This is a genomic window from Nocardia sp. NPDC060259 (assembly GCF_042728775.1).
Taxonomy (GTDB): domain Bacteria; phylum Actinomycetota; class Actinomycetes; order Mycobacteriales; family Mycobacteriaceae; genus Nocardia.
This window is the reverse complement of sequence record NZ_JBHXAY010000062.1, coordinates 1-40,899: the sequence shown is the minus strand read 5'-3', so window position 1 is coordinate 40,899 and position 40,899 is coordinate 1. Positions and strand designations below refer to the sequence as shown.

The 40,899-nt window shown below is 68.8% G+C and carries 38 protein-coding genes; 30 read left to right on the top strand and 8 right to left on the bottom strand.

Translation table 11 applies throughout. From position 1 onward, the window contains the following. Positions 1-172: 172 nt before the first annotated feature. The 4 genes from ACFWF2_RS21780 (at position 173) to ACFWF2_RS21765 (ending at position 3,684) form a co-directional block, all read left to right on the top strand. Positions 173-994 carry a crotonase/enoyl-CoA hydratase family protein gene (locus tag ACFWF2_RS21780; RefSeq protein WP_379309259.1) on the top strand — a complete coding sequence of 274 codons (822 nt, stop codon included), beginning with the start codon at positions 173-175 and terminating at the stop codon, positions 992-994. A gap of 90 nt (positions 995-1,084) precedes the next feature. Continuing rightward, positions 1,085-1,582 carry a MarR family winged helix-turn-helix transcriptional regulator gene (locus tag ACFWF2_RS21775; RefSeq protein ID WP_379309258.1) on the top strand — a complete coding sequence of 166 codons (498 nt, stop codon included), beginning with the start codon at positions 1,085-1,087 and terminating at the stop codon, positions 1,580-1,582. Further along, entirely contained in the window at positions 1,579-3,267 is a 1,689-nt protein-coding gene (locus tag ACFWF2_RS21770; RefSeq protein WP_379309257.1) for an MDR family MFS transporter, read from the top strand. Before ACFWF2_RS21775 ends, ACFWF2_RS21770 begins: the two co-directional genes overlap by 4 nt. Positions 3,268-3,456: 189 nt before the next feature. Then, a complete protein-coding gene (locus ACFWF2_RS21765) occupies positions 3,457-3,684 on the top strand; it encodes a hypothetical protein (protein WP_379309256.1) in 228 nt (75 codons plus the stop codon). A 76-nt stretch (positions 3,685-3,760) separates the two neighbouring features. Here the strand turns inward: ACFWF2_RS21765 and ACFWF2_RS21760 are convergent, their stop codons facing one another. Continuing rightward, positions 3,761-4,249, bottom strand: a complete 489-nt coding sequence (locus tag ACFWF2_RS21760) for an inorganic diphosphatase (protein WP_379309255.1) — start codon at positions 4,247-4,249, stop codon at positions 3,761-3,763. A gap of 204 nt (positions 4,250-4,453) precedes the next feature. On the opposite strand from ACFWF2_RS21760, the gene dacB reads away from it, so the two are divergent. The 4 genes from dacB (at position 4,454) to hpt (ending at position 8,754) form a co-directional block, all read left to right on the top strand. Further along, entirely contained in the window at positions 4,454-5,953 is a 1,500-nt protein-coding gene (gene dacB, locus ACFWF2_RS21755; RefSeq protein ID WP_379309254.1) for a D-alanyl-D-alanine carboxypeptidase/D-alanyl-D-alanine-endopeptidase, read from the top strand. A 12-nt stretch (positions 5,954-5,965) separates the two neighbouring features. After that, positions 5,966-7,030: a zinc-dependent metalloprotease gene (locus ACFWF2_RS21750; protein ID WP_379309253.1), complete on the top strand. Its 1,065-nt coding sequence runs from the start codon at positions 5,966-5,968 to the stop codon at positions 7,028-7,030. Positions 7,031-7,171: 141 nt separating this feature from the next. Continuing rightward, on the top strand, positions 7,172-8,179 hold the full coding sequence (gene tilS / locus ACFWF2_RS21745) for a tRNA lysidine(34) synthetase TilS (RefSeq protein WP_379309252.1): 1,008 nt from the start codon (positions 7,172-7,174) through the stop codon (positions 8,177-8,179). A 23-nt stretch (positions 8,180-8,202) separates the two neighbouring features. Then, the gene (gene hpt / locus ACFWF2_RS21740) at positions 8,203-8,754 is read left to right on the top strand and encodes a hypoxanthine phosphoribosyltransferase (protein WP_110041409.1); all 552 of its coding nucleotides are present in this window, start codon (positions 8,203-8,205) and stop codon (positions 8,752-8,754) included. On the opposite strand, the gene ACFWF2_RS21735 is transcribed toward hpt, so the two are convergent. Then, entirely contained in the window at positions 8,745-10,640 is a 1,896-nt protein-coding gene (locus ACFWF2_RS21735) for a serine/threonine-protein kinase (RefSeq protein ID WP_379309251.1), read from the bottom strand. The two genes, hpt and ACFWF2_RS21735, sit on opposite strands and share 10 nt — an antisense overlap. 41 nt (positions 10,641-10,681) lie before the next feature. Continuing rightward, positions 10,682-13,099: a serine/threonine-protein kinase gene (locus tag ACFWF2_RS21730; RefSeq protein ID WP_379309250.1), complete on the bottom strand. Its 2,418-nt coding sequence runs from the start codon at positions 13,097-13,099 to the stop codon at positions 10,682-10,684. A 222-nt stretch (positions 13,100-13,321) separates the two neighbouring features. Here ACFWF2_RS21730 and ACFWF2_RS21725 point away from each other — a divergent pair, with 222 nt between their 5' ends. Then, entirely contained in the window at positions 13,322-14,671 is a 1,350-nt protein-coding gene (locus ACFWF2_RS21725; protein ID WP_379309249.1) for an amidase, read from the top strand. Here the strand turns inward: ACFWF2_RS21725 and ACFWF2_RS21720 are convergent. The 3 genes from ACFWF2_RS21720 to ACFWF2_RS21710 all read right to left on the bottom strand — a co-directional run bounded on the left by ACFWF2_RS21720 (position 14,668) and on the right by ACFWF2_RS21710 (position 18,335). Then, positions 14,668-15,564: a LysR family transcriptional regulator gene (locus ACFWF2_RS21720; RefSeq protein ID WP_189029631.1), complete on the bottom strand. Its 897-nt coding sequence runs from the start codon at positions 15,562-15,564 to the stop codon at positions 14,668-14,670. The two genes, ACFWF2_RS21725 and ACFWF2_RS21720, sit on opposite strands and share 4 nt — an antisense overlap. 393 nt (positions 15,565-15,957) lie before the next feature. Continuing rightward, positions 15,958-16,776, bottom strand: a complete 819-nt coding sequence (locus ACFWF2_RS21715) for an SDR family oxidoreductase (protein WP_379309248.1) — start codon at positions 16,774-16,776, stop codon at positions 15,958-15,960. Beyond that, positions 16,773-18,335 carry an aldehyde dehydrogenase family protein gene (locus tag ACFWF2_RS21710; protein ID WP_379309247.1) on the bottom strand — a complete coding sequence of 521 codons (1,563 nt, stop codon included), beginning with the start codon at positions 18,333-18,335 and terminating at the stop codon, positions 16,773-16,775. Before ACFWF2_RS21710 ends, ACFWF2_RS21715 begins: the two co-directional genes overlap by 4 nt. Positions 18,336-18,441: 106 nt before the next feature. On the opposite strand from ACFWF2_RS21710, the gene ACFWF2_RS21705 reads away from it, so the two are divergent. Further along, positions 18,442-19,665: a PucR family transcriptional regulator gene (locus ACFWF2_RS21705; protein ID WP_379309246.1), complete on the top strand. Its 1,224-nt coding sequence runs from the start codon at positions 18,442-18,444 to the stop codon at positions 19,663-19,665. On the opposite strand, the gene ACFWF2_RS21700 is transcribed toward ACFWF2_RS21705, so the two are convergent. Further along, positions 19,650-19,922, bottom strand: a complete 273-nt coding sequence (locus tag ACFWF2_RS21700; protein ID WP_378849199.1) for a DUF2277 domain-containing protein — start codon at positions 19,920-19,922, stop codon at positions 19,650-19,652. The genes ACFWF2_RS21705 and ACFWF2_RS21700 overlap by 16 nt on opposite strands. Before the next feature lie 97 nt (positions 19,923-20,019). Here ACFWF2_RS21700 and ACFWF2_RS21695 point away from each other — a divergent pair, with 97 nt between their 5' ends. Then, positions 20,020-20,874 carry a DUF1266 domain-containing protein gene (locus ACFWF2_RS21695; RefSeq protein ID WP_379309245.1) on the top strand — a complete coding sequence of 285 codons (855 nt, stop codon included), beginning with the start codon at positions 20,020-20,022 and terminating at the stop codon, positions 20,872-20,874. A 23-nt stretch (positions 20,875-20,897) separates the two neighbouring features. Here ACFWF2_RS21695 and ACFWF2_RS21690 read toward each other — a convergent pair whose 3' ends face one another. Next, complete coding sequence (locus tag ACFWF2_RS21690) at positions 20,898-21,833, bottom strand: hypothetical protein (protein WP_379309244.1); 936 nt, start codon at positions 21,831-21,833, stop codon at positions 20,898-20,900. A gap of 276 nt (positions 21,834-22,109) precedes the next feature. Here ACFWF2_RS21690 and ftsH point away from each other — a divergent pair, with 276 nt between their 5' ends. The 19 genes from ftsH to ACFWF2_RS21595 all read left to right on the top strand — a co-directional run. Beyond that, positions 22,110-24,467, top strand: a complete 2,358-nt coding sequence (gene ftsH / locus ACFWF2_RS21685) for an ATP-dependent zinc metalloprotease FtsH (RefSeq protein WP_379309243.1) — start codon at positions 22,110-22,112, stop codon at positions 24,465-24,467. A gap of 117 nt (positions 24,468-24,584) precedes the next feature. Beyond that, the gene (gene folE / locus ACFWF2_RS21680) at positions 24,585-25,214 is read left to right on the top strand and encodes a GTP cyclohydrolase I FolE (protein WP_379037598.1); all 630 of its coding nucleotides are present in this window, start codon (positions 24,585-24,587) and stop codon (positions 25,212-25,214) included. Beyond that, positions 25,211-26,080: a dihydropteroate synthase gene (gene folP / locus ACFWF2_RS21675; protein WP_379309242.1), complete on the top strand. Its 870-nt coding sequence runs from the start codon at positions 25,211-25,213 to the stop codon at positions 26,078-26,080. The genes folE and folP overlap by 4 nt, the downstream gene beginning before the upstream one ends. Beyond that, positions 26,077-26,499: a dihydroneopterin aldolase gene (gene folB / locus ACFWF2_RS21670; protein WP_379309241.1), complete on the top strand. Its 423-nt coding sequence runs from the start codon at positions 26,077-26,079 to the stop codon at positions 26,497-26,499. Before folP ends, folB begins: the two co-directional genes overlap by 4 nt. Then, positions 26,496-27,035, top strand: coding sequence for a 2-amino-4-hydroxy-6-hydroxymethyldihydropteridine diphosphokinase (gene folK / locus ACFWF2_RS21665; protein WP_379309240.1), 540 nt, complete (start codon positions 26,496-26,498; stop codon positions 27,033-27,035). Before folB ends, folK begins: the two co-directional genes overlap by 4 nt. Further along, positions 27,029-27,502: a DUF3180 domain-containing protein gene (locus ACFWF2_RS21660; protein ID WP_379309238.1), complete on the top strand. Its 474-nt coding sequence runs from the start codon at positions 27,029-27,031 to the stop codon at positions 27,500-27,502. Before folK ends, ACFWF2_RS21660 begins: the two co-directional genes overlap by 7 nt. Positions 27,503-27,570: 68 nt before the next feature. Further along, positions 27,571-28,584 (top strand): DUF6779 domain-containing protein, encoded by a 1,014-nt coding sequence (locus ACFWF2_RS21655; RefSeq protein ID WP_379309237.1) that lies wholly within the window; start codon positions 27,571-27,573, stop codon positions 28,582-28,584. Between the two features lie 315 nt (positions 28,585-28,899). Further along, complete coding sequence (locus tag ACFWF2_RS21650; protein WP_379309236.1) at positions 28,900-29,814, top strand: Rossmann-like and DUF2520 domain-containing protein; 915 nt, start codon at positions 28,900-28,902, stop codon at positions 29,812-29,814. Next, positions 29,814-30,770, top strand: a complete 957-nt coding sequence (gene panC / locus ACFWF2_RS21645) for a pantoate--beta-alanine ligase (RefSeq protein WP_379309235.1) — start codon at positions 29,814-29,816, stop codon at positions 30,768-30,770. Before ACFWF2_RS21650 ends, panC begins: the two co-directional genes overlap by 1 nt. A 14-nt stretch (positions 30,771-30,784) precedes the next feature. Next, entirely contained in the window at positions 30,785-31,204 is a 420-nt protein-coding gene (gene panD / locus ACFWF2_RS21640) for an aspartate 1-decarboxylase (RefSeq protein WP_110041391.1), read from the top strand. 19 nt (positions 31,205-31,223) lie between these two features. After that, complete coding sequence (locus ACFWF2_RS21635) at positions 31,224-32,006, top strand: type III pantothenate kinase (protein ID WP_379309234.1); 783 nt, start codon at positions 31,224-31,226, stop codon at positions 32,004-32,006. Between the two features lie 162 nt (positions 32,007-32,168). After that, positions 32,169-32,765, top strand: coding sequence for a cysteine dioxygenase (locus tag ACFWF2_RS21630; RefSeq protein WP_379309233.1), 597 nt, complete (start codon positions 32,169-32,171; stop codon positions 32,763-32,765). An 8-nt stretch (positions 32,766-32,773) separates the two neighbouring features. Continuing rightward, positions 32,774-33,196, top strand: coding sequence for a rhodanese-like domain-containing protein (locus tag ACFWF2_RS21625; protein WP_189031176.1), 423 nt, complete (start codon positions 32,774-32,776; stop codon positions 33,194-33,196). Between the two features lie 318 nt (positions 33,197-33,514). Continuing rightward, the gene (gene lysS, locus ACFWF2_RS21620) at positions 33,515-34,981 is read left to right on the top strand and encodes a lysine--tRNA ligase (RefSeq protein ID WP_379309260.1); all 1,467 of its coding nucleotides are present in this window, start codon (positions 33,515-33,517) and stop codon (positions 34,979-34,981) included. Positions 34,982-35,096: 115 nt separating this feature from the next. Continuing rightward, positions 35,097-35,459, top strand: a complete 363-nt coding sequence (locus ACFWF2_RS21615; protein WP_019044650.1) for an Lsr2 family protein — start codon at positions 35,097-35,099, stop codon at positions 35,457-35,459. Between the two features lie 298 nt (positions 35,460-35,757). Then, positions 35,758-36,372: an FHA domain-containing protein gene (locus ACFWF2_RS21610; protein ID WP_379086881.1), complete on the top strand. Its 615-nt coding sequence runs from the start codon at positions 35,758-35,760 to the stop codon at positions 36,370-36,372. Positions 36,373-36,494: 122 nt separating this feature from the next. Then, positions 36,495-37,091 (top strand): DUF1772 domain-containing protein, encoded by a 597-nt coding sequence (locus tag ACFWF2_RS21605; protein ID WP_379309232.1) that lies wholly within the window; start codon positions 36,495-36,497, stop codon positions 37,089-37,091. Between the two features lie 81 nt (positions 37,092-37,172). Continuing rightward, positions 37,173-38,108 carry an esterase/lipase family protein gene (locus ACFWF2_RS21600; protein WP_379309231.1) on the top strand — a complete coding sequence of 312 codons (936 nt, stop codon included), beginning with the start codon at positions 37,173-37,175 and terminating at the stop codon, positions 38,106-38,108. A 281-nt stretch (positions 38,109-38,389) separates the two neighbouring features. After that, a partial coding sequence (locus ACFWF2_RS21595; protein ID WP_379309230.1) for an ATP-dependent Clp protease ATP-binding subunit occupies positions 38,390-40,899 on the top strand: 2,510 nt, incomplete at its 3' end.

Genomic DNA, 40,899 nt, shown 5'->3' with positions numbered 1-40,899 from the left:
TTTCGGGCCCCCTCTTTGCCGGGTTGTCTGCTCCTGGTTGTTGTCCTTGCCGTCCCTCCCCCACCGCCCCCTGCCGGGGGGGCGGCCGGCCCACCGCCGCTGACGCGGCGGCCCCTCCTCGAGGTCGGGGGTGCGGGGCTGGTGTTGTTGGCCGTCGGGCAATAATCAGCGCATGACTGATTGGCAGGCCTTCACCGTCGAGATCGCCGACCACGTTGCCCAGGTCACGCTGACCGGGCCGGGTAAGGGCAATGCGATGGGACCCGATTTCTGGCGCGAGCTGCCGGAGATCTTCCGCGAGCTCGACGCCGACCCGCAGGTGCGCGCGGTGGTGCTCACCGGCGCGGGCAAGCACTTCTCGTTCGGGCTCGACCTGGCGGCGATGGGCGGCATGCTCGCCCCCGTGCTGGCCGACGACGCGAAAGCCGCGCCGCGCACCGAGTTCCTCAAGGTCGTCCGCGGCATGCAGGACTCGGTGACCGCGGTCGCCGAGTGCACCAAGCCGGTGGTCGCCGCGGTCTCCGGCTGGTGCATCGGTGGTGGCCTCGACCTGATCGCCGCCGCCGATATCCGCCTGGCCAGCGAGGACGCCCAGTTCAGCCTGCGTGAGGCGAAGGTGGCGATCGTCGCCGACATCGGTTCGCTGCAGCGCCTGCCCGGCATCATCGGCGAGGGCAACCTGCGCGAGCTGGCCTTCACCGCCAAGGACATCGACGCGGCCCGCGCCGAGCGGATGGGCCTGGTCAACGAGGTGTTCGCCGATCAGGAGGCCGTGGTCGCCGCCGCGCACGCGATGGCCCGCGAGATCGCCGACAACCCGCCGCTGGTGGTGCAGGGCATCAAGGACGTGCTCGAGCACCGGACCGCCCCGGCGGTGGCCGACGGTCTGCGCTACGTGTCGACGTGGAACGCGGCGTTCCTGCCGTCGAAGGACCTGACCGAGGCGATCACCGCGGTGTTCCAGAAGCGCGCTCCGGAGTTCAAGGGCGAGTAAAGGCAGTTCAAACGGTTGCCCCGGCGACCGTTCTGTCTACATACTTGCATCACACAACTAATTGATTGATGCAAGTAAAGGTGAATCCTAGTGACTGAGAACGAGCCCGCGATCGACTCGATCGCGCTCCAGCTCGTCCGGCTGCACCGCCTGCGCGACCGGTCGCTGGCCCAGATCAAGGACCGCTCCGGCATCGACCCGGCGGGCTTCGTCGTGCTGTTCCGGCTGGTCTGCGACGGGCCGATGCGCTCGGGCGCCCTCGCCGACGCGGTGCACTCGGACGCGTCGACGGTGAGCAGGCAGGTCGCGCAGCTGGTCGAGCGGGGACTGGTGGTGCGCGCCGCCGATCCCGACGACGGCCGCGCCACCGTCCTCCAGGTGACCGACTACGGCCGCGAGACCGCCGAGCGGATCAGGACCCGCCGCCGGGAGTCCGTCGCCATCGTCACCGAGAACTGGTCGGACGCCGACCGCGCGACCTTCGCCGCGCTGCTGGCGCGGTTCGTCGACGACTACGACGCGGCCCGCCCGACCCTGCTGTCCCGCTCGCCCGCACTGAGCACTACCGCGATGGAGAACGATTCGTGACGACAACCGCGGACCAGGTGGAATCACCCGCCGGTTTCACCCACCGCCAGATCCTGACCATCCTGTCCGGCCTCATGCTCGGCATGCTGCTGGCCTCGCTCGATCAGACGATCGTGTCGACCTCCATCCGCACCATCGCCGACGACCTGCACGGCTATTCGCTGCAGGCCTGGGCGACGACGGCCTACCTCATCACCGCCACGATCAGCACCCCGCTCTACGGCAAGCTCTCGGACATGTTCGGCCGCAAGCCGTTCTTCCTCACCGCGATCGGGCTGTTCATCATCGGCTCGCTGCTGTGCACGCTGGCCACCTCGATGTACCAGCTGGCGGCCTTCCGCGCGTTCCAGGGGCTGGGCGCGGGCGGGTTGATGTCGCTGGCGCTTGCCATCATGGGCGACATCATCGGCCCGCGGGAACGCGCCCGCTACCAGGGCTATTTCCTTGCCGTGTTCGGTATTTCGAGCGTGCTCGGGCCGGTGCTCGGCGGTCTGCTCGCCGGGCAGGACACCATTCTCGGCATCACCGGCTGGCGCTGGGTGTTCCTGGTGAACGTGCCGCTCGGCCTGCTCGCGCTGGTCGTGGTGACCAGGGTGCTGGACCTGCCGCGCAAGCCGCACGCCACCCATCGCATCGACTTCGCCGGCGCGCTCGTCCTCGCGGTCGGGTTGGTTCCGCTGCTGATCGTCGCCGAGCAGGGGCGTGAATGGGGGTGGAGCAGTACCGGATCGGTGCTCTGTTATGTCATCGGCGCGCTCGGCCTCGCCGGCTTCGTCGCGGTCGAGAAGTACATGGGCGACGCCGCGCTGATCCCGCTGCGCATCTTCTCGAACGGGACGTTCGCGCTCGGCGTGGTGATCTCGTTCGTCGTCGGCGCCGCGATGTTCGGCGGCATGCTGCTGCTGCCGCAGTACCTGCAGGTCGTGCGGGGCGCAGGCCCCACCGAGGCCGGTCTGCAGATGCTGCCGATGGTGCTCGGGCTGATGATCGGTTCGATCGTGTCGGGCCGGTTGATCTCGAAAACCGGCCGCTACCGGGTGTATCCGGTGATCGGCGCGGCCACGCTGACCCTCGGGCTTTTCCTGCTGCACCTGCTCGACGCCGACAGCCCGCTGTGGCTGGCGATGATCTTCATGGCGCTGACCGGGTTCGGCCTCGGCAACCTGATGCAGCCGCTGACGCTGGCGCTGCAGAACGCGCTGCCGCCCAAGGACATGGGCGTGTCCACCGCGTCGGCCACCTTCTTCCGGCAGATCGGCGGCACCCTCGGCGCCGCGGTCTTCCTGTCGATCCTGTTCTCGCTGCTCACCCCGAACATCACCGAGCAGCTGCAGCAGTCGGCCGCCGATCCCGCCTATCAGCAGGCCGTTGTCGCCGGTGCGCAGAGCGCGAACCCGGCCGACGCTGCCCTGGCCGAGGGGCTGCTGGCGCGCGACACGTCGGCCGCCGGTGCTGTCCTGCAGGACAGCTCGATCATCCAGCAGCTGGATCCGGTGCTGGCCAAGCCGTTCCAGGTCGGTTTCGCCGACTCGATGTCGACGGTGTTCCTGGTCGCCACCGCGGTGGCGCTGCTCGCGCTGCTCCTCGTGCTGTTCTGGAAGGAGGTTCCGCTGCGGATGCAGGGCGGAATCCAGGCGGCCGGTGACGCGAAGGCGGCGGAAGGGGCCTCCGTGCCCCCTGCCTGATCGGGTGCGCGGCAACGACAGTGGCGGCAGTGCGACGAGACGTCGCGATGCCGCCACTGTCGTCGAATTCCGGGGTGGGGAAGGTGAAGTGCCCATGGTGGGGCTGAAAGTCCCCCTAGGGGTGGCTGTTTCGGCGTCGGTGCGCCCATACGTTCAAGACGTCGAAACAAGCACAGAGGAGCACACGACATGCGCATCAAATCCACCATCGCCGCCGGACTGCTGGCTGTCGCGACCGTCGCCGGGGTGTCGACGGTCGCCGCGGGCAATGCCGCCGCGGGCCCGGTCGGCACCTACTACGGCACCTACGCCACGCTGACCGCCTGTCGTGCCGACGGCGAGTCGCCTTACACCGGCGGCTATTACTGGGAGTGCACCGAGGCCTGGGACGGCTGGGATCTTTTCATCTGGTACTGATCCACCGCAGCCCTGCCCAACGAAAACGGGAAGCCCGAAGCTGGTTCGGACTTCCCGTTTCTCGTGCACTGTCAGCTCAGTGGCCGGATTCCTTCAGGCGGGTGAAGGACTCGTCGATGATCTTCTCGGCCTCGGCGCGGTCCAGCCACTCCGAACCCTGGACGAACTTGCCCGGCTCGAGGTCCTTGTAGCGCTCGAAGAAGTGCTTGATCGCGGACAGCTCGAACTCCGAGACATCGGCCAGGTCCTGGATGTGATCCCAGCGGGGGTCGCCCGCGGGCACACACAGCACCTTGTCGTCGCCGCCTGCCTCGTCGGTCATCCGGTACACGCCGACCGGGCGGGCCTCGACGATGACGCCGGGGAACACCGACTCGGGCAGCAGCACCAGCGCGTCCAGCGGATCGCCGTCCTCGCCGAGGGTGTTCTCGATGAAGCCGTAGTCGGCCGGGTAGCCCATGGAGGTGTACAGGTACCGGTCGAGCTTGACCCGGCCGCTCTCGTGATCGACCTCGTACTTGTTCCGAGAACCCTTGGGGATCTCGATGGTGACGTCGAACTCCACGCCATCTCCTTGCTCGTTCGAGTGCGGTCTGCCGACTCGCCAGATCGTTCTGGGGAACCGTTGCGCAACGAGGATAGTGTGGTGTGCTGGAACACCGGTGCGGCAGGCGGCTCAGCGCGCAGTCGAAGCGCGTCGGGCGAGACAGTCGAGGATCGGTGAGGCGTTGATGTCAAGGTTCGAGATTCCGGCCGGCCGGGTGGCCTGATGGATCAGCGCGGAACGGGTCATCCGCCCTATGGCAACGAAGCACCGACGGTCGTGATCGATCGAAACGCCGAAAAGACGGGATCGCGGGGCGGGCGATCGACGCTGTGGATCTGGCTGTCCGCGGTGGTCGTCGCGGTGCTGGTGATCGCGGGCGGGTTCGCGGCGATCGCGAAACCGTGGTCACCGGAATTCCGGCACGGGGGACTGACGGTCGCCGAGCCGCCGCGGGGCAAGGCGGCCGCCGCGCAGGTGACGCCGGCCAGGTCGGACGCGCCCGCGCCGACGGCGGCCGGGATCGCCGCCGCGCTCGCGCCGGTGGTCGGCAGCCCCGACCTGGGCAGTTTCGCCGGTCAGGTGACCGATCCGACCAGCGGCGTTGTGCTGTGGAGCCAGGAGCCGGCCAAGGCGATGATTCCGTCCTCGACGGCCAAGGTCATGCTGGTCGCCGCCGCGCTGCTCACGCTGCCCGACGATCAGCGGGTGCCGACCAGGGTCGTCGCCGGCGCGCCGGGCGAACTGGTGCTCGTCGCGGGCGGTGATCCGACGCTGACCACCAGGGCCGACGGCGGGTACTACACCGACGGCGCCCGGATCGCGGATCTGGCCGCGCAGGTCAAGGCGTCCGGCAGGCAGGTGAACGCGATCGTCGTCGACACCTCCGCCTACACCGGGCCGACCATGGCCGCCGGCTGGGACCCGATCGACATCCCGGAAGGCTCGATCACCCCGATCGAGCCGATCATGCTCGACGGCGGCCGGTTCGATCCGTCGGCCGACTACTCGCCGCGCACCTCCACCCCCGCGCTGGAGGCAGGGCGGGCGCTGGCCGCCGAACTCGGCGTCGACCCGGCCGCGGTGCGGGTCGGGCAGGCCGCGCACAACGGCGCCGAGATCGCGAAGGTGGAATCGGCGCCGCTGCGAGTTCGCCTGCACGACATGATGATCCACTCCGACAATGTGCTCGCCGAGACGATCGGGCGGGAACTGGCCGTGGCGACCGGGCGCGAAGCCTCCTTCGCCGGGGCGGTCGCGGCGACGACCGCGGCACTGACCACCGCGGGATTCGACGTCGCCGGGCTGCATCTGGCCGACAACAGCGGGCTCTCGGTCGACGACCGGGTGCCGCCGCGGCTGCTCGACTCGATCATCGCGACCGCGGCCAAGCCGACCGGCGGTTCTACGGTGGCGGGAACCCAGGCCAGGCCCGAAAACGATCCGCGCGCAGCGGCTCTCGCGCCGCTGCTGGACGACCTGCCGGTCGCCGGCGGCACCGGGACGCTGGCGCCGCGCTTCGTCACCCAGAACCGGTCGGGCGCAGGCTGGGTGCGTGCCAAGACCGGAACTCTGAGTGTCGCGAGCGCGTTGGTCGGGTATGTGCTCGACCGTGACGGACGGGTACTGACCTTCGCGCTGATGTCCAACGACCGACTGCCGGAGGTCAGCAGGCCCGCGCTCGACGCGGTCGCGGGCACCCTGCGCAACTGCGGATGCTCCTGAGAGCGGGTGGCGATGACCGACGACAAGACCGGGCGCACGACCTCCGGATTCAGCGGTGCCGTCGACTGGCGGCTCGCCGCGCGCACGGGCGCGGTGCTGGCGCCGGCCGGGCCGCGCACCTCGCGGCAGACCGCCGAACAGGTCGTCGCCGAGCTCGCCACCGCCTCGGTGCGGGCCGAAGGGCCGGTGCGTGAGGTCAGCGGACTGCTCGACGACCGGCCGGTGCCCGAGGCCAGGATCGTCGACCGGCCAGGCTGGATAACCGCCGCCGCCGACTCGATGGCCGTGCTCACCGGCACCGACACCACCACCCCGGTCGGCAGATTCGTCGGGAAGCCCGCCGGGCTGCAAGCCGGGACCATGCTGGCGTTCCTGTCCACCGCGATCCTCGGCCAGTACGACCCGTTCACCGGCGAGGACGGCACGTTGCTGCTGGTCGCGCCCAATATCCTCAGCGTCGAGCGGGCGCTCGGCGTCGACCCGTCCGATTTCCGGCTGTGGGTCTGCCTGCACGAGGTGACCCACCGGGTGCAGTTCTCCTCGGCGCCGTGGCTGACCGACTACATGCGCACCAATGTCGACATCCTCAGCGAGGTCGGCGAGGAACCGATGAGCGAGATGCTGAGCAGGCTGATCGCCGAGGTGCGGGCGCGGCGCAACGGCGACACCGCCGACGACCCCAACAGCCGCGGGATCGTGGGCTTGCTGCGCGCCGCCCAGGCCCCACCACAGCGCGAGGCCCTCGACCGGCTGCTCATGCTCGGCACCCTGCTCGAAGGCCACGCCGACCACGTGATGGACGCGGTCGGACCCACCGTGGTGCCCACCGTCGCCGACATCCGCTCCGCCTTCGACCAGCGCAGGAAGAAGCCGACCAATCCGATCCAGCGGCTGCTGCGGGCGCTGCTCGGGGTGGATGCGAAGGTCGCGCAGTATGTGCGGGGGAAGAAGTTCGTCGATGCGGTGGTCGAGCGGGTCGGGGTGGCGGAGTTCAACACGGTGTGGACCAACGCGGAGACTCTGCCCCGGCTCGACGAGGTAGATGACCCAGAGCGCTGGATCAATAGAGTGCTGTAGCCCGCCCGAACAACTGACAACAACGTGCGGACATGGGTAACTCACCGGGTACGGGCAAACTTGCCCATCTGATCACTGTCAGCCGCCGACGCAACTCTGGTGGCAGGCGGGTCTGGCCTGAATTCGCGGAGAGGCGGAACAGTGCGGCTGCCTGAGACGTCGGCTGTTTTGGCCGTGCGGCGGGGTGTGCGGGAGTGGGTTGCGGCGCGGGGTGGGCGGATGCCGGTTGTCGTCGGGTTGTCCGGGGGAGCTGATTCGCTGGCGTTGGTTGCTGCGGCTGTCGTCGAGGCGGGGGACGTGACGGCTGTCGTGGTGGATCACCGGTTGCAGGATGGGTCAGGGGAGGTGGCAGCGCGGGCGGCCGAGCAGGCGCTCGCGCTGGGGTGTGTGGAAGCGCGGGTTCTGCCGGTCGAGGTCGGGCGTGACGGCGGGGTCGAGGCGGCGGCTCGGGCGGCCAGGTATGCGGCGCTGGAATCGGTGCGGGCGGGTAGGCCGGTGTTGCTCGGGCACACGCTCGACGATCAGGCCGAGACCGTGTTGCTCGGGCTGGCTCGGGGGTCCGGTGGGCGGTCTATTCACGGGATGTCGGCGTGGAATCCGCCGTGGGGGCGGCCGTTGCTCGGTGTCCGGCGGGCGGAGACCGTGCGGATGTGTGCCGATCTCGGTGTCGAACCCTGGGACGACCCGCACAACCTCGATCCCGCGTACACCAGGGTGCGGCTGCGGACCGAAGTGCTGCCGCTGCTCGAGGACGTGCTCGGGGGCGGGGTGGCGCAAGCGCTGGCGCGGACGGCGGATCAACTTCGCGCCGATGGCGAGGTGCTCGACGTGCTCACCGCCGACCTGCTGCGTGCGGCGAGCGCGGGCGCCGGTGGCCCCGGCGACAGTGATCGACCTGCACTGTCGGTCGAGATTCTGGCCACTGCCGCATCGGCCCTGCGGCGTAGGACGATCAGGGCTTGGCTCGCCGAACAGGGCGTGAGCGGCTTGCTGAACGCCCATTTACAAGCGATCGACGAGCTGGTGAGCAACTGGCGCGGGCAGGGCGGCGTCGCGGTGGCGGGCGGTGGGAGGGACCACAGGTTGGTCGTGGCGCGCGAGCATGGCACGCTGACGGTACGCGAGCAGCCGCGAAACGATGCCACATGACCACCGAAGGGACACCCACTTCCGTGTACGGAGACGACATCGCATCGGTGCTGATCACCGAAGACCAGATCAAGGCCAAGATCGAAGAGCTGGCCGAGCTCGTCGCCAAGCGGTACCCACCCGACGCTCCCGAGGGCGACCTTCTGCTGATCGGCGTCCTCAAGGGCGCGATCTTCTTCATGACCGACTTCGCCAGGGCGCTGCCGATCCCGACCCAGCTCGAGTTCATGGCGGTGTCGTCCTACGGTTCGTCCACCTCGTCCTCCGGTGTCGTGCGCATCATGAAGGACTTGGACAAGGACATCGCGGGCCGCAATGTGCTGATCGTCGAGGACATCATCGACTCCGGTCTGACGCTGTCCTGGCTGCTGCGCAACCTGGCCACCCGCAACCCGGCCTCGCTGGAAGTGGTCACCCTGCTGCGCAAGCCCGACGCGCTGCGCACCCCCGTCGAGGTCGCGCACGTCGGCTTCGACATCCCGAACGAATTCGTCGTCGGCTACGGCCTCGACTACGCCGAGCGCTACCGCGACCTGCCCTACATCGGCACCCTCGATCCGAAGGTCTACTCCTGACCCGGTGTCCGCGATCCGGTCACGCGCAGTAGTGCCCGGATATCGGATTCGATGATCCGGAACAGGATGTAGGAGACGACGAAACCGATCATCCCGCCCACGCAGATCGTGCGGAGCGGGGTGAGCGTCGTCAGCAGGTCCGCGACCGGCAGAAACGTCGCGCTGGCGACGACGAGCAGCGGGATGGACGCCGCGACAACCAGGTAGCTGCGGCACCGGGTGGCCAGCACGGTCAGCGACTTGCCGTCGCTGCGGAAATCCTGGCCGTGGTGCAGGAACATCGGGTAGACGCAGCGCACCAGGTACACCGTGATCAAGAAGTACGGGTACGTCATGGCGATGGCGGCGCAGATCGCCGACACCAGCAGCAGGTGCAGTGCTGTGCGCGCGGGCAGATCGTGGTCGGCCAACCCGATGGTGACCGCGTAGATCACCCCGGCCGCCATCCACAGCACGAACACCACCGCGACGGCCCGGTTGCCGAGTCGCAGACAGTCCTGGCGGGCCTGGTCGAGGGTCTTGGGATCGCAGCGCCGCCCGGTGCGTAACTGGTGTGGAATGGTCAGCAGTCTTCTGCCCAGATAGATCAGGGTCGCCCCACCTGCCGAGAAGAAGATCAGGTTGGTGATGTCGGCGACGGCGCGCTGGGTGGCGCGGGTGTCCGGGTCGAGCCGACTGTGGATCAGCGTCGTGTTCAGCTGACGCTGGTAGTAGGCCGCCAGTACGTTCGGGATCGCGATCGACAGCGCCAGCAGCGCGAACACGTACGGCTGCAACCGGATTCGCCAGCTGTGCGGTGGTGGGTCGGTGAGGTCACGGGCGTGCTCGTCCAGGCACAGGTCGAATTGCGCGGCCAGCATCGCGCCGTCGGACCAGCGGTCGGCGCGGTCGGCGGCCAGGCATGTCAGCAGTATCCGTTGCAGGGCGGCCGGGCAGTCGGCGGGCACCTGGCCGACATCCACGCCCGCGTTGCGGCGGGCCAGGGCCGCGTCCAGTGCGCGCTCGGGGTGCAGGTCGTCGTCGGGCACGGTGGTGTCGTCGAAGGGCTTCGCGCCGGTCAGCAGCTCCCACAGCAGGACGCCGAGCGAGTAGATGTCGGCGCGGGTGTCGAGGTCGGCGGCGCCGCGAGCGCGACCCGGATGGCAGGCTTCGAGCTGTTCCGGGGACATGTAGGCCAGCGAGCCGCCGAAGTACGACACCGGACTGGTGCCCGCCGAGCGGTTGAAGCTGATGTTGAAATCGGCGAGCTTGGGCACGCCCTCGGCGGTGAGCAGGACATTGGCCGGCTTCACATCGCGGTGCAGCACGCCGTGACCCGCCGCGTGCTGCAACGCGGCGGCCAGCCTGGCGCCCAGCCACGCGACGGTCTCCGGCCAGCTCAGGCCTGCGATCTCGGCGCGCATCGCCGAGTCGGTCGGGCGGATCTCGCCCTTCTCCTTCATGGCCGCGTCGACGGCGTCGAGCAGCAGGCCGCTCGAGCGCTCTTCGGGCGGCGTCGCGCGGACCCAGCGCAGCACGTCGAGCAGCGTCCCGCCGGGCAGGAACTGCATGTACAGCATCCGCAGCCGGGGCGAGTCGTCGGCGGGCGCGTCGAGCAGCTGCTGGTCGAACACGCGCACGATGTAGTCGTGGTCGAGCTGGGCCAGGGTCTGTGGCTCGCTGCCGCTGTCGGCGGAGATCTTGACCGCGACCAGGCGCTGCATCGCCCGCTGCCGCGCCAGGAAGACGCGGGCGAACGCGCCGGAGCCGAGCTCGGTGAGCAGCTCGAAATCACCGATTCGCGTGCCGACCTCGATCCGGTCGAGCCCACGGCGATCGGTCGGGTGCGCGGCGGCGGTGCGGTCGAGCGCGGGCCTGGTCACCTCGGTGGTGCGTGTCGAGCTCACATCCGGGGATACGGCCGCGGACGGCCGCGGGGTTCATCGGGTCAGCTGACGACCCGCTCCAGTGCGGCAAGGTCGGCTTCGAGGGCACGGAACAGCAGGTAGGAGCCGATGAAGGCGATGATGCCGCCGACACACAGGACCCGGACGGCGAGGATCACCTCGGGGATGTCGCCGGGCGGCAGGAAGGTCACGCCCGCCACCGCGAGCAGGGGCACCGACGCGGCGACCGCGAGGTACCAGGTGCAGCGGCGGCTCAGGGCGAGCAGCCAGGCGTTGTCGTCGGCACTGATCTCGCCGTGCCGCAGGAAGATCGGGTAGATGCAGCGGACCATGTAGAAGGTGACCAGGAAGAACGGGTAGGCGGCCGCGATCGCGCCGCAGACCAGCAGCGAGGCCAGGAAGTGGATGACGGCGCGGGCGGGGACGTCGCCTGCGGCCAGGTGCAGGGAGATCGGGAAGGTAACGCTCGACAGGGCCCAGAGCGAGCTCGTGACGATCACCGCACGGTCGCCGACCCGCAGGGTGTCGTGTCTCGTGCGGCGCAGCGTCGCCGGATCGTAGCGCCTGTCGTGCCGCATGCCGCGGGGGACCGAGAGCACGAACCTGGCCAGATAGATGAGCACGACCGTGCCGATCGGGAAGAACACCAGGTTCACCGCGGTGGTGATCACCACGAACGATTGCTGCGCGGCTTCGCTGAGTCTGCTCACGACCAGCGTCTCGTTGTGCATGATGTTGTACCAGGAAGCGAGCGCGTTCGGGATGCCGATGGCCACCACCATCGCCAGCAACGGGAACCGGCGCAGCTGCAGCCGCCAGCTCTTCGGCGGCGGGTCGGTCAGGTCTCGCGCGCGCTCGTCCAGGCACAGGTCGAACTGCTTGGCCAGCACCGCGCCGTCGGGCCAGCGGTGCGCGCGGTCGGGTTCGAGGCAGGTCAGCAGGACCCGGCGCAGCGCGGACGGGCAGTCCGCGGGCACCCGGTCGAGCGCGACCGGGTCGACGCCGCTGGTGCGCCGTTCCAGCATCGCCTCGAGGGTGGTCTCGTCGCCGCTGCCCGCGGCCTCGGCGGTGCTGTCGTCGAACGGCTTCGCGCCGGTCAGCAGCTCCCACAGGACGACGCCGAGCGAATAGATGTCGGCGCGGGTGTCGAGGTCGGCGGCGGTGCGGCCGAGCCCGGGATGGCAGGCCTCGAGCTGCTCGGGGGACATGTACGACAGCGAGCCGCCGAAATACGCGACCGGGCTGGTCCCGGCGACGGTGCGGCTGAAGCTGATGTTGAAGTCGGCCAGCTTGGGCACACCCTCCGCGGTCAGCAGGACATTCGCCGGTTTCACGTCGCGATGCAGTACGCCGTGCGTGGCCGCGTAGTCGAGCGCCTCGGCGAGCCGCCTGCCGAGCCACGCGACGGTCTCCGGCCAGCTCAGCGCGGCCAGCTCGGCGCGGACGCTCGAATCGGTCGGGCGGATCTCGCCCTTCTCCTCCATGGCCGCGTCGACCGCGTCGAGCAGCAGTTTGCCGCTGCGCTCGTCGGGCGGGGTCGCGCGCACCCAGCGCAGAAGTCCGAGCAGGGTGCCGCCGGGCAGGAATTGCATGTAGAGCAGGCGCAAGCGGCGGGCGCCCGACGGCGCGGTGTCGTCGGTGTCGAGCAACTGCTGATCGAACACCCGCACGATGTAGTCGTGGTCGAGCTGGGCCAGGGTCTGCGGTTCGGTGCCGCGGTCGGCGGAGATCTTCACCGCGACCAGCCGCTGCATCGAGGTCTGCCTGGCCAGGAAGACTCGCGCGAACGCCCCGGTGCCCAGGCCGGTCAGCAGCTCGAAATCGCCGATGCGCTGGCCGATCTCGATCCGGTCCAGTGGCTCGAACGCGCCCGGCGACGACGCTGCGGCGGTCGCCACCGAGGTCGCGGTCGCCGCCGAGGTCGCTGTCGCGGTGAGGTCGAGCTCGGGCGTGGTCACCTGGGTAGTACGAGTGGGATCGGGCGGTTGGTTCACCGTCGGATCGGGGTCGTCGGTGCGATGGGTGCTCTGCTCGAGCTCGTCGGCGTTGAGCAGCGCGCGCAGGCTGGGCGCCTGATCCGGGTATTCGCGCAGGCAGTCGCGTGGGTCGACGCGCTCGCCGCTGTGCCTGCGGATCACGAACTCCTCGAACACCAGCCCGGCGGGCAGCGTCGCCGGATCGAGTTCGGGGAACTCGGCGCAGTAGTGGGCGAGGCGCTTGCGGGTGACATCGGCGCCCGTGTGGTGCAGCCATCGATTGCGCAGATCGATGCGGATCAGTTCGTGCAGCGCCTGCCTGCGCAGGGTCCGCGCGTCGGGCAGGAATTCGGCCATATCGGGCGGCTGACCGGCCGCGGAACCCCATGCCTGGGTGAACGCGTCGACCATGTCGCCGCGCACGTTTGCCGACCGTCCGGCGCTCGCGTCGGGCAGTTCGTCGCTTCCGGTCTTATCGATCATCAACCGACCTAAGGTTCGCGCGGATCGGAGCGAAATTCCTTCCGCCACACCCGACACCATCGGCCCCCGAGCCGTACCCGAATGATAACTTGCGCCTCGAGAGCAGATCACCCGAATTTCGACGACCATGCGACGGGGGCGAATCCGCACATGCACGATGACCTCACAGCGGTAGCATGGGAGTCCGTCGACGACGACGGCGTGACGGACGCTGAGGTGGCGATGAACCCTTCCCACCCACCTGCCGACGAATACCCCATCGGCGGCCCGGCGGCGGCGCTGGCCGCCCGGGTACGCGCGGGCACCATCACGCCCCTCGACGTGGTGACCGAGGCACTGACCAGGATCTCCTCGGAGAATCGCAAGATCGACGCGTTCACCGTCGTGCGTGCCGAACAGGCCCGCGCCGAGGCGCTGGAGCTGGCCGCCCGCGACGATCTGGACGAGCTGCCGCTGGCAGGCGTGCCGGTGGCGGTGAAGCAGAACATCGCGGTCGCCGGTGTGCCGCTGCGGGCCGGGTCGGCGGCCAGTCCGGCCGAGCCGGAGCCCGCCGACCATCCGGTGGTCACCAGGCTGCGGGCCGCGGGCGCGATCGTCGTCGGGGTGACGGCGATGCCCGAACTCGGCCTGTGGGCGACGACCGACGAGGACGGGACCGTCACCCGCAATCCGCGCGATGTCGGCCGGACCGCCGGTGGCTCCTCGGGTGGCGCGGCCGCCGCGGTGGCCGCGGGGCTGGTGCCGATCGCGCACGGCAACGACGGGCTCGGCTCGATCCGGGTGCCCGCCGCGGCCTGCGGCGTCTTCGGGATCAAGCCGGGTCGCCAGGTGGTGCCCGCGGATATCGGCGTCGATTCCTGGGCTGGCATGGCCGAGAACGGCGTACTCGCGACGACGGTGTCGGACGCGGCGCTGGCGTTGTCGGTGCTGGCGGGACGCTCCGATCTGGCCGAGCTACGCGCTCCGCAGCGACTACGCATCGGACTCGCCGTGGCTCCGCCGTCGCGACTGGTCCGGATGGATCGGCACTGGACGGCGGCAGCGCGCACCGCGGGTGCGCGGGCGGCGGCGGCCGGGCACCTGGTCGAGCCGGTCGAACTGCCCTACGGCGACACGGCGCTGGCGATGGCGCTGCGCTGGCCCAGCGCGGGCCTGGCCGACGCCGCGGCGCTACCGCACCCCGAACTGCTGCAACGCCGCACCAAACGGCACCTCGCGCTGGGCAGGCTGATCCGGCGGCTGGGCTTGGTGCGGCCGAATCAGGTCGACCGGATCGAGGCCGGACTTGTCGACTTCTTCGAGAACTTCGACGTGGTGATCACGCCGACGCTCGCGGCGCCGCCGCCCAAGGCCAAACAGTGGAGCGGGCGCGGCTGGACCGCGAATGTCCTCGCCTCGGCGCGCTACGCGCCGTTCACCGGCATCTGGAATCTGGTCGGCTGGCCCGCCGCCTCGGTGCCGATGGGCACCCATCCCGAGGCGCACACCCCGCTCGCGGCGCAACTGGCCGGTCCGCCGGGCAGCGAGGCCACCTTGCTCGGCCTCGCCGCCCAACTGGAGCTGACGAACTAGACCGCGATCGGGGTCTGCACCGGCTGGGGCTCGGAGAAACCACCGTCGACGGCGCGACCGGCGAATTCCAGAATGGTCGGGCGGGTGTCGTCGGCCCGCCACGCCACCGCCAGCTCACACGGGGTGAGACCGGCGACCGGGCGCGCGGTCAGGCCGGGCCAGCGGTACATCGGCACGTTGTTCTCGGCCAGCAGGCATACGCCGAGGCCGAGGCTCACGGCCTCGAGCTTGTCTTCCGGGGTGGCGGCCTCGGCGCCGATCTTGGCGGCCCGGCCGCCGCGGGCGTCGTTGCCGAGCCAGAAGTCGCGGACCGCGCCCGCCTCGGTCGGCAGGGCGATGAACGGCTCGTCGAGCAGATCGGCGAACTCGATCGTCTCCTGCTCGGCGAGCGGGTGGGTCTCGGGCAGCAGCACCCAGCGCGGCTCGGTGCGCAGCACCTGCCAGCGGTAGCGGTTGGGGTCGGGCAGCGGCAGCCACACCAGGGCCAGGTCGGCCTGACGGCCCGCCAGGCCGCTGGACGGGTCGTTCCAGGAGGCGGCGTGCAGGGCGAGGCGGTGGCCGCTGGCGCTCTCCAGGTCGTTGAGCAGGCCGCGGCCGAGCGCGGACTGGATACCGACGCGCAGCACTTCGCCTGCTTCCTGCAGGGAGACGTTGGTCACCTCCCACAGCTCGAGGATCTTGCGTGCGCCTTCGAGCAGTTCCTTACCGGCGACGGTGAGGGCGACACTGCGCTGGTTGCGGTCGAACAGGACCACGTCGAGCTGGCGTTCGAGCTGGCGGATCTGGCGTGACAACGTCGGCTGAGCGATGTGCAACCGCTGGGCGGCGTTGGTGAAATGCAGTTCCTCAGCGACGGCGACGAAATACCGCAGATCGCGCAAATGCGGGTCCATAGCACCTTGCTATCAGAATAGGTCGGGAAAATCCAGCCAAAACGGGCAAGGAAGTTCGCGGAGGTGGATCAAAACAGTCACCAGGTTGGTAATGCACAGCATATGGCCTGACATGGTGCGCTGCACCATTGAGGCGTCATTGGTGCGCGGTCACCGGACGCTGAGCGGCGGGCGTGCGACTGCTGGGCGGTTGACCAGCGGAAATGCGTCCGGATTCACACGATTCGGCGCGATGTGGCGCGCGTCCCGACGACGCGGGCGAGCGATGAAACAGACCGCTGACCTCTGTTCGCGCCGGAAGGACTGCGACACAGTGACTTTCGTCACAAAGAGGTTTCGGTGTGTGGAATCCGGCCGCGGCGAGCCATGCGCGCGCGGCCGGATTCCGGGCATTCAGCTCTCGCGAGCGCGTTCCTCGTAGGCGCGCCGCGCCGACCTGTCGACATCATCGAGGAAGGCCGTGCGTGAACCAAGCGCCCGGCCGAGACCGTCACCGACGGCCTCGGGCAGCAGGTTCACGAACCGGGACAGATAGCCCGCGAACGCCGACACCCGCACCTTCGAGCGCGGCGATCCGATCAACCCCTCGATCGCCGCGGCGATCTGCTCCGGTTCGGCGGGCTTCAACAACCAGTTGCCCTTCACCCCGGCGCCCAGCTCGGTCTTCGTCAGTGTCGGCAACACCGCCGAGAACCGCACGCCCGACCCGCGATACTCCTCGCGCAGGGTGTCGGTGAAGCCGAGCACCGCGTGTTTGCTGGCGTTGTAGGTCGCCAGCCCGGGGATGTGCGTCTCGCCTGCCAGTGAGGCGATATTGATGACGTGCCCGCGCCCGCGCGGCAGCATCCGGGCCAGACCGAGCTTGGACCCGAGAATCACGCCGTAGATATTGATCTCGAGAATCCGGCGGGTCACCCGGTCGGGCTCGTCGACCAGCAGGCCGGTCGGCATGATGCCCGCGTTGTTGATCAGCACATCGATCGGGCCGACGGTGCGCTCGACCTCGTCGAGGAACGCCTCGAACGAGACCGGATCGGTGACGTCGAGCGCGCCCGACAGCGCGAAATCGCCTGCCGCTTTCACCGCGGGCTCGTCGATGTCGCCGATCGCCACCCGCGCGCCGAGCTCCCGCAGCCGCGTGGCCGTCGCGAGGCCGATGCCGCGGGCGCCGCCGGTGATCACGACGACGAGATCGCGGACCGCCGGGCTCATTTGCCGCCCTTGAGCCGCCACACCGCGGGCAGGTCGATCCGGCGGATGCCGCGCGCACCGGCGACCCGCATCGCGCTGACCATGACGACGAGCTTGTTCATGTCGTACGGGTACCAGAACAGCTCTTTGCTCATGGTCGGGATCTTCGGCTTGGTCATCGCCTGCGCGCGGCAGTACTTGCGCAGGCCCGACGCCCCGCCCCAGCGCGCGCCGACACCGGACAGGCCCCAGCCGCCCATCGGCATCGCCGGGTTGAACAGGTTGGAGAACACGTCGTTGATGTTGACCGCGCCCGCGTCCAACTGCCTGGCCACCCGCTCGCCGCGCGCCTTGTCCCCGGTCCACACCGACGCCGACAGGCCGTAGATCGAATCGTTGGCCAGCCGGATCGCCTCGGCCTCGTCGGCCACCTTCATCACCGGCAGCGTCGGCCCGAAGGTCTCCTCCGCGACACACGACATGGAATGGTCGACGTCGACGAGCACGGTCGGCTCGAAGAAGGTGCCGACGCCGGTGCGCTTGCCACCGGTCGTCGCCCGCGCGCCCGCCGCGATCGCCTCGTCGACGTGGCGCTGCACGATGCGCACCTGGTTCTCGTTGGCCAGCGCGCCCACGTCGTTCTTGGATTCGCGCCCGTCCTCGCCCAGGCGCAGGGCGGCGACGGCAGCGGTCAGCTTGGTGACGAACTCGTCGTAGACCGGCGCCTCGACGTAGACCCGCTCCACCGAGATGCAGACCTGCCCGGCGTTGAACATGCCGCCGAAGGCGATGCCGTGCGCGGCGCGGTCGATGTCGGCGTCGGCCAGCACGATCGCCGGGTCCTTGCCGCCGAGTTCGAGGCTGTAGGGCACCATCCGCTCGGCGCAGGCGGCGGCGATCTTGCGGCCGGTCGCGGTGGAGCCCGTGAACTGGATGTAGTCGGCGTTCTCGACGACGGCCGCACCGGTCGCGCCTGCGCCGGTGACCACCTTGAACACCGGCGGCGCGCCGATCTCGGCCCAGCCGCGGGCCAGCTCGACCGCCGACAGCGGCGTCACCTCCGACGGCTTGAGAATCACCGCAGCGCCCGCGGCCAGCGCGGGGAACACGTCGATCGCCGGCATCGCGAGCGGGAAGTTCCACGGCGTGATCACGCCGACCACGGGGTAGGGGCGGTAGGCGACGGTCAGCGACTTCACCCGCGCGAGCGGGCTGTGCGGGGAGGGGTGCTCGTCGGCGAGGAACTTGCCCGCCCGGCGCGCGTAGTAGCCGAGGAGGTCGACGGCGAAGGCCGGGTCGATGAGCGCGTCGACGCGCGGCTTGGCGGTCTCGGACTGCAGGACCGCGGCCAGATGCTCGGTGTTGTCGATCATCCAGTCCTGCATCTTCAGCAGCCACTTCTTGCGGCCCTCCGGCCCGATCGCCTCCCATTCGGGCTGGAAGAGGCGCAGTTCCCGGACCGCGGCCGCCACCTCGTCCGGCGCGACGATCGGCACCGAGCCGGTCTGTTCGCCGGTCGCTGGATTGCGCACCGCGATCACCTGGGCTTCGGCCGCGGCGGTCTGGTCGAGTTCGGTCACTGTCGTGCTCCCCACTGCGTTGTGTGATTCAGTTCACCAACTATCAGCCTGGCACAATGAGGGCACGGATTCTTGGCCGTTCCCGTCAACGAAATCGGATTATTTGGTGTCTGGAGAACAAATCGGCGAACAGGTGCGCGGCTGGTTCGCCGAGTTCGTGCTCGAACTGCTGCGCACGCAGACGCTGGAGCGTGTCGTCGCGCGCCTCGACGCGGCCGTGCTCGCCGATTCACCGGAGCTCGACGACCCCGATCTGCGCCGGGACCTGGCCGCCAGCACCCGCGCGCACGCCAGGGTGGTGCTCGGCGGACTCGCCACCGACACCGACGATCTCGCGCTCCCCGAGGAAGCGCATGTCCTGGCCAGAACCATCGCCCGCCGCGGCCTCGACGTGCGGGTACTGCTGCGCGCCTACCGGGCGGGTCTGGCCGAGGCGCTGGCGGTGATGACCGAGACCGTCGGCGAAGGTCAGTTGCCGCCGGAACTCGAGCGGGCGGTCCTGCTGCGGATGTTCGAGCGATCGACCACCTGGATGGGACTGTCGATCGAGGCGCTCACCGGCACCTTCATGGCCGAACGCGAACGGGTGCTGCGCGATGCGCTCAACACCCGTACCGAACTGGTGCGCGCGCTGCTGGCCGGCACGGTGGTCGATGTGGATCAGGCCTCGATCGGGCTCGGGTACCGGCTCTCGCAGCGTCATCTGGCGTTTCTGCTGTGGACCGGCGACGCGGGCGGCGAGGAACCGGGCGGCCTGCTCGACCGCGCCGCGGCCAGGATCGCCTCGACGCTCGGCGCGACCGGTCTGCTCACCGTCGCCGCCAGCGCGAGCGGGCTGTGGGCCTGGGCGGCCGTCGACGACGACGCCGAGATCGCCGAGCGGATCGCGCGCTGCGAGGTGGCGGCGCCGGTGCGGGTGGCGTTCGGGATGCCGGGCGCGCACGTCGACGGGTTCGTCGCCAGTCATCGGGAAGCGGTGGCCGCGCGGCGGGTCGCCGAGCAGGGCAGCCGGACGGTCACCAGCTATCGCGAGGTGGAGATCGCCTACCTGGCCGGGGTCGACACGGCCGCGATGCGCGGGCTGATCGCCCGCGAGCTGCGCGGACTCACCGGAACCGACCCCGTCGCGACGCGGTTACGCGCGACGCTGCACGCCTATCTGCGCGCGCAGCGGAGCCCGGAGGAAGCGGCGCGCCTGCTCGGCGTGCACAAGAACACGGTGCGGTACCGGATCCACCGCGTGGAGGAAATCCTCGGACATCCGGTGTCCGAGCGAGCGATGGCGCTGGAGATAGCGCTGGATTGCGTCGCCGCCTACGGCGTTTCCTGAACGACGCCGTCCCTGGCCGCGATGCGGCGCAGCGGCGGTTCGGTCGGCGGTGGCACCCGTCGATCGGGGAGCTCGGCGAGCAGTGTCGTCGTCGCCGCGGCGATGGCGGCGACGGCCTTGTCGACCGCGGGCTTGGTGGTGCTGCTCAGCCCGGAGATGCCGCCGACTTTGCGCACATATTGCAAGGCGGCAGCGTAGATCTCCTGCTCGGTGGCGGCAGGCTCCAGACCACGCAAGACGGTGATATTTCTACACATGTCAGAACAATAGACCTGTGGGGCAGATCACGGCAGGCCAAGAAAGCAGATTCGCTCCTCGGCCCCGGAAGGCACCCGCCGCACTAGACTCGGCCGCATGCCTGCCAGGGGAGTACCAGCGCTGACCACCTTTCCGTACCCGGAACTGGACGAGCGTGAGGAAGACCACTGGTCCGGTGCCGGTGTGAGCGACGATGAACTTCGCGCGCTCGCCCTCGGCGCCTTCTATTCCACCCGCTGGGACGCCTTCCACGACGCGATGCTGCTCGGCCCCGAGCGCGAGCACCCGCTCGGCGACCGCCGCGAACTCGCCATCGACACCCTCACCGGCGCCTGGGGCATCACCGACGGCACCGAGGCGCGCGCGTCGATGGAACAGCTCCTCGAAGGCATGCACGCCCCCCTGTACTCGCTGGTGCACCCGCTGGTGATGGCATCGATCAACGCCAGCGAACGCGACCGCTTCGGTGAACGCGCCGACCGGCACCGCGCGTTCCTGCGCCAGGTCGGTTCCTTCCGCGGCATGGACAACCCCGAGGCGCTGGTCCGCGACTACGACATCTGGGCCCAGGCCATCAAGATCGGTTTCACCGACCACCTGGCCCGGCCCCTGCCCAACGACATCCACGCCTGGGACCTGGCCCGCGTCATCGCGGTCGCCAGAATGGCGTTCACCGCGGGCTACATCGACGCCGACGTGGCGTGGGAGTACGCGATGCGGGCACTCGCCCCCGCGCAGCGCCGCTACCGCAACTGGCGCCAGTTCGGCGACGCCTACCTCGCGGGCTGGACCTACTGGCAGGCCACCGAGGACCTCGCCGAACTGAAGAACGGCGGCGTCGACCGCCGGATGGAACTGCTACGGCTATGGACCCGCCCGACCAGCCCGTGGCGCCGGATCGAACTCAACGAGCCCGAGCAGAAGACCGAAACCGAGGCCGAACCGAATTGAGCGTTCGGTCCGGCCGGTCGGAGCTACAGGCTGCGGAGAATCCCGCGGCCGTAGCGCTGGAACTGGGTGTCGTCGACCATGCCGAGCGAGTGCCGCTCGACCAGTAATTCCCATTCGGCGTAGAGCTGGGAGACGCCGGGATCGGCGGGCCCTGCGGCGCCGTCGGCGGCCTGCCTGCGCACGGCGAAGTTGACCGCGCAGGTCACCCGTTCGGTGTCGGCGCGGTCGGCGCCTGCGAAATGCAGTGTCCTGTTGCCGTCGCTGACGTCCATGCCGGAGCCGCCGTGCCGTGTGTCGATCTCACCGGGCGCCGAGCGAGCGCCGTCGACGGTGCGTGCGCCGAGGATCGCGGCGACGGCCAGCTCGTGTGCGTAGCGCTCGCCGTTGCCGAGGGAGATGAACAGCAGCCTGGTGGTGGTCGCCGCGAGCAGACCGGTGCCGGTGCCCGCGGGTGGTGTAGCCACGGCGATCGCGGTTTCCAGCACGTATTCGTCGGGGGTGACGTAGCGGTGCAGCGCGTTGACGGCCGTGCGGGACTCCTTGCGCGGCGCCATTCGGCGGACCGCGCGCTCGACATCGGCCCTGGCCGGGCCCGACTTTCCCCATTCCGGCGCGGGCGGGGTGAGATCAGGCGCGGCGATATCGATGCGCTGGGTTGCCATGATCTGGTCGTTGATCCGGTCGACGATGCCGAGCGCGGCAGGCACGTCGTGTTCGGCGATGAGGACAGGAAGTGGGGTGCGGTCGGCGGGAACGCCGGTGAGCACCGGAGTGGGATAGCGCAGGAAGATCTCGATGACGACCGCGTCGTCGGCGCGCCGGTTCAGCCGCACTTTGAGCAGGTCGGCGATGGGAACATCGAGAACCCGCTCGCCGTCGGTACCCGGCCGCAGAACGGTGAGCCGTCCACGGCCGTGGCGCAGAATCGCTGTGGGTGTTCGTAGCTCGACGATGTCCATACCCCCTGCGCTGTAGTTGTGTCGTCGCCCACGATAAGCCGGGCATGACATGATTGTGGCCACTTGCAACAACGCGTTCGGAGCTTTCGGGAACCGTTCCCCAGCTCTGAACGTTGACCAGTGCAACTGCACCAGCAGCCGAACTGCGCGATGTATCGAACTAGACCGTACGCGGTAACGTGGCATGTCCGCATCCGAAACCCGCCGATCTCGACGCTTCGCTAGGCACACCCGGAGAAATAACCGGAAAGGACTGGGCCGTCCGGCCGACGCTCTATGAACCGCAAGACAGTGTTTCGCACTTTGGCGATCATCTCGGGCATCATGCTCATGATCTGGCTGTTCAGCTTTCTCAGCGATGACACGCGCGGCTGGGAGAGTGTCGACACTTCCGTGGCGCTCAGCCAGCTGGAGGACAAAGCCAATGTCAAGAACGTCCAGATCGATGACAAGGAGCAGCAGCTCCGCATCGAACTGAACAACGGCAACGAGGCGACGAACAACAACACCAAGATCGTCGCCAAATACCCGGGCGGCGGTGAGACATCGGCGCAGATCTTCGACGCGGTGCAGAACTCCGGCGCGAAGTACGACACGGTGGTCAAGCAGGAGAGCTGGCTTTCCCAGCTGCTGCTGTTCATCGTGCCGATGGTGTTGCTGGTCGGCCTGTTCATCTTCGTGATGTCGCGCATGCAGGGCGGTGGTCGCGGCGGCATGATGGGCTTCGGCAAGTCCAAGGCCAAACAGCTGTCCAAGGACATGCCCAAGACCACCTTCGCCGATGTGGCAGGCGCCGACGAGGCCGTCGAAGAGCTGTACGAGATCAAGGATTTCCTGCAGAATCCGGCCCGCTACCAGGCGCTCGGCGCGAAGATCCCGAAGGGCGTTCTGCTCTACGGTCCCCCCGGTACCGGCAAGACGCTGCTCGCGCGCGCTGTCGCCGGTGAGGCGGGCGTCCCGTTCTTCACCATCTCCGGTTCGGACTTCGTCGAGATGTTCGTCGGTGTCGGCGCCTCGCGTGTGCGCGACCTGTTCGAGCAGGCCAAGCAGAACAGCCCCTGCATCATCTTCGTCGACGAGATCGACGCGGTCGGCCGCCAGCGCGGCGCAGGCCTCGGCGGCGGTCACGACGAGCGCGAGCAGACGCTGAACCAGCTGCTCGTCGAGATGGACGGCTTCGGTGACCGCACCGGCATCATCCTGATCGCGGCGACCAACCGCCCCGACATCCTCGATCCAGCGCTGCTTCGCCCCGGTCGCTTCGACCGGCAGATCCCGGTCGGCAATCCCGACCTGGCCGGTCGCCGCGCGATCCTGCGTGTGCATTCGCAGGGCAAGCCGATCTCGCCCGACGCCGACCTCGAGGGTCTGGCCAAGCGCACCGTCGGCATGTCCGGTGCCGATCTGGCCAACGTCATCAACGAGGCCGCGCTGCTCACCGCGCGTGAGCACGGTTCGCTCATCACCGGCGAATCGCTGGAGGAGTCGGTCGACCGCGTCATCGGTGGCCCGCGCCGCAAGAGCCGCATCATCAGCGAGCACGAGAAGAAGATCACCGCCTACCACGAGGGTGGCCACACCCTGGCGGCCTGGGCGATGCCCGATATCGAGCCGGTCTACAAGGTCACCATCCTTGCCCGCGGCCGCACCGGCGGCCACGCCATGACGGTGCCCGAGGACGACAAGGGCCTGATGACCCGCTCGGAGATGATCGCCAGGCTGGTGTTCGCGATGGGTGGCCGCGCGGCCGAGGAACTGGTGTTCCACGAGCCGACGACCGGCGCGTCCTCCGATATCGACCAGGCGACCAAGATCGCGCGCGGCATGGTCACCGAGTACGGCATGAGCGCCCGCCTCGGCGCGGTCCGCTACGGCCAGGAGCAGGGCGACCCGTTCCTCGGCCGCTCGATGGGCCAGGGCTCGGACTACTCGCACGAGGTGGCCCGCGAGATCGACGAGGAGGTGCGCAACCTGATCGAGGCAGCGCACACCGAGGCCTGGTCGATCCTGAGCGAGTACCGCGAGCAGCTCGACGCGCTGGCGACCGCGCTGCTCGAGCGCGAGACCCTGCACCGCAAGGACCTCGAAGAGGTGCTGGCCGGCGTCGAGAAGCGACCGCGGATCACCGCGTTCAACGATTTCGGTGACCGGCTCCCGTCCGACAAGCCCCCGGTGAAGACGCCGGGCGAGCTGGCCGCCGAGCGCGGCGAGCCGTGGCCGCCCGCCCAGCAGGAGCCGGTGCCTGCCGGCGCGCCGCTCGAGCCCGCCAACGGCTACCCGGCGCAGCCGCCGCAGTACGGTCAGCCCGCGCCGCCTGCCACGGGCTACCCGCTGCCCGCCGCGCCGACCCAGGCGTTCCCGCGTCAGTCGGGCACGCACGGTTCGCGGCCCGACTACGGCGCCCCGGCCGGTTGGTCGGCGCCGGGCTGGCCGCCGCGCGAGGAGCCCCAGCAGCCGCAACAGCCGCAGGCCCCGCAGGGCCAGGGCAATGCGTGGGGTCAGCCGGAGCAGCCGCGGTACGCGGGCGATGGGTTCCAGCCGTGGGGCGAGCCGACCGCGCCGCCGCAGCAGCAGCCTGCGCCCGGCGCCGATCCGGAGAACAACGACTGGGAAGGGCCGAACGGCCGCCGCTGACGGCGGGCCAACTACGCTCGACCGTCGGATGCCGGACGATCACCGGCGTCGACATGTGGAGGTGCGGAGAAGTTGTCGGCCAACAAGAAGGTCGCTGAACCAGTAGGGAACGGGTCGATCGCCGACGGCGAGCTCGGCTCGACGAGCCCGAAGGACCTGACGGCGCTGGCGACCGGTCGCCCGTTCGACCAGGACCGAGCCGAGCGCGCGATCAGGGAACTGCTGCTCGCGGTCGGCGAGGACCCCGACCGTCCCGGTCTGCAGGACACCCCCGCCCGGGTGGCCCGCGCGTACCGGGAGATGTTCGCCGGGCTCTACACCGAGCCCGACGAGGTGCTGGCGACGACCTTCGACGAGGGTCATCAGGAACTCGTGCTGGTCCGCGACATCCCGATGTACTCCACCTGCGAGCACCACCTGGTGTCGTTCCACGGCGTCGCACACGTCGGGTACATCCCCGGCACGCACGGCCGGGTGACCGGTCTGTCCAAGCTGGCCCGCGTCGTCGACCTCTACGCCAAGCGCCCCCAGGTGCAGGAGCGTCTGACCAGCCAGATCGCCGACGCGGTGATGCGCAGGCTGGAGCCGCGCGGCGCGATCGTGGTGATCGAGGCCGAGCATCTGTGCATGGCGATGCGCGGCATCCGCAAGCCCGGCGCGAGCACCACCACCTCGGCGGTGCGCGGCCTGTTGCAGACCAATGCCGCCTCGCGAGCCGAGGCGCTGGACCTGATCCTGCGCAAATGAGCGAGCCCCTCGTGACCACGCGCAATGGCCGCTCGTGTGTGGTCATGGGTGTGGTGAACGTGACCGGGGATTCGTTCTCCGACGGTGGTCGCTATCTCGATCCCGATCTCGCCATCGCGCACGGTATCGCGCTCTATTCGGCGGGCGCCGACATCGTCGATGTCGGCGGTGAGTCGACCAGGCCGGGCGCCGACCGGGTCGATCCTGCCACCGAGGCGGCCCGGGTCGCTCCGGTGATCCGCGGACTGGTCGCCGCCGGTGTGCCGACCAGTGTCGACACCATGCGCGCCGAGGTCGCCGAGGCGGCGCTGACCGCCGGGGTCTCGGTGATCAACGACGTCTCCGGTGGCCGCGCCGACCCGAACATGGTGAAGCTCGTCGCCGAGTCCGGCGTGCCGTGGATCCTCATGCACTGGCGGGCAGGCGCCGACTACCGGCACACCGGCCCGGCCGACCACTACGACGACGTCGTCGCCGAGGTGCGCGCCGAACTCGCCGCGCAGGTCGACCTGGCCGTCGCCGCCGGTGTCGACCCGGACCGGCTGATCCTCGATCCCGGCCTCGGCTTCGCCAAGAACGCCGAGCACAACTGGGAACTGCTCGGCGCGCTGCCGGAACTGGTCGCGGGCGGCCTGCCGATCCTGATCGGCGCGTCCCGTAAACGTTTCCTCGGCGCACTGCTGGCCGACGAGTCCGGCCCGCGTCCGCCGGACGGCAGGGAGACCGCCACCGCCGCGGTCTCGGCGATCGCCGCCAGCCAAGGCGCGTGGGGTGTCCGGGTGCACGACGTGCGTGCCTCCCTGGACGCGATCGCCGTTGTCGACGCGTGGCGCCGAGCCACCGCCGCCCGAGGAGTCACCCGATGAGCTCACCGTTGCTGCCCCCGCCCGCGGGCAGGCCCGCGACCTCCCGGATCGAACTGCGCGGGCTGCGCGTGTTCGGCAGACACGGCGTGTTCGACTTCGAGCGCCGCGACGGTCAGGAGTTCGTCGTCGACCTGACGGTATGGGTCGATTTCGCGGCGGCCGCCGCCTCCGACGACCTGGCCGACACCGTCGACTACGGTGCGCTCGCCGAGCGCGCGGTGCGCATCGTGGCCGGTCCGCCGCGCGATCTGATCGAGACGGTGGTCTCCGAGATCGCCGACGACGTGATGACCGACCCGCGGGTCGAAGCGGTCGAGGCGGTCGTGCACAAGCCGTCGGCGCCGATCCCGCACACCTTCGCCGACGTCCGCGTGGTGGCAACCCGCTTCCGCACGGCGGAACCGGGGCCGCGCCGATGACGCGCGCCGTCCTGTCGATCGGCTCGAACCTGGGCGACCGGCTCGCGCATCTGCGCGGTGTCGTCGACGCGCTGGGGGAGCGGGTGCTCGCGGTCTCGCCGGTCTACACGACCGCCCCGTGGGGCGGCGTCGACCAGGACGACTACCTCAATGCCGTTGTCGTGGCCGAGGATCCGGCCTTCGACGACTACGCCTGGCTGCGCTTCGGCCAGGAGCTCGAGCAGGCGGCGGGCCGGGTCCGCGAGGTGCGGTGGGGTGCGCGCACACTCGACGTCGACGTGGTGACGTGCACCGACGCCACCGGCGCCGCCATCGCCCGCGACGCCGATCCCGCCCTGATCCTGCCCCATCCCCAGGCATACAACCGGGCCTTCGTCCTGGTCCCGTGGCTCGACGTCGACCCGTCGGCGCGACTGCGGGTCGACGGCGCCGACGTACCGATCGCCGAGTTGCTCGCCGGCCTCGATCCGGCCGAGCGTGCCGGCGTGGTGCGCACCGACCTCGTGTTGCGGGACGAGAGCGCGCGCCCGTGCTGAAACCGACCCGGGTGCTCGATCTCGCGCTGAACGTGGTTGTCGCCGCGGCGATCGCCTGGGTCGCCACCCGCTTCGCGTATTCGACCTTCCCGTCGATCTCGGTGGCGGCGGGCGCCTCGCTGCTGCCGGTCGCCGCGATCGAGGCGGCGCTCGGCTACGTCATCAAGGCCAAGATCGCCGACGAGAAGATCGGCGACGGGACCGACGAACTGCATCCGATCAATGTGGCGCGCGCGGTCGCCCTGGCGAAGGCCTCGCTGCAGGTCGGTTCGCTGGCGGCGGGTGTGTGGCTGGGATTCCTGCTGTGGGTATTCCCACAGCGCGGCACCGTGACGGCGGCCGCGGCGGATTCGCCGGGCGCGGTGGTCGGTGTGCTGGCTGGTTCCGCCCTGGTTGCTGCGGCTTTGTGGCTGGAGTACTGCTGCCGGGCGCCGGAGGAACCGCCGGACGAACCCGCTACCACCTAGCAATTTGCGAATGGAATCACCGCGCAGTTTGGTGGGCCGACCAGCATATTCCGGCTACCCTGGCCCACATGGTTTCACCCTCCCGTAGCACTCCGCCCCGTCGACGGCGGGACGACGCGGGAAAGCTCTTCATCGGCGTGCTCATCCTGCTCGGTCTGACGGCAAGTGTTTTCCTGATCTTCAGCGAGAACGTCCAATATGTACGAGTAGGCCTGGTAGCGGCCCTGTGGGCGGCCGTGATCGGCGCCCTCGCGGCCACCCGGTATCGCAAGGACTCCGCGGTCGACAAGGCCAAGGTGCGCGATCTCCAGACGGTGTACGAGTTGCAGCTCGAACGTGAGATCAACGCGCGCCGCGAGTACGAGATGGGCATCGAGGCGCGGGTGCGCGCCGAAGTCGGCGCCGACACCTCCGAGATCGCCGCCCTGCGCGCCGAACTCGCCCTGCTGCGCCAGAACCTGCAGGTCCTGTTCGACGGCGCGCTCCCCGACGAGCAACTGGCCCTGCAAGCCGACGCGGTCCGCATCGACGCCCTGCCCGCCGCGGGCTTCGACGCCTTCGACGACGCCGACCACGATTTCGCCGATAGCCCGGTGGATGCCAACGCCGCCTGGTTCGGCCCGTGGCAGCAACCCCCCAGCGCGCTGAAACCGGTCTTCATGCAACCGGTTTCGGCCAATTTCGCCGACCCCTACGACGACCCGGTCACCGCCGAGACCTCCGCGGTCCAGCTCGACGACTACGCCGAAGCCCAGCAGGCCGAAGCCGCCGCCGCGCAACCCGCCGAGCCTGCCCCGGCCCCGGCCAACGGCAAGACCCCGCCGCCGCGCCTGTCGTCCCCGAACACCAGGAAGATCGACGACCTGGGCGAGACGGTCACCCCCGCCACCAACGGCGCGCCTGCCCAGAACGGCACCCCGGAACCCGCGCCCACCGGCACCACCACCTCGGCCGAGCCGACCACCGGCCCGACCGTCGGCACCAGCTCCCGCCGCCGTCGCCGCGCCGAAGAAGAGGGCGCCCCACGCCTATCCGTGGCCGACATCATGGCCAACCTCGAATCGGAGTCCACCTCCCGATAGTGAAAGTCAGCCGATCCTTGGATCAGACCGGCGATCACTGATTTCGCAATGCACATGGGTAACTCGCCGGGTACGGGCAACCGCAACCCGCGCCACGACCACAGGCCGCCGACGTCACTGAGCCAACGCCCGAGTCTGGCCAAGAGTCGCGGGGAGGCGGTTCAGAGAGCTAGATCACGTGATGGGTCCGTGGCGTCGCGTGGGCACCGCCCGATATCCTCGATCCGTAACGTCCGGTACCCGCATTGCGGGACTGGAACGCAAATCGAGAGGACAATGTTGACCTCGAGAAGTGTCAATTCCGATGGCGCGAACGTGGGTGTCGACCCTGCGCCCGCACGACTGACGGTGGGAATCGTCTCGGCGGGACGGGTGGGTTCGGCTCTGGGTGTCGCGCTCGAGCGAGCCGGTCACGTGGTGTTCGGTGTCGCCGCGATCTCCGATGCCTCGGTGCACCGGGCGCAGACGCGGCTGCCCGATTCCCAGATCCTGCCGGTCGAGCAGATCGCCCAGCGCAGTGAGTTGTTGCTGCTCGCGGTCCCCGATGCCGAGCTGGCTGGCCTGGTCCGTGGTCTGGCGAGCGCGAAAGTCGTCCGCCCCAGCACGATCGTGGTGCACACCGCGGGCGCGAACGGCGTCGGCGTGCTCGCGCCGCTGACCGAGCAGGGCGCGCTCGGCCTCGCCATCCACCCCGCGATGACCTTCACCGGTCACGACGAGGACATCGACCGTCTCGCCAACGCCTGCTTCGGCATCACCGCCGCCGACGAGGTCGGTTACGCGATCGGCCAGGCGCTGGTCATCGAGATGGGTGGTGAACCGGTCAAGGTGTCCGAGGATCAGCGCACGCTGTATCACGCGGCTCTGGCCCACGGCGCGAATCACCTGGTCACGATCATCGTCGACGCGGTCGCCGCGCTGCGTGCCGCCATGGCGGGTCCCGGCCTGCTCGGTCAGCCCGTGGTCGACGACCAGCCCAACGGCCTGCCGGAACGTCTGCTCGCCCCGCTCGTCTCGGCCGCGCTCGACAACGCGCTGCGCCGCGGCGGCGCCGCGTTGACCGGCCCGGTCGCCCGCGGTGACGTCGCCGCGGTCGCCGCGCACCTGACCGCACTGGAGTCGCTGGACGAGCGCCTGGCCGCGGCCTATCGCGCGATGTCGCTGCGCACCGCCGAACTCGCCAAGACCAATCCGGCCCTGCTGGACCTGCTCGCCAAGGAAGGCCACTGATGGAACCCAGAGAAGTGCACCACCACCAGGGCGGCCCGCGGGCGACCGGCGCGTACAAGCCCGGCGTGCTGACCGTCCATCACGACCCCGAGGTGCTCGACACGGTGACCAAGGCGCTGCGCGGCGCCGGTCGCACGGTCGGTTTCGTGCCGACGATGGGCGCGTTGCACGAGGGCCATCTGCAGCTGATCCGCCAGGCCAGGCTCACCAACCAGGTCGTGGTCGTCTCGATCTTCGTCAACCCGCTGCAGTTCGGCGCCAACGAGGATCTCGGCGCCTACCCGCGCACCCTCGACGCCGATCTCGAACTGCTCCGGCACGAGGGCGTCGACCTGGTGTTCGCGCCGACCGTCTCCGACATGTACCCCGACGGCCCGCGCACCACCGTGCTGCCGGGCCCGCTCGGTGCCGAGCTAGAGGGCGGAAGCAGGCCGACGCATTTCGCGGGCATGCTCACCGTCGTCGCGAAGCTGCTCAATATCGCGCACGCCTCCGAGGCGTACTTCGGTGAGAAGGACTACCAGCAGCTCACGCTGATCCGGCAGATGGTCCGCGACCTGAACATGGACGTCAAGATCGTCGCCTACCCGACGGTCCGCGAGCCCGACGGTCTCGCCCTGTCCTCGCGCAACCGCTACCTCGACGCCGCCCAGCGGGAATCGGCGCTCGGCCTCTCGGCCGCGCTGGCCGCGGGCAGGCACGCCGCCGGTCTCGGCCCCGAGGCGGTCGTGCGGGCGGCGCGCGGCGTGCTCGACGCGGTCGACGGCATCGAGGTCGACTACCTCGAACTGCGTGACAGCAACCTGGGCCCCGCGCCCACCGCGGGCAATGCCCGGCTCCTCGTCGCGGCCAAGGTCGGCGGGACCCGCCTGATCGACAATGCCCCGATTGTCCTCGGCGCCCAGCTCGACGGGCACCCCGACGCGAACTCCCTGCCTGCCTCGCAGGCGCACTGAGAAAGGCGACGACGATGTTGCGCACCATGATGAAGTCGAAGATCCACCGTGCCACGGTGACCCATGCCGACCTGCACTATGTGGGTTCGGTGACCGTAGACCAGGATCTGCTCGACGCCGCCGATCTGCTCGAGGGCGAGCAGGTCTGCATCGTCGACATCGACAACGGCGCCCGCCTCGAGACCTACGTGATCGCGGGCGAGCGCGGTTCGGGCGTGATCGGGATCAACGGCGCCGCAGCCCATCTCGTGCACCCCGGTGACCTGGTCATCCTCATCGCCTACGGCCAGATGGACGAGCAGGAACTGCGCGACTACGACCCCAAGGTGGTCTTCGTCGACGACCGCAACCGCCCCGTCGAGCTCGGTTCGGACCCGGCGCACGCGCCCGAGGGTTCCGGCCTGACCTCCCCGCGCTCCCTGTCGTTCGCCTGAGCGCGGCGGGGGGACTGCGATGCTGCTGACAATCGACGTCCGCAACACCGGAATCGAACTCGGCCTGTTCTCCGGCAGCGGCGAGCACGCGAAACTGGCGCGGCACTGGCGAATCCACACCAACCCGCTGCTCACCGCCGACGAGTTCGCCATGCAGGTGCGTGGCCTCGTCGGCGACGAGATCGACCAGGTGGTCGGCGTCTCGGCGCTGTCGACGGTGCCACCGGTGCTGCGCGAGCTGCGCACGATGCTCGCGCGCTACTGGGCGCACGTGCCGCACGTGCTGGTGGAGCCCGGTGTGCGGACCGGTATCCCGCTGCTGGTGGACAACCCGAAGGAAGTCGGCGCCGACCGCATCGTCAACTGCCTTGCCGCGTTCCGCCACTTCGGCGGGCCCGCGATCGTTGTCGATTTCGGCACCGCGATCTGCGTCGACCTGGTTTCGGCCAAGGGCGAGTTCCTCGGCGGCGTGATCGCGCCCGGCGTGGAGATCTCCACCGAGGCGCTGGTCGAACGCAGCGCGCTGCGCCGTGTCGAACTCACCCGCCCGCGCTCGGTGCTGGGCAAGAACAGCATGGAGTGCATGCAGTCCGGCGCCGTGTTCGGTTTCGCGGGCCTGGTCGACGGCCTGATCGACCGGATTCGCGACGAGTTCGACGCGTTCTCCGGCACCGATGTCACCGTCGTCGCCACGGGCGCCGGCGCGCCGCTGATCGTCCCGGAATCGGAGACGATCGATCAGCACGAGCCGCACCTGACGCTGACCGGCCTGCGCCACGTCTACGAACGCAACAAGAAGTGACTGTGGTGCAGGTCATTTTCCCCGTAGCGCGCGTCAACTGCTAAACTCACGCTCGTGTCCTTCCGTGTGAGCACCCAGGAGTGTTGTCGAGGCTGACCTGCCTCGACCGTTCGAGGCTGACGTTTTTCCCTCGACCGATTCACACCTCCTGGAGATTCGCTCATGCGTTCTTCTGTCCTTTCCCTTTCGTCCGCGCGCGACGGCTATTCGGCGACACCCCCGCTCGACCGGGCGGTGGCTTCGGCATTGCCGACCCGATTGCGGCCCGCTGACCTGCTGCGACTCACCGACGAAGGCGCCGAGGACGTCCTCGCGGGCCGCTATGACCACCTGCTGCCCGCCGACGGCGTCTGGCCGGCGGAAGAACGCTGGGCCACCCGGCTGATCGCCGACGACGAGGTCGATGTCTGGCTGATCAGCTGGACGCCAGGAAAATCCACCGAATTGCACGATCACGCCGGTTCCCTCGGCGCCCTCACCGTGCTCAGCGGGGCGCTCTCGGAATTCCGCTGGAATGGCTCGGAGTTACGCAGGCGCACGCTCGCCGCGGGCGATCAGGCCTCGTTCCCGATCGGCTGGGTCCACGACGTGGTGCGCGCGCCCGCCGCCGCCGAATCCGTCGGTCCGCTCGATCCCACGCTGAGCGTGCACGCCTATTCCCCGCCGTTGTCGGCGATGTCCTATTACGAGGTGACCGGTCACGGCACCTTGCGGCGAACCAAAACCGTCCTCACGGACCAGCCCGAAGGTGACCTGTGATGAGTCGTTTGACGATTGATCAGATGCTCGAGAACGCCCGCGCCGACCTACGCAGGCTCTACGTCTACGACCTGCCATCGGCATTGGCCAGGGGCGCGATTCTGGTCGACATCCGCCCGGCGGCGCAGCGCGTTCGTGAGGGTTCACTGCCCGGCGCGCTGGTCATCGAACGCAATGTCCTGGAATGGCGCCTCGATCCGACGTCGTCGGCCCGTTTGTCGCTGGCCGCCGACCACGACGTGGAATGGATCATCTTCTGCTCGGAGGGCTACACCTCGAGTTTGGCCGCCGCCTCGTTGCAGCAGCTCGGTTTGCATCGGGCGACCGACCTGATCGGTGGGTATCAGGCGCTGAAGTCCGCGGGGCTGTTGACCGTTGCGGTCGGAGCGCCGCACTTTGCTCGTGAGGTGAATGCGCTGGCCTCGCTGTAGCAGCGCCTTGGCCGCCGACCGGGCGCCTTGACCGGCATCCCGGCCACCGCTCTTCGGGGTGGCGGGTGGGGGGTGAGTTGGGTTGTCTGCGTGCGGATTCGGAGCCTCCAGTGGCGGAGGATTGTTTCGATGGTGTGACGTGGATTGCATTCGGCCGAGGAATGGCCGGTGCGATGTCCGGTTTCCGTCTAGTCGTCTGTGCCCAGGTCGCTTATACATTTTCGGCGCACGCTACTGTTGTCGGATGTGAGCACCCCTAACCCCGCCGCAACCGGCCGCGCCGTCAGTTCCGCCGTGGACAGTGATGTCCCCGAGCAGATGCGGATTCGCCGGGACAAGCGGGAGCGGCTGCTCGCCGAGGGTGGTGAGGCCTACCCGGTGGTGGTGCCGCGCACCCACACGCTGGCCGAAATCCGGGCCGCCTACCCGGATCTGGAGCCCGACACCCAGACCGGTCTGCAGGCAGGCATCGCGGGCCGCGTCATTTTCGTCCGTAATACCGGCAAGCTGTGTTTCGCCACGCTGCAGGAGGGCGACGGCACCAAGCTGCAGGCGATGATCAGCCTCAACGGCGTCGGCGCCGACGCGCTGGCCGCCTGGAAGTCCGACGTCGACCTCGGCGACTTCGTCTACGTGCACGGCGAGGTCATCTCCTCGCGCACCGGTGAATTGAGCGTTATGGCCGATTCCTGGTCGATGGCGGCCAAGTCGCTGCGGCCGCTGCCGGTGGCGCACAAGGAGATGAACGAGGAGTCGCGCGTCCGGCAGCGCTATGTCGACCTGATCGTGCGCCCCGAGGCCAGGGAAATGGCCCGTACCCGCGTGAACGTGGTCCGCGCGCTGCGCACCGCGCTGGAGCGCCGCGGCTTCCTCGAGGTCGAGACCCCGATGCTGCAGACCATCCACGGCGGCGCCGCCGCGCGCCCCTTCGTGACCCGTTCCAATGCCCTGGACATGGAGTTGTTCCTGCGTATCGCGCCGGAGCTGTTCCTGAAGCGCTGCGTGGTCGGTGGCCTGGAGAAGGTCTTCGAGATCAACCGGAACTTCCGCAACGAAGGCGCCGATTCGACCCATTCGCCCGAGTTCGCGATGCTGGAAACCTACGAGGCTTACGGCACCTACGACGACTCGGCGACGATGACCCGGGAATTGATCCAGGAAGTCGCGCAGGAGGCATTCGGCACCCTGCTGGTGACGCTTGCCGACGGTACGGAATATGATCTGGGCGGCGAGTGGACGACGGTCGAGATGTATCCGTCGCTGTCGGAGTCCATCGGTGTCGAGGTGACGCCGGAAACCAGTGTCGAGGAATTGCTCGCGCTGGCCGATCGGGTCGGTCTGGAAATTCCCGCGGGCAAGGGCTACGGACACGGCAAACTTGTCGAAGAACTATGGGAACATGCGTATGGCGACAAGCTCTACGCACCGACTTTCGTCCGTGACTTCCCGGTCGAGACCTCACCGTTGACCCGTCAGCATCGCAGCAAGTCCGGTGTCACGGAGAAGTGGGACCTGTATGTTCGCGGCTTCGAGTTGGCAACGGGCTATTCGGAGTTGGTCGACCCGGTGATCCAGCGCGAACGGTTCGTCGATCAGGCGAGGCTGGCTGCCGCTGGTGACGACGAGGCCATGGTGCTCGACGAAGACTTCCTCGCCGCGATGGAACACGGCATGCCGCCGACTACCGGAACCGGTATGGGAATCGATCGCTTGTTGATGGCACTCACCGGTTTGGGAATCCGGGAAACGATCCTGTTCCCGATTGTTCGTCCGGCTAGTCGCTGACCAGTCAATTTGCGGGGCGAAGGCCTCGTGTTGGAATTTTCGTAAATCGAGGTATTCTTGCCTCGGGTATTCGGCCTGGAGGCAGGCTTGACGATTTCGAGAGGACGTTCATCTCATGGCAAAGAAGGTCACCGTTAGCCTGATCGACGATGTCGACGGTGAGTCCATCGCGGACGAAACCATCGAGTTCGCTATCGATGGCGTGTCGTACGAGATCGACCTGTCGGAGGCTAACGCGGCGCGCCTGCGCGAAGGCTTGGACGAGTGGGTCGCCAACGCCCGTCGCGTGAGTGGCCGTCGCCGGGTGAAGGCGGCAGGCGCCCCCGCGCCGCAGGGCAAGAGCCGTGTTTCCATGGACCGGGAACAGAGCGCCGCAATTCGTGAATGGGCCCGCCGCAAGGGCCACAAGGTCTCCGCCCGCGGCCGCATCTCGGCCGACATCACCGAGGCGTACAACAAGGAAGTCGGCAAGGCCTGAAGTTTTCGACGGCGGTCCGGGGTTGCTGACGCGCGATCCCGGGCCGCTTTCTCGTTGCCGGTGTTCCCCCAGGTCGGGACACGCGGCGGCTGTCTCCCAGGGAGATAGACTGATGTTCGTGCGCAAGGTTTTTCATGTCGGCAGACGCCGGCCATTCGACCTGATCTGGCGAGTACATGGGTAACTCACCGGGTACGGGCGAACTGGCCACGCCCTCCACCACCGGCCGCCGACGTTTCAGGCCACGCGCACAAGTCTGGCCTGAATCGCGGAGAGGCGGGACAGCGCAGTGACCGGAATGGCGAGTTCGTTTCTTCGGTATACCGATGACACCGGGCGACAGCACGAGCTGCCGCTCGAGCCTACGCAGCAGCGTTTCACTATCGGCCGCAATGTGCAGGCCGACCTCGTCCTAGGCTGGGACGCCGAGGTCTCACGGCTGCACGCCGCGGTCGAGCATCTCGGCGCGCACTGGACCATCGTCGACGACGGCCTCTCCCGCAACGGTACCTTCGTCAACGGCGAGCGGCTGATCGGCAGGCGCAGACTCAGCCCAGGCGACCGTATCCGCGTCGGCACCACGCTGGTCCATTTCTTCGATTTCGGCGGCGTTGTCGACGACGCGACGCATACCGCCTCCGGCTCGATACCCACCATGCGCTCGCTCACCGAGACCCAGCGCGCGGTGCTGATCGCGCTGTGCCGCCCGTACAAGCACGGCACCGGCTTCGCCACACCCGCCTCCAATCAGCAGATCGCCGAGGAATTGTTCCTCTCCATCGACGCGATCAAGACCCATCTGCGCGCCCTGTTCGCGAAGTTCGGGGTGGAGAACCTGCCGCAGAACCAGAAGCGCACCCGGCTGGCCGCGCTGGCCATGCAGAGCGGGATGATCTCCGACCACGACCTGTAGGCGACGCTCGCGCAGGTGCGTGAGCGTCTGAACTATGTCGGCGACACGCGTTACACGGTTGACTGAGTCGTATCACCGGAGCGCAGGGATCGAGCTCCGGAAGACGAGTCAGGAGACATCTCATGTTCGCAGTTCGGATGGCCGCGATGGTTATGGCCGTGCTCAGTACCGGGCTGATCGCCGGCGTGTTCTACGCCTACGCGATCTCGGTGATGCCGGCGCTGGCCCGAACCGAGGATCGCACGTTGATCGATGTCATGCAGAAGATCAACGTGGTGATCATCAACCCGTGGTTCATGCTCGGCTTCCTCGGCACGGTCGGGTTCACCGCGCTGGCGGCGGTGCTGAGCCTGGGTTCCGAGCACCGCACGACGCTGGTCTGGCTCGGAATCGCCGTGGCGCTCAACGTGATCGCCTTCGGTGTCACCGCGGCGCTGAACGTGCCGCTCAACGACGCACTAGCGGCGGCGGGCGACCCGGCGGCCATCATCGACACCGCGGCGGTGCGCGCCGACTACGAGGCGGCCTGGGTGCGCTGGAACATCCTGCGGGCGGTGCTGCACACGGCGGCGTTCCTGGTGCTGTGCGGCGCGCTGTTCGCCGCCGGTGTGCAGCAGGGCAAGTCGAGCGCCGCGGGTGTGGTTGCCGGACAGCAGGTTTCGCAGACCGCGGCGGCGCCCATGGCGGGCGGGTTCGCCGCGGCGCCGTACCGGCGCTGATGGCGATCTGCCAATAGGGCCACGCGATCACTGGAACGTGTTCCATGATGAGTGGAACACGTTCTAGTGAGGAGTCGTTTCATGCGACGTAGTTCGAGATCGTTGCTGGTACTGGCCGCGGCAGCCCTGCTGACCTGGGCGACCGCAGGCGCCGCCGCCGGGTATCCGGTCGACTACAACTTCTTCGCCGGGATCGCACCGGAGCTGGCCAACCCCGGCGGGTCGCTCCCCGGTGCGAACGATCCCGGCTGTGTCCCCTCGGCCGAGCATCCGAACCCGGTGGTGCTGCTGCACGGCACCGGCGGTGGCGCGCAGACGAACTGGGGCGTGTACGCCCCGCTGCTGGCCAACGAGGGCTACTGCGTCTACTCCCTCACCTACGGCGCCTACGGCCTGCCGTGGCCGGTCTCAGCGGTCGGCGGGATGCGGCCCATCGAGCAGAGTGCCGCCGAGGTGTCGGTCTTCGTCGATCGGGTCCTCGCGCGCACCGGCGCCGCGCGGGTCGACTTCGTCGCGCATTCACAGGGCAACATCGTCGGCAACTACTACATCAAGCGTCTCGGCGGCGCGGCCAGGGTCGACAAGTTCGCTGCCATCGCACCGCCGTGGCTGGGCACCAACGCCCTGGGTGCGGGCGACATCGCCGCCTACAGCCGGGCACTCGGCGCGGGTCCCGCCTTCGACGCGGTCGCGACGTCGCTGTGCCAGGCCTGCGGGCAGATGCTCACCGGCGACGAGTTCATGGCTGCGCTCAATGCCGACGGCGTCTACGACCCGCAGGTCAGCTACACCAATATCGTCACCACTCTCGACGAACTGATCGTCCCGCACACCTCGGGCCTGGTCCCCGCGCCCAACGCCACCTCCCATGTGGTCCAGGACGGCTGCGCCCAGGACTACTCCGAGCACATGGCCATCGCCGGCAGCCCGCGCGCCGCAGGTCACGTCCTCAATGCCCTGGATCCGGCCCGTCAGGCCCCTGTTCCGTGCGAGTTTGTGCCGCCGTTCACCGGGTAGTGCCGTCATCGGTTCGACATATTTCGCTGTAGGCAAAACTCGAGCGGAAACGAATGCCGCGACGTGCGCGTTATGAGTGAATGACCATGTTGCCGCCGGTCATCAATAGGGTGGACCGGCGGCGGCGGGACCCCCTGCCAACTAGAGTGGATGGCGGGGGCCGCAACCCCCGGGCTTCATGGCAGGCTGACGGCGACAGTTGTCGGTCCGACGCCCTAGGTTGTACCGAGCACACTGCGGCGTCTGTTGCCAGAATGTCGGAGCAGGAGAGTGAGGGAGCGATGTTCGAGAGGTTCACCGACCGCGCGAGGCGTGTCGTTGTCCTGGCCCAAGAAGAGGCCCGGATGCTCAACCACAACTACATCGGCACCGAGCACATCCTGCTTGGGTTGATCCACGAGGGCGAGGGCGTGGCGGCGAAGTCGCTGGAGTCTCTTGGCATCTCGCTGGAGGGTGTGCGCAGCCAGGTCGAGGAGATCATCGGTCAGGGCCAGCAGGCGCCGTCCGGTCACATCCCCTTCACCCCGCGCGCCAAGAAGGTGCTGGAGCTGAGCCTGCGCGAGGCGCTGCAGCTCGGCCACAACTACATCGGTACCGAGCACATCCTGCTCGGACTCATCCGTGAGGGCGAGGGCGTCGCCGCCCAGGTTCTGGTCAAGCTCGGTGCCGACCTGAACCGCGTCCGTCAGCAGGTCATCCAGCTGCTGTCCGGGTACCAGGGCAAGGAGCCCGTCGAGGGTTCCGGCTCGCGCGGTGAGGCGGGCACTCCGTCCACTTCGCTGGTGCTCGACCAGTTCGGCCGCAACCTCACTCAGGCCGCGCTCGAGGGCAAGCTCGACCCCGTCATCGGCCGCTCGAAGGAAATCGAGCGCGTGATGCAGGTGCTGAGCCGCCGCACCAAGAACAACCCGGTCCTGATCGGTGAGCCCGGTGTCGGTAAGACCGCCGTCGTCGAGGGCCTCGCGCAGGCCATCGTCAACGGCGAGGTCCCCGAGACCCTCAAGGACAAGCAGCTCTACACCCTCGACCTGGGTTCCCTGGTCGCGGGCAGCCGCTACCGCGGTGACTTCGAAGAGCGCCTGAAGAAGGTGCTCAAGGAGATCAACACCCGCGGCGACATCATCCTGTTCATCGACGAGCTGCACACGCTCGTCGGCGCGGGTGCTGCCGAGGGCGCCATCGACGCGGCCTCGATCCTGAAGCCGAAGCTGGCCCGTGGCGAGCTGCAGACCATCGGCGCGACCACCCTCGACGAGTACCGCAAGTACATCGAGAAGGACGCCGCCCTGGAACGCCGCTTCCAGCCGGTGCAGGTCGGCGAGCCGACCGTCGAGCACACCATCAACATCCTCAAGGGTCTGCGCGACCGCTACGAGGCGCACCACCGGGTGTCCATCACCGACGGTGCCCTGGTCGCCGCCGCGACGCTGGCCGATCGCTACATCAACGACCGGTTCCTGCCGGACAAGGCGATCGACCTCATCGACGAGGCGGGCGCGCGCATGCGCATCCGCCGGATGACCGCTCCGCCGGACCTGCGCGAGTTCGACGACAAGATCGCCGACGCCCGCCGCGAGAAGGAAAGCGCGATCGACGCGCAGGACTTCGAGAAGGCCGCGCGCCTGCGGGACAAGGAGAAGCAGCTCGTCGCCAAGCGCGCCGAGCGGGAGAAGCAGTGGCGTTCCGGTGACCTGGACGTCGTGGCCGAGGTCGACGACGAGCAGATCGCGGAGGTGCTGGCCAACTGGACCGGTATCCCCGTCTTCAAGCTCACCGAGGAGGAGACCACCCGTCTGCTCCGCATGGAGGACGAGCTGCACAAGCGGATCATCGGCCAGGAGGATGCCGTCAAGGCCGTCTCCAAGGCGATCCGCCGCACTCGCGCCGGCCTGAAGGATCCGAAGCGTCCGTCCGGCTCGTTCATCTTCGCCGGTCCGTCCGGTGTCGGTAAGACCGAGCTGTCCAAGGCGCTGGCGAACTTCCTGTTCGGTGACGACGACGCGCTCATCCAGATCGACATGGGCGAGTTCCACGACCGCTTCACCGCATCGCGGCTCTTCGGTGCCCCTCCCGGGTACGTGGGCTACGAAGAGGGCGGCCAGCTCACCGAGAAGGTGCGCCGCAAGCCGTTCTCGGTGGTGCTGTTCGACGAGATCGAGAAGGCGCACCAGGAGATCTACAACACCCTCCTGCAGGTGCTCGAGGACGGCCGTCTCACCGACGGTCAGGGTCGTACGGTCGACTTCAAGAACACCGTGCTGATCTTCACCTCGAACCTGGGCACCTCCGACATCTCCAAGGCCGTCGGTCTGGGCTTCACCCAGTCCAACGCCGAGGGTTCGAACTACGAGCGGATGAAGCTCAAGGTCAACGACGAGCTGAAGAAGCACTTCCGCCCCGAGTTCCTCAACCGCATCGACGACGTGATCGTCTTCCACCAGCTCACCAGCGATCAGATCGTGATGATGGTGGACCTGATGATCGGCCGCGTCGCCAAGCAGCTGAAGAACAAGGACATGGCGATCGAGCTGACCGACCAGGCCAAGAGCCTGCTCGCCAAGCGCGGTTTCGACCCGGTCCTCGGTGCGCGTCCGCTGCGTCGCACGATCCAGCGCGAGATCGAGGACCAGCTGTCGGAGAAGATCCTCTTCGGCGAGATCGGCGCGGGCCAGACCATCGTGGTCGACGTCGAGGGCTGGAACGGCGAGGGCCAGGGCGAGGACGCCAAGTTCACCTTCACCGGCAAGGCGAAGCTGACCAAGGCACCCGCGGGCGACGACAAGCCCGAGGT

Coding starts and splice junctions, on each gene's coding strand:
- ACFWF2_RS21780 (WP_379309259.1), top strand. CDS start 173: ATGACTGATTGGCAGGCCTTCACCGTCGAGATCGCCGACCACGTTGCC.
- ACFWF2_RS21765 (WP_379309256.1), top strand. CDS start 3,457: ATGCGCATCAAATCCACCATCGCCGCCGGACTGCTGGCTGTCGCGACC.
- dacB (WP_379309254.1), top strand. CDS start 4,454: ATGGATCAGCGCGGAACGGGTCATCCGCCCTATGGCAACGAAGCACCG.
- ACFWF2_RS21750 (WP_379309253.1), top strand. CDS start 5,966: ATGACCGACGACAAGACCGGGCGCACGACCTCCGGATTCAGCGGTGCC.
- ACFWF2_RS21730 (WP_379309250.1), bottom strand. CDS start 13,099: ATGATCGATAAGACCGGAAGCGACGAACTGCCCGACGCGAGCGCCGGA.
- ACFWF2_RS21725 (WP_379309249.1), top strand. CDS start 13,322: ATGAACCCTTCCCACCCACCTGCCGACGAATACCCCATCGGCGGCCCG.
- ACFWF2_RS21720 (WP_189029631.1), bottom strand. CDS start 15,564: ATGGACCCGCATTTGCGCGATCTGCGGTATTTCGTCGCCGTCGCTGAG.
- ACFWF2_RS21715 (WP_379309248.1), bottom strand. CDS start 16,776: ATGAGCCCGGCGGTCCGCGATCTCGTCGTCGTGATCACCGGCGGCGCC.
- ACFWF2_RS21700 (WP_378849199.1), bottom strand. CDS start 19,922: ATGTGTAGAAATATCACCGTCTTGCGTGGTCTGGAGCCTGCCGCCACC.
- ACFWF2_RS21695 (WP_379309245.1), top strand. CDS start 20,020: ATGCCTGCCAGGGGAGTACCAGCGCTGACCACCTTTCCGTACCCGGAA.
- ACFWF2_RS21690 (WP_379309244.1), bottom strand. CDS start 21,833: ATGGACATCGTCGAGCTACGAACACCCACAGCGATTCTGCGCCACGGC.
- ftsH (WP_379309243.1), top strand. CDS start 22,110: ATGAACCGCAAGACAGTGTTTCGCACTTTGGCGATCATCTCGGGCATC.
- folP (WP_379309242.1), top strand. CDS start 25,211: ATGAGCGAGCCCCTCGTGACCACGCGCAATGGCCGCTCGTGTGTGGTC.
- folB (WP_379309241.1), top strand. CDS start 26,077: ATGAGCTCACCGTTGCTGCCCCCGCCCGCGGGCAGGCCCGCGACCTCC.
- folK (WP_379309240.1), top strand. CDS start 26,496: ATGACGCGCGCCGTCCTGTCGATCGGCTCGAACCTGGGCGACCGGCTC.
- ACFWF2_RS21655 (WP_379309237.1), top strand. CDS start 27,571: ATGGTTTCACCCTCCCGTAGCACTCCGCCCCGTCGACGGCGGGACGAC.
- panC (WP_379309235.1), top strand. CDS start 29,814: ATGGAACCCAGAGAAGTGCACCACCACCAGGGCGGCCCGCGGGCGACC.
- panD (WP_110041391.1), top strand. CDS start 30,785: ATGTTGCGCACCATGATGAAGTCGAAGATCCACCGTGCCACGGTGACC.
- ACFWF2_RS21635 (WP_379309234.1), top strand. CDS start 31,224: ATGCTGCTGACAATCGACGTCCGCAACACCGGAATCGAACTCGGCCTG.
- ACFWF2_RS21630 (WP_379309233.1), top strand. CDS start 32,169: ATGCGTTCTTCTGTCCTTTCCCTTTCGTCCGCGCGCGACGGCTATTCG.
- lysS (WP_379309260.1), top strand. CDS start 33,515: ATGCGGATTCGCCGGGACAAGCGGGAGCGGCTGCTCGCCGAGGGTGGT.
- ACFWF2_RS21615 (WP_019044650.1), top strand. CDS start 35,097: ATGGCAAAGAAGGTCACCGTTAGCCTGATCGACGATGTCGACGGTGAG.
- ACFWF2_RS21610 (WP_379086881.1), top strand. CDS start 35,758: ATGGCGAGTTCGTTTCTTCGGTATACCGATGACACCGGGCGACAGCAC.
- ACFWF2_RS21605 (WP_379309232.1), top strand. CDS start 36,495: ATGTTCGCAGTTCGGATGGCCGCGATGGTTATGGCCGTGCTCAGTACC.
- ACFWF2_RS21600 (WP_379309231.1), top strand. CDS start 37,173: ATGCGACGTAGTTCGAGATCGTTGCTGGTACTGGCCGCGGCAGCCCTG.